Annotated in this window: 47 protein-coding genes (2 of these 47 only partly in view); 28 read left to right on the top strand and 19 right to left on the bottom strand. The window is 66.1% G+C overall.

The genetic code is table 11. The features are described from left to right. Nucleotides 1-601 carry the 5' portion of a superoxide dismutase gene (locus IAU68_RS10805; protein WP_171193886.1) on the bottom strand. 2 nt of this gene lie to the left of the window's left edge, so only the first 601 of its 603 coding nucleotides appear in the window; its start codon is at nucleotides 599-601; the stop codon is cut by the window's left edge — 1 of its three bases falls inside, at nucleotide 1. Between the two features lie 90 nt (nucleotides 602-691). Between IAU68_RS10805 and msrA the strand changes: the two genes are divergently transcribed. Next, the gene (msrA, locus tag IAU68_RS10800) at nucleotides 692-1,333 is read left to right on the top strand and encodes a peptide-methionine (S)-S-oxide reductase MsrA (protein WP_171193885.1); all 642 of its coding nucleotides are present in this window, start codon (nucleotides 692-694) and stop codon (nucleotides 1,331-1,333) included. On the opposite strand, the gene IAU68_RS10795 is transcribed toward msrA, so the two are convergent. After that, nucleotides 1,330-3,228 carry an alpha/beta-hydrolase family protein gene (locus IAU68_RS10795; RefSeq protein WP_231699034.1) on the bottom strand — a complete coding sequence of 633 codons (1,899 nt, stop codon included), beginning with the start codon at nucleotides 3,226-3,228 and terminating at the stop codon, nucleotides 1,330-1,332. The genes msrA and IAU68_RS10795 overlap by 4 nt on opposite strands. Nucleotides 3,229-3,283: 55 nt before the next feature. On the opposite strand from IAU68_RS10795, the gene IAU68_RS10790 reads away from it, so the two are divergent. From IAU68_RS10790 to IAU68_RS10780, 3 genes are all read left to right on the top strand, one after another. Next, nucleotides 3,284-4,015, top strand: coding sequence for a glycerophosphodiester phosphodiesterase family protein (locus IAU68_RS10790; protein ID WP_231699033.1), 732 nt, complete (start codon nucleotides 3,284-3,286; stop codon nucleotides 4,013-4,015). Between the two features lie 27 nt (nucleotides 4,016-4,042). Beyond that, nucleotides 4,043-4,966 (top strand): DUF5926 family protein, encoded by a 924-nt coding sequence (locus IAU68_RS10785; RefSeq protein WP_171193882.1) that lies wholly within the window; start codon nucleotides 4,043-4,045, stop codon nucleotides 4,964-4,966. 121 nt (nucleotides 4,967-5,087) lie between these two features. Then, nucleotides 5,088-6,656 (top strand): alanine/glycine:cation symporter family protein, encoded by a 1,569-nt coding sequence (locus tag IAU68_RS10780; RefSeq protein WP_171193881.1) that lies wholly within the window; start codon nucleotides 5,088-5,090, stop codon nucleotides 6,654-6,656. Nucleotides 6,657-6,800: 144 nt separating this feature from the next. Here the strand turns inward: IAU68_RS10780 and IAU68_RS10775 are convergent, their stop codons facing one another. Beyond that, nucleotides 6,801-8,033, bottom strand: coding sequence for an LCP family glycopolymer transferase (locus IAU68_RS10775; protein WP_171193880.1), 1,233 nt, complete (start codon nucleotides 8,031-8,033; stop codon nucleotides 6,801-6,803). Nucleotides 8,034-8,064: 31 nt separating this feature from the next. Next, entirely contained in the window at nucleotides 8,065-8,763 is a 699-nt protein-coding gene (locus IAU68_RS10770; RefSeq protein WP_171193879.1) for a CPBP family intramembrane glutamic endopeptidase, read from the bottom strand. 17 nt (nucleotides 8,764-8,780) lie between these two features. On the opposite strand from IAU68_RS10770, the gene pheA reads away from it, so the two are divergent. Then, the gene (gene pheA / locus IAU68_RS10765; protein WP_171193878.1) at nucleotides 8,781-9,605 is read left to right on the top strand and encodes a prephenate dehydratase; all 825 of its coding nucleotides are present in this window, start codon (nucleotides 8,781-8,783) and stop codon (nucleotides 9,603-9,605) included. Here the strand turns inward: pheA and IAU68_RS10760 are convergent. From IAU68_RS10760 to IAU68_RS10750, 3 genes are read right to left on the bottom strand one after another with little or no spacing between them, the layout of a single operon-like run. Next, nucleotides 9,602-9,949: a metallopeptidase family protein gene (locus tag IAU68_RS10760; protein WP_171193877.1), complete on the bottom strand. Its 348-nt coding sequence runs from the start codon at nucleotides 9,947-9,949 to the stop codon at nucleotides 9,602-9,604. The two genes, pheA and IAU68_RS10760, sit on opposite strands and share 4 nt — an antisense overlap. After that, nucleotides 9,949-11,061: a septum formation family protein gene (locus tag IAU68_RS10755; RefSeq protein ID WP_171193876.1), complete on the bottom strand. Its 1,113-nt coding sequence runs from the start codon at nucleotides 11,059-11,061 to the stop codon at nucleotides 9,949-9,951. Before IAU68_RS10755 ends, IAU68_RS10760 begins: the two co-directional genes overlap by 1 nt. A gap of 9 nt (nucleotides 11,062-11,070) precedes the next feature. Then, nucleotides 11,071-11,799, bottom strand: coding sequence for a GntR family transcriptional regulator (locus IAU68_RS10750; protein ID WP_171193875.1), 729 nt, complete (start codon nucleotides 11,797-11,799; stop codon nucleotides 11,071-11,073). 80 nt (nucleotides 11,800-11,879) lie between these two features. Here IAU68_RS10750 and serS point away from each other — a divergent pair, with 80 nt between their 5' ends. Genes serS through IAU68_RS10735 form a run of 3 tightly spaced genes read left to right on the top strand, consistent with a single transcriptional unit; the run spans nucleotide 11,880 to nucleotide 14,794 of the window. Beyond that, complete coding sequence (serS, locus tag IAU68_RS10745; RefSeq protein WP_171193874.1) at nucleotides 11,880-13,133, top strand: serine--tRNA ligase; 1,254 nt, start codon at nucleotides 11,880-11,882, stop codon at nucleotides 13,131-13,133. Continuing rightward, nucleotides 13,133-13,960 (top strand): lysophospholipid acyltransferase family protein, encoded by an 828-nt coding sequence (locus IAU68_RS10740; protein WP_171193873.1) that lies wholly within the window; start codon nucleotides 13,133-13,135, stop codon nucleotides 13,958-13,960. Before serS ends, IAU68_RS10740 begins: the two co-directional genes overlap by 1 nt. Beyond that, the gene (locus IAU68_RS10735) at nucleotides 13,961-14,794 is read left to right on the top strand and encodes an HAD family hydrolase (protein ID WP_171193872.1); all 834 of its coding nucleotides are present in this window, start codon (nucleotides 13,961-13,963) and stop codon (nucleotides 14,792-14,794) included. It begins immediately after the preceding gene. Here the strand turns inward: IAU68_RS10735 and IAU68_RS10730 are convergent. Beyond that, nucleotides 14,791-15,672, bottom strand: coding sequence for a hypothetical protein (locus IAU68_RS10730; RefSeq protein ID WP_171193871.1), 882 nt, complete (start codon nucleotides 15,670-15,672; stop codon nucleotides 14,791-14,793). The two genes, IAU68_RS10735 and IAU68_RS10730, sit on opposite strands and share 4 nt — an antisense overlap. A gap of 266 nt (nucleotides 15,673-15,938) precedes the next feature. On the opposite strand from IAU68_RS10730, the gene glpK reads away from it, so the two are divergent. After that, nucleotides 15,939-17,399: a glycerol kinase GlpK gene (gene glpK / locus IAU68_RS10725; protein WP_171193870.1), complete on the top strand. Its 1,461-nt coding sequence runs from the start codon at nucleotides 15,939-15,941 to the stop codon at nucleotides 17,397-17,399. Nucleotides 17,400-17,417: 18 nt separating this feature from the next. Here the strand turns inward: glpK and IAU68_RS10720 are convergent, their stop codons facing one another. Beyond that, complete coding sequence (locus IAU68_RS10720; RefSeq protein ID WP_171193869.1) at nucleotides 17,418-19,265, bottom strand: N-acetylmuramoyl-L-alanine amidase; 1,848 nt, start codon at nucleotides 19,263-19,265, stop codon at nucleotides 17,418-17,420. Nucleotides 19,266-19,423: 158 nt separating this feature from the next. On the opposite strand from IAU68_RS10720, the gene glf reads away from it, so the two are divergent. The 7 genes from glf (at nucleotide 19,424) to IAU68_RS10685 (ending at nucleotide 27,545) form a co-directional block, all read left to right on the top strand. Beyond that, nucleotides 19,424-20,614, top strand: a complete 1,191-nt coding sequence (glf, locus tag IAU68_RS10715; protein WP_171193868.1) for a UDP-galactopyranose mutase — start codon at nucleotides 19,424-19,426, stop codon at nucleotides 20,612-20,614. 204 nt (nucleotides 20,615-20,818) lie between these two features. Further along, a complete protein-coding gene (locus IAU68_RS10710; protein WP_171193867.1) occupies nucleotides 20,819-22,411 on the top strand; it encodes a cation:proton antiporter in 1,593 nt (530 codons plus the stop codon). A 110-nt stretch (nucleotides 22,412-22,521) separates the two neighbouring features. Next, on the top strand, nucleotides 22,522-23,742 hold the full coding sequence (locus tag IAU68_RS10705) for an ATP-binding protein (RefSeq protein ID WP_171193866.1): 1,221 nt from the start codon (nucleotides 22,522-22,524) through the stop codon (nucleotides 23,740-23,742). 112 nt (nucleotides 23,743-23,854) lie between these two features. Next, nucleotides 23,855-24,757, top strand: coding sequence for a siderophore-interacting protein (locus IAU68_RS10700; RefSeq protein ID WP_171193865.1), 903 nt, complete (start codon nucleotides 23,855-23,857; stop codon nucleotides 24,755-24,757). Between the two features lie 6 nt (nucleotides 24,758-24,763). Beyond that, the gene (locus IAU68_RS10695) at nucleotides 24,764-25,783 is read left to right on the top strand and encodes a FecCD family ABC transporter permease (protein WP_171193864.1); all 1,020 of its coding nucleotides are present in this window, start codon (nucleotides 24,764-24,766) and stop codon (nucleotides 25,781-25,783) included. Continuing rightward, complete coding sequence (locus tag IAU68_RS10690) at nucleotides 25,780-26,778, top strand: FecCD family ABC transporter permease (protein ID WP_171193863.1); 999 nt, start codon at nucleotides 25,780-25,782, stop codon at nucleotides 26,776-26,778. The genes IAU68_RS10695 and IAU68_RS10690 overlap by 4 nt, the downstream gene beginning before the upstream one ends. Continuing rightward, complete coding sequence (locus IAU68_RS10685; RefSeq protein ID WP_171193862.1) at nucleotides 26,778-27,545, top strand: ABC transporter ATP-binding protein; 768 nt, start codon at nucleotides 26,778-26,780, stop codon at nucleotides 27,543-27,545. Before IAU68_RS10690 ends, IAU68_RS10685 begins: the two co-directional genes overlap by 1 nt. A 6-nt stretch (nucleotides 27,546-27,551) precedes the next feature. Here the strand turns inward: IAU68_RS10685 and IAU68_RS10680 are convergent, their stop codons facing one another. The 3 genes from IAU68_RS10680 to IAU68_RS10670 form a co-directional block, all read right to left on the bottom strand. Beyond that, nucleotides 27,552-28,499 carry an ABC transporter substrate-binding protein gene (locus IAU68_RS10680; RefSeq protein ID WP_231699032.1) on the bottom strand — a complete coding sequence of 316 codons (948 nt, stop codon included), beginning with the start codon at nucleotides 28,497-28,499 and terminating at the stop codon, nucleotides 27,552-27,554. A gap of 112 nt (nucleotides 28,500-28,611) precedes the next feature. Continuing rightward, nucleotides 28,612-28,950 (bottom strand): hypothetical protein, encoded by a 339-nt coding sequence (locus IAU68_RS10675; protein WP_171193861.1) that lies wholly within the window; start codon nucleotides 28,948-28,950, stop codon nucleotides 28,612-28,614. Between the two features lie 27 nt (nucleotides 28,951-28,977). Next, the gene (locus IAU68_RS10670; RefSeq protein WP_171193860.1) at nucleotides 28,978-30,480 is read right to left on the bottom strand and encodes a SulP family inorganic anion transporter; all 1,503 of its coding nucleotides are present in this window, start codon (nucleotides 30,478-30,480) and stop codon (nucleotides 28,978-28,980) included. A gap of 112 nt (nucleotides 30,481-30,592) precedes the next feature. On the opposite strand from IAU68_RS10670, the gene IAU68_RS10665 reads away from it, so the two are divergent. The 11 genes from IAU68_RS10665 to IAU68_RS10615 all read left to right on the top strand — a co-directional run bounded on the left by IAU68_RS10665 (nucleotide 30,593) and on the right by IAU68_RS10615 (nucleotide 48,558). Next, nucleotides 30,593-32,542: a glycosyltransferase gene (locus IAU68_RS10665; protein ID WP_269434856.1), complete on the top strand. Its 1,950-nt coding sequence runs from the start codon at nucleotides 30,593-30,595 to the stop codon at nucleotides 32,540-32,542. Then, the gene (locus tag IAU68_RS10660; RefSeq protein ID WP_171193859.1) at nucleotides 32,532-33,032 is read left to right on the top strand and encodes a phosphatase PAP2 family protein; all 501 of its coding nucleotides are present in this window, start codon (nucleotides 32,532-32,534) and stop codon (nucleotides 33,030-33,032) included. The genes IAU68_RS10665 and IAU68_RS10660 overlap by 11 nt, the downstream gene beginning before the upstream one ends. Further along, entirely contained in the window at nucleotides 33,033-34,028 is a 996-nt protein-coding gene (locus IAU68_RS10655; protein WP_171193858.1) for a decaprenyl-phosphate phosphoribosyltransferase, read from the top strand. 25 nt (nucleotides 34,029-34,053) lie between these two features. After that, a complete protein-coding gene (locus tag IAU68_RS10650; RefSeq protein ID WP_171193857.1) occupies nucleotides 34,054-35,856 on the top strand; it encodes a hypothetical protein in 1,803 nt (600 codons plus the stop codon). Nucleotides 35,857-35,924: 68 nt separating this feature from the next. Next, nucleotides 35,925-36,923, top strand: coding sequence for an alpha/beta hydrolase (locus IAU68_RS10645; RefSeq protein WP_171193856.1), 999 nt, complete (start codon nucleotides 35,925-35,927; stop codon nucleotides 36,921-36,923). Nucleotides 36,924-37,092: 169 nt separating this feature from the next. Next, complete coding sequence (locus tag IAU68_RS10640) at nucleotides 37,093-39,036, top strand: alpha/beta hydrolase-fold protein (RefSeq protein ID WP_171193855.1); 1,944 nt, start codon at nucleotides 37,093-37,095, stop codon at nucleotides 39,034-39,036. Then, nucleotides 39,036-39,506 carry a hypothetical protein gene (locus IAU68_RS10635; RefSeq protein ID WP_171193854.1) on the top strand — a complete coding sequence of 157 codons (471 nt, stop codon included), beginning with the start codon at nucleotides 39,036-39,038 and terminating at the stop codon, nucleotides 39,504-39,506. The genes IAU68_RS10640 and IAU68_RS10635 overlap by 1 nt, the downstream gene beginning before the upstream one ends. Before the next feature lie 12 nt (nucleotides 39,507-39,518). After that, a complete protein-coding gene (locus tag IAU68_RS10630) occupies nucleotides 39,519-40,463 on the top strand; it encodes a cutinase family protein (RefSeq protein WP_171193853.1) in 945 nt (314 codons plus the stop codon). Nucleotides 40,464-40,466: 3 nt separating this feature from the next. Beyond that, complete coding sequence (locus IAU68_RS10625; protein ID WP_171193852.1) at nucleotides 40,467-42,284, top strand: FadD32-like long-chain-fatty-acid--AMP ligase; 1,818 nt, start codon at nucleotides 40,467-40,469, stop codon at nucleotides 42,282-42,284. A 35-nt stretch (nucleotides 42,285-42,319) separates the two neighbouring features. After that, on the top strand, nucleotides 42,320-47,020 hold the full coding sequence (locus tag IAU68_RS10620) for a type I polyketide synthase (protein ID WP_171193851.1): 4,701 nt from the start codon (nucleotides 42,320-42,322) through the stop codon (nucleotides 47,018-47,020). Next, on the top strand, nucleotides 47,017-48,558 hold the full coding sequence (locus tag IAU68_RS10615) for an acyl-CoA carboxylase subunit beta (protein ID WP_171193850.1): 1,542 nt from the start codon (nucleotides 47,017-47,019) through the stop codon (nucleotides 48,556-48,558). The genes IAU68_RS10620 and IAU68_RS10615 overlap by 4 nt, the downstream gene beginning before the upstream one ends. Before the next feature lie 121 nt (nucleotides 48,559-48,679). On the opposite strand, the gene IAU68_RS10610 is transcribed toward IAU68_RS10615, so the two are convergent. The 7 genes from IAU68_RS10610 to trmB are packed head-to-tail and all read right to left on the bottom strand — an operon-like array spanning nucleotide 48,680 to nucleotide 56,577. Further along, entirely contained in the window at nucleotides 48,680-49,030 is a 351-nt protein-coding gene (locus tag IAU68_RS10610; RefSeq protein ID WP_202880214.1) for a DUF3054 domain-containing protein, read from the bottom strand. Between the two features lie 9 nt (nucleotides 49,031-49,039). Further along, nucleotides 49,040-50,326 carry an SAM-dependent methyltransferase gene (locus IAU68_RS10605; RefSeq protein ID WP_171193915.1) on the bottom strand — a complete coding sequence of 429 codons (1,287 nt, stop codon included), beginning with the start codon at nucleotides 50,324-50,326 and terminating at the stop codon, nucleotides 49,040-49,042. A gap of 16 nt (nucleotides 50,327-50,342) precedes the next feature. After that, the gene (locus tag IAU68_RS10600) at nucleotides 50,343-51,794 is read right to left on the bottom strand and encodes an FAD-binding oxidoreductase (protein ID WP_171193849.1); all 1,452 of its coding nucleotides are present in this window, start codon (nucleotides 51,792-51,794) and stop codon (nucleotides 50,343-50,345) included. Nucleotides 51,795-51,852: 58 nt separating this feature from the next. Beyond that, the gene (locus tag IAU68_RS10595) at nucleotides 51,853-52,839 is read right to left on the bottom strand and encodes a lysylphosphatidylglycerol synthase transmembrane domain-containing protein (RefSeq protein WP_171193848.1); all 987 of its coding nucleotides are present in this window, start codon (nucleotides 52,837-52,839) and stop codon (nucleotides 51,853-51,855) included. After that, the gene (locus IAU68_RS10590) at nucleotides 52,829-55,123 is read right to left on the bottom strand and encodes an MMPL family transporter (RefSeq protein WP_171193847.1); all 2,295 of its coding nucleotides are present in this window, start codon (nucleotides 55,121-55,123) and stop codon (nucleotides 52,829-52,831) included. Before IAU68_RS10590 ends, IAU68_RS10595 begins: the two co-directional genes overlap by 11 nt. Nucleotides 55,124-55,132: 9 nt before the next feature. Continuing rightward, nucleotides 55,133-55,807: an NYN domain-containing protein gene (locus IAU68_RS10585; RefSeq protein ID WP_171193846.1), complete on the bottom strand. Its 675-nt coding sequence runs from the start codon at nucleotides 55,805-55,807 to the stop codon at nucleotides 55,133-55,135. Further along, a complete protein-coding gene (gene trmB, locus IAU68_RS10580) occupies nucleotides 55,807-56,577 on the bottom strand; it encodes a tRNA (guanosine(46)-N7)-methyltransferase TrmB (RefSeq protein WP_171193845.1) in 771 nt (256 codons plus the stop codon). Before trmB ends, IAU68_RS10585 begins: the two co-directional genes overlap by 1 nt. Nucleotides 56,578-56,870: 293 nt before the next feature. On the opposite strand from trmB, the gene IAU68_RS10575 reads away from it, so the two are divergent. Then, on the top strand, nucleotides 56,871-57,671 hold the start of the coding sequence (locus IAU68_RS10575; protein ID WP_171193844.1) for a phosphoenolpyruvate carboxykinase (GTP). 1,026 nt of this gene lie beyond the right edge of the window; only the first 801 of its 1,827 coding nucleotides appear in the window; it begins with the start codon at nucleotides 56,871-56,873; its stop codon lies off the right edge, out of view.

Here is a 57,671-nt window from a genome sequence, read left to right as displayed (position 1 = left end):
AAGCAGCTGCCTTGGAGTAGCGCTCGTTGACGTCGTCCCAGTTGACAACGTTCCACCACGCCTCGACGTAGTCAGCCTTAACGTTCTTGTACTGCAGGTAGAAAGCGTGCTCCCACATGTCCAGCATGAGCACCGGGGTGAAGTCCACGGAGATGTTGCCCTGCTGGTCGGTCATCTGCTGGATGATCAGGCGACCGGCGATGTGGTCGTAGCCGGCAACCGCCCAGCCGGAGCCCTGCAGGCCGTTAGCGACGGCGGAGAACTGCTTCTTAAAGCCCTCGAAGGAGCCGAAGTCGCGGTCGATAGCCTCAGCGATCGCGCCGGTCGGGTTGCCGCCGGCGTTCGGTGCCATATTCTTCCAGAAGATGGAGTGGTTGGTGTGGCCACCGAGGTTGAACGCGAGGTTCTTCGTCAGCGCACGGATCTTATCGGCGTTTGCCTCACCGTTGCGCTCCGCCTCAAGCGCCTCGAGTGCGGCGTTGGCACCCTTGACGTAGTTCGCGTGGTGCTTGTCGTGGTGCAGCTCCATAATCTCGGCCGAGATGTGCGGCTCGAGAGCGTCGTATGCGTACGGCAGATCAGGCAGTTCGTAAGTAGCCATGATGATGTCCTTTCTGTTGCGTTCGTGTACGGCACCCCATGGTAGAGAAAATTTGGGAACAGTGTTGTGCCCTAAGTCGTTGAAGGGGTCATGGGATTCCTTTTCGCACCTGAGCCAAAGCTTGTCGACGACACCGCGGCCCTGCCCGGCCGCGCCGAACCCGTCCTGGCCAACCCCCGCCAGCACGCCGTGCTGGACACGCCGATCACGGGGCCGTGGCGCGAGGGGCAGAAGCGCATCCTCATCGGGATCGGCTGCTTTTGGGGAGCGGAGAAGATGTTCTGGCAGATGGACGGCGTGGAGTCCACGTCCGTCGGCTACGGCGGCGGCGTCACCCCGAACCCGACCTACCGCGAGGTTTGCTCCGGGCTGACCAACCACGTCGAACTCGTTGAGGTGGTCTACGACCCGGCGGTGATCTCCTTGAAGCAGATCGTGAAAACCGCACTCGAGGCGCACGACCCGACGCAGGGCTACCGCCAGGGCAACGATGTGGGCACCCAGTACCGCTCCGCCTTCTACACCGACACCGAGGAAGAAGCCGAGCAGATCCGCGAGTGGATCCGCCAGTACGAGGCGGACCTGAACAGCGCGGGCTACGGCGACATCACCACCGAGGTGCGCGCCGGCGCCAACTACTACCTCGCCGAGGACGAGCACCAGCAGTACCTGCACAAGGTGCCCAACGGCTACTGCCCGCACCACTCCACTGGGGTGGCCTGCGGCATTTAGTAGCCGTGCTTGGAGGGGAAGCCTCCGACGGGCCGGCGCAGTTTGGTGGCGTCGTTGTGGATCCAGGCGGCGGCGCGGGCGATCTCCTCTTTGGTTAACGCATCGTCGCCGGTTTCACCGTGGATGACGCCGTTCCAATAGGCGACCGTCTCCTCGTGGTAGTTGTGCCCGTGCGGCGACGGGAAATCTTTCGAAGCCAATTGGTCGATCGCGACCTGCCAGAACGTCACAAGCGGCATCCAGCGCATCGTGTCCAGCGCGTCCAGGTGCTGCGTCTTCGGAGCGGGCACGCCACGCGATCCGGGTTCTTTCAACCAATCCGGGATCTTCCACGCCAGCGCGGGCTGCCACCACACCACCGGGTCCGAGGCATGCTGGGCGAACACGTAGCGCGGCTCCTGCCAGGCGTTTTCGTATGCGTCGCCTTTGAAGTCGTGCTCCAGGTGGTCGGGGTGGGCGGTGAAACGGACGTGGCGGCCGTCGTCGATAAGCGGAAGGCGCTGCGGGGAGCCCTCCTGCCGGTTCTTTGTCAGCGCGCTGTGGTTGCTGGCAAAGCCCGGCGTGCCCGTGAACACTCCGCCGGAGGTGTACGCGATGAAGTCCTCGACGGACTCGAACGCGTCGGACACCCCGTAGGCGCCGAGCGATTCACCGCCGATGAACAGCTTCGGGCGCGCGTTGTCGTCCATGGCGTCGATTTCGCGGCGGATGTGCTCGATAAGCACTCGCGACGAGCGCACCGGGGACTTGCGGTCCGCAAGGTACGAATAGGCCGACGGGAGGTAGGAGTACTGCATGGCCACAATCGCGCTGTCGCCGCGGGTGACAAACTCGAAGCCCGAGGTGTGGAAGTCGTTGATCCAGCCGGTGCCGGCCGCGGACATCACCGCGATGTGGCCGCGCTCAAACGCCCCGGTGCGGTGCATCTCCGTGACGGCTTGGCGCGCCATTTCCTCGAAGTCCGGCTCGCTCTCGCGTTCGTGGTCTAGGCCGATGAAGATGCGGATCGGGTCGGTCGCCTCACCGCCGAGCACGCGCTCGATGTCCTCCCTGCGCGGCCCGCCGGAGACCACCGCGCGGCCCTGGCGGCCCATTGTCGCCCAATCCACTGCGGACTCCGGCGAACCGGAGCGCTCCGGGCGGCTCGGCTGCACCGCGCCGCGCATGAACTCGCGGTCCAACTCCAGGGCGCGGCGGCTGGCGTTGGAGAGGAAACGGCGCACGACCATGCGGTCGCCGACTAGCACGAGCGCCGCGCCGCCGCCGGCGATCGCGATCGGCCACGACGCCACCGGCGGCAACTTCTTGCCCAGCAGTTCATTCAGCGCGTCGATAAAGGTCTGGATGGCCTCCCCGATCAGCAACACCGCGCCGTAGCCGAGCGTGCCCACGGTGACGCCGATGGCCATCGGGGCAACACTGCACGGGTCGTCGCTTTGCACCAGCTGCTCCTGGCGCAGGCGGCGCCGCACCGAGGTGGCGAACACGCCGAGGGTGGTGGCGGTGAGCGCCAGGCGAGCAGGCTTGGGCAGGGGGCCGGGCCCGTAGTCGGGCGTGACCGGGTCGAGCGCGCGCCAGATCATCGTCGCCGCGCCGTGGCCGATGCCTTGGAGCACCGCCACGTTTGCGGTTGTCGCCCACCAGTTGTGCGGCAACAGTGACGGCGAAATCGCGCCCCACGTCGCCATCTCCGCGCCGACCAGGCCCGCGCGGAATGTCGGCGGCAGGCGGCGCAGGCCCCGCATGCGGATCGCCGGTGATAAGTCGCCTAAGACCTGCACCGCGCCGATCGGCAGCGCCAAAAGGCCGTCGCGCCGGATGGAGAAGCGCTGCCCCGCGCGCTGGATGGCGGCGGGGAGTTTGGCGATGGCGTTGCGGGCGTCGTCGATAAGCACATGCGCGATTGTCGCAGAATTTGCGGTGTCGCGAAGGAGAGTAGCGTGGGAAGGCGTGGATACCAAGCAGCCGAACATCGTCGCCCACCGCGGATTTTCCGGACGCTACCCGGAACTGACGCGCCGGGCGTTTGAGGAAGCGCTGAATCTTCCCATCCACGGCATCGAGTGCGACGTGCGACTCACCCGCGACGGACGCGTCGTGGTCTTCCACGACGGTAACGTGCTGCGCACCACCGGATCCGTCGGCCAAGTGGACCTGATGGACTACTGCGACCTGTGCGAACTCAACGCGGGCACCGAAGACGACCCGCAGCAGATCATGCTCCTCGAGGAACTGCTGGAACTCATGCAGGACTACCCCGACAAGCACATCTACATCGAGACCAAACACCCCACCCTGCACGGTCCCGAGGTCGACGAGCAGACCTTGCGGGTGCTCAAGTACGCGCGTCTCGACGACTCCGAGAACATCCACCTCGCCTCCTTCTCCCACAAAGCGGTGCGCTATTTCACCCATATGGCGCCCGAGTTGGAGACGTTCTACCTGTTCCGGCTCTGGGAGCGGCGGTGGAACAAGAAAAACTGGATATTCTCCCGCCCCTACGGTGTCGGCCCTGCGCTGTCGCACTTGCAGTCGCGCCAGGAGCTGCTGGGCTACCGCGGGTTGAAGACCTACACGTGGACCGTGAACACCCCGCGCGAGATGCTCTGGTGCGCCGACAACGGCGTGGACGTGATGGTGACCGACCTGCCGGATCTCGCGCTGCAGGTCTTCGGGGAGTAACTCTGCCCCGCCGGTACGATTGCGTCCATGGTGCAACGCAAGCCGAAGAAAAAGAAGAACCGCGAGAACCTGCCTGAGGGGATGTCCCGCCGCGAGGCGAAGCTCGCCGCCCGTGCGAAGGAGCGCGAGCAGTTCCAGAAGGACCCCCGCCCGTTCGGTGGCCTGGCGGCTGAGGCCGACCTGGTCGCGATGCAGGAGTTCGTCCCGTCTGCCACGACTCAGGTGGATATCAAGGGCACGCCGGTCAACATCGTGACCGTCCTGCCGGGCGCCGGTGCCGCGCTGGTGCGCGAGGAGGACCAGGGTGGCGAGCGCTTCGTCGCACTGCAGGTGACCAACCATTCCCAAAACCCGGGCCGCGACCTCGCCTACGCCATCAATTGGGTGCTGTCTGCGCAGCCGGGCGAGACGTTGCAGTCCACCGTCGCCGACGGATCCCAGCCGGAGCTCACCTCGCTTATCGACGACACCTTCACCCCCGACATCACCACCCACCAGGACTTTTCCTGGTGGTTCCCGGAGGGTGTGACCGTGCCGCCGCAAATCCAGCAGGCGCTGCGCCAGGCCAACGACGCCGTCCTGCCGTCCGAGAAGATCGGCGCCGACCTGCCGGGCGCAATCTGGTGGGTGAACCCGGGCGGCGGCAAGGCGCACATCCGCTGGGTGCGCACCGAGAACAACGAGGCGCAGATGCTTGCCGCGCTGGCACGCATCGCCGCACGCGGTGAACTGCACCTCGGCGAGGGCACGAAGTTCGCCGGCGCCTTCCGCACCCACGGCCTGGTCGTGCCGGTGTTCGACCTCGACCCGGCCGTGGCCGCCGACACCTACGAGGCGGCGCTTGCCGACCTGGACAAGAAGATCACCGCCGAGTACGCCAACGACGCGGCGCTTACTGCCGACGAGCGCAAGCAGCTCGACAACATCAAGTCCCGTCAGGTGACGATTTAACAGGCTTTATTGAGCATACTTTTGCCATTTCGGCAAATTCTTCCTCTGCGTCCTCTAGGTTTTCTATTACCTGTTAGGTAATCGACAGGAAACCGCAGCACACTTACATAAGGAGGGCGCCATGGAAGGGTTCATCGACACCCTCAATGGCCTCATTTGGTCGAACTGGCTGGTGTACCTGTGCCTCGGCGCCGGTGCGTACTTCACTCTGGCCACATTGTTTTTGCAGATCCGATGCTTCCCCGACATGATCCGGCAGTTACGGTCCGGTGAGTCGTCGGAGGAGGGCATCTCCTCGTTCCAGTCCCTGATGATCTCCCTGGCTGGTCGCGTCGGTGTGGGCAACATCGCCGGCGTGGCCACCGCTATCGCCTTCGGTGGCCCGGGTGCAGTGTTCTGGATGTGGCTCGTGGCGTTACTCGGCTCCGCGACCTCGTTCATCGAGTGCTGCCTCGCCCAGATCTACAAAGAGACCGACCGCGACACCGGCGAGTACCGCGGCGGGCCCGCCTACTACATCGAAAAGACCTACAAGCACACCAAGGCCGCCCCGTTCATGGTGGTCTACGCGGTCATCTTCGCGGTGTGCATGCTGCTGGCAACCTCGTACTTCCTGCCGGGCATCCAGTCCAACGGTGTCGCCGCCGCGGTGGAAAACGCTTGGGGCATCAACGTGTGGATCTCCGCGTCCATCATGGCCGTGCTGCTCGCCTTCATCATTATTGGCGGCGTGAAGCGCATCGCCAACTTCGCGTCCATGGTCGTGCCGTTCATGGCCGGCATCTACATCATCATCGCGATCGTGGTGCTGTTCGCTAACGCCTCGCAGATCCCGGAGGTCTTCGGCACCATCTTCCGCACTGCCTTTGATAAAGAAGCAGCGTTCTCCGGCATGCTCGGCGCCGCCATCATGTGGGGTGTTAAGCGCGGCATCTACTCCAACGAGGCCGGCCAGGGCACCGGCCCGCAGTCCGCGGCCGCAGCTGAGGTTTCCCACCCGGCGAAGCAGGGCTTCGTCCAGGCGTTCGCCGTGTACATCGACACCCTGTTCGTCTGCTCCGCGACGGCGTTCATCATCATCTCCACCGACATGTACAAGGTCTTCGAGGGCCAGTCGGAAGACGGTGCGGTGATCTACGACGGTTCGCTTCCCGACGGCGTCCCCGTCGGACCCGGATTCGTCCAGGAAGGCCTGAACTCTTTCGCCGCCGGTCTCGGCCCGTCGTTCATCGCCCTGGCCATTATGTTCTTCGCCTTCACCACCGTGTTGGCGTACTACTACATGGCCGAGACGAATTTCGTCTACCTCAACCGCTGGGTGAAAAACGAGACCGCCCGCAAGGCCCTGATCTGGTTCCTGCGAGTGCTGATCATCGCCGCCGTGTTCATCGGCGCGACGACGACGCCGGGTAACGCTTGGGCGCTCGGCGACATCGGTGTTGGCGCCACCGCGTGGCTCAACATCGTGGCGATCATCTTCCTGCAAGGCCCCGCGCTGAAGTGCCTGTGGGACTACCGCCGCCAGAAGAAGGCCGGCATCGACCCGCACTTCGACCCGGAAGCACTCGGGATCAAGAACGCCGACTTCTGGGTTGAGCGCAAAGAAGAGCTCATCGCCGCCGGCAAGTGGCCGGGCGTCGAAGGCAAGGTGGTCACCGGGGCTGGTACCGGCTCGACTGTGGTGAAGTAACCTGTCTCGCCGACAAGTTCCTAGATGTAGAGAACGTGGCCCGGAAAATGGACAAAAACGCGCATTTTTCCGGGTCGCATTCTCTACATCTGTGTTGGGGAGGCGTTGGACGCGCCGGGGACGCGCGCAGCGCCCCCAACGCCCCTACCGCAGCGAGTCGAACAGCGCCTCGGCGCCGGCGTCGTCCCAAAGCACGACGTTGCCCACCTCCGTGTCGGCGAAGCCACTGATCGGCACTGTCTCCGCCTCAAGCCCGCTGCGCAGGGCAAACGCGATGCGGGCGAGGTTCCACACGTGGTCGCCGGAGCCTACGGTCAACAGAGTCGGCGCGACCCACAGCAGCCGCCCGACGCGGAACGGGTTCAACAGCACCGCGGGCGAGAACACGCGCGTGACCAGCGCGCCGAGGAACTCGCGCTGCCGGCCTACGCGGTCCAAGTCGCCCTGCGCGGTGGCGCGGGTGCGCACGTATCCCAGCGCGGTGGCGCCGTCCATCTCCTGGCAGCCGGGCTGGAGGTTGATGTTGGCCAGGGGGTCGTCGATAGGCTCGGCGACGCAGATCTCCACGCCCCCGGCCGCATCAACGACGCCGGCGAGCCCGCCCATGCCGATTTCCGCGTAGCGGTCGACGCGCAGCCCGGTGTTCTGCTCGACCGTCTGCACGAGAAGTTCCGGCCCGCCGATGGCAAACGCGGCGTTGATCTTGTCGTAGCCGTACCCGGGCACCGGCACGTACGAGTCGCGCGGGATGGACACCAGCGTCGCTTTCCCGCGCAGCGGCAGGTGCAGCAGCATGATCGTGTCGGTGCGCGTGGTGCCGATGTCGCCGCCGGTGCCAAGGCGCTCGACGTCCTTTTCACTCAGCCCCGTGCGCGAGTCCGAGCCGACGAGCAGCCAGTTGGTGCCGGCGGTGCCTGCAATTTGTTCGTCGGGAAGCGCGTTGATGCGGCTCAGACGCGCGTCGGTGATGAATACGGATGCGATCGCGAGCACCACGATCAGCGCGAGGATGGTTCCGCAGCCGGGGCGTTTTGCTTGACGACGAGCCCGTGGCCGCTTCTCACGCCTCTTCGACACCTGCACCGGCATCGGCTGTTCCTCGCGCGCGGGCTGGGCCTGCCGCGGGTGTTGCGGGGTGCGCGGCGGGTGTTGCGGGGCGCGCCGGGGCTGGTACTCAGCTGGTCGCGGCTCGAACACGGTGTGGCCGGGCTCCACGCGACGCGGGGCCGGGCTTTCAGCAGGGCGCTCGGAGGGGCGCTGCGCGGGGCGGCGGCGGATGGGCCGGCCGTAGCGGTCGACGAGGGGTTTTCCGTCTTTGCCCAGGACGAACTCACCCGCGTTGTCGCGGGGGTCGTTGGAGTGGGGCGTGGGTGACATGCGGACAGTGTAACCAGTGTGACGCGAGTGTTTAGATTCCAAGCCACGACAGGTCGAGTAGTGGGTAGGCGACAAACGCGACGGCGTCGATGAGGAAGTGGCCGATCACCAACGGCCAGACGCGGCCCGTTTTGTGGAAATACCAGGCGAAGATCACGCCCATCACCATGTTGCCTAACCCGGCGGATACGCCCTGGTAGAGGTGGTACGACCCGCGCAGCGTGGCAGAGGCGACGATGAACTGCCACGGCTGCCAGCCCAGCTGCCGCAGGCGGGTGACCAGGTACATCACCACGACGACCTCCTCGCCGAAGCCGTTGGCCAGCGACCACAGCAGGGAGGTCGGGATTTGCACGGCGTCAGTCGTCGGCACGACCACCTTCGACAGACCCAGGTGCACCGCGACGACGTAGAAGGCAAGGCCCGGCAGGCCGATCAGCGCCGCGAAGCCGGCGCCGCGGGCGAGGTCGGGGAGGCGTGGCCAGTGCCAGCGCTCGTCGAGAAGCATCCATGCGAGGCCGCCCCACGCGAACAAGGTCAGTGCCGAGCAGGCCTGGAGCGCGAGGTCGAGCCACGGGATGGTGGAGGCGGTGTCGACGATGGTGGTGTGCTGCTCGTTGAGTGGGGCTTTGAGGAGGGAATCGACAAGCCGAAGCGCCGCGCGCAGGCCCGAGGTGCCGAACGTGACGGCGAGGACCAGCAAGATCTCTATTTTCAGGCGCCGTTGCATGCGGTAACTTTAGCGCCATGCACAGCACACGCATTGCGTACCTCGGCCCCGCCGGCACCTTCACCGAGGAAGCCGCCCGGCGCTTCCGACTGGACGGCGAGTACGTGCCCGTCGACTCGCCGGCGGCGGCGCTGGAGGCCGTGGCGCAGGGCGAAGCGGATTGGGCGGTGTGCGCTATCGAAAACTCCGTCGATGGGGCGGTGACCTCGACAGCCGACGCGCTCGCGGGCACGCCGGGCACGCAGATCTACGGCGAGACGGAACTCGCGATCGCGTTCGCGATGATGACCCGGCCGGGCGAATCGCTTGCCGACGCCCACCGCCTCGCCACCCACCCAGTAGCCGAACGACAGGTCAAGCAGTGGATCGCCGACAACGCGCCGGGTGTGGCGTTCCTGCCGGCGTCGTCGAACGCGGCTGCGGCGAAGATGGTCGCAGACGGTGCCGCCGACCTGGCCGCCGCACCCGAGCGCGCTGCCGACCTGTTCGGTTTGCAGGTGCACGCCCGCGGGGTGGCGGATTCGGAGACGGCGCGGACACGGTTCGTGCTCGTCGGCAAGCAAGGCGAGACGCCCGCGGCGACCGGAAACGACCGCACAGCGCTCGTGTTCCAGACCCCGAATCAGCCGGGTGCGCTGGTCGGCGTGCTGCAGGAATTCGCGAAGCGCGACGTAGACATGTCGCGCATCGAGTCGCGGCCGACGAAGAAAGAACCCAACACCTACATCTTCTTCGTCGACCTCGTCGGGCACATTACCGACGAGCCCGTTGCCGAGGCGGTGCGTGCGGTGGGGGAGAAGGTGTCGTCGCTACGCATCTTGGGCTCCTGGCCGCGCGCCTAACCCCAGCCGAGGGCGTGGAGCTCGTGTTCCTCCAGCCCGAAATAGTGGCCCACCTCGTGCAGCACGGTGACTTTCACCTCGTGGCGCAGGTGGTCCTCGTCCACGCTGATCGCCTCGAGCGCGTTTTTGTAAATGAATACCGCGTCTGGCAAAAACCCGGTGTGGTTCGAATGCTGCTCCGGTAGCGGCACGCCCTCGAACAGGCCGAGCAACGTCGGGTTATCAGGGTTGTAGTCGCGCGCCAGGATCACCATGTTGTGCATGTGCTGGGCGAAACTGTCCGGGATGGTGTCGAGGGCGTCGTTGATCATCTCCTCGAACGCCTCGTCGCTGACCGGCAGCATCAGTACTGCACCGGATCTGCCGGGGCCAGCGCGGGATCAGCCGCCGGATCGGCTGCCGGGGCCTGGGCCGGGTCGTCCACCTCCGGGTTCGGGGCGACCGGGGCTGTGGACTGGCCCGCCTTCTGCTCGGAGCGCAGGGGGCGGCGGTCGGGGCGCTCGGGCGGCGGGGCGTCGTCGATACGCAAGTGCTCCCGACCTTCGGTCGCGGAGCCGGTGAGGTTGGCGAAATTGCCCTCCGGGCGCGAGAACATCAACGCGCAGTTCACGCTGCGGGAGCCGCCCTCCCACGACGCCGGGGACTGCGTGGTCCAGAACGGGCGCAGCGCGATGCGGTAGAGCTGCTCCTCGCCGCCCAAGTAATCCTGCGCGGCCTGCGTGCACACGTCCTGGAGGTATTTGTCCTGGTCAGCCACGGACGGCGAACGGTCCGCGAAGTGCTCCGCGAGGTTGACCTGGCTGGTGATCTCCAACTGGTGCGGGTCCGCGCACTTCACCGCAGTCAGGGTGTTGGAGGCGTCGATGGCCACGCACTGGCCGGCCTCGAACACGCGCGCCTGATCGGAGTCCGCCACCTTGCCGGAGGTGAGCACCGGCTCGCCGGCGCGGTCCGTTTCTTGCAGGCCGCACAGCATCGTGCGGTCACCGTTTTCCCACGCGTCAGCCGGCGGGAGAATCGGCGCGATGGAATAGCGGCCGGCCGGGTCGTACTTGCCGTCGAGGTAGCGCAACGTGGCCGCCCCACAGAGCTCCTCGCGCAACTGCGCCTGGCGCGTCTGGTTCGGCATCGGCGCCTCCGGGCCGAACTCGGAGGTGGGGTAGGTGGCCAGGTCCTCACGCAGGGACACCTCGAAGCGGTGCTCGCCCGCGCAGTCGGCCTGCTCGAAATTGGAGATCGACCCGTCCTGGCCAACCTGCCATGTCAAGCACGATCCGGCGTCGGCGGTGGTGAACGAGGTGGCGGCCTCCATCGTGGCCGGGGCCGTCGTCGATGTGCCCTCAGCGTGCGTGTCGTCGCTCGCGGTGTCGGCGGTCAGCCCGTAGGCGCCCGCGCCCACCGTGCCCGCAAGGGTGGCGATGAGGAAGGCGCGCAGCGCGGTCTGTTTCGAAGCCATGGCGACCTATTATTCCACTTCGCGCGCGACCCGTGTAGTCAGCCGGTAGCGGTCCGTGCGGTAGACGGAGGAGCAAAACTCCACGTTGTTCCCGCCGCTGCGGGCGTAGCGCACGATGTGCAGCAGGGCGGTGTCCGGCGTGACGTCGAGTAGCGGGGCATTATCTGGGCCTGCGGTGACGGCGGTGACGGTCTGCTCCGCCTCGGTGATGCCTAGCTCGTATTCGTTTTCCAGCAGGGTGTACACGGAGTGGTAGACGTCGTTTTCCAGCAGGTCCGGCACGAGCAGGGAGTTGTACCAGGCGTCGTCCACGGCGTACGGTTCGCCGTCGCCAAGCCGCAGGCGGCGCAGACGAATGTGCTCGGTTGTCGGCGGGGTACCGAAAAACGCGGTGACCTCGTCCGGCGGGGTGGTGCGCTCCGCGAGCAGGATCCGCGAGCCCGCCTTCACGCGTTGGGCGCGCATCTCGTCGGAAAAACTCGCCAGGTGCAGGCGGCTGACCAGCGGGGCGGGTGCGACGAAGGTGCCCTTGCCGCGCACCCTGCGCAGGCGCCCGGCGGCGACGAGGTCCCCGATCGCGCGGCGCACCGTGATGCGCGAGACCCCGTATTTTTCCTCCAGCGCGCGCTCGCCGGGCAGGGGGTCGCCTGGGACGAGCTCGGTGGAGATGAGCTCTTCGAGGATCGACCGCAACTGCTCGTGCTTTGGCACGGGGCCATCTTGGATCCGGGACACCATAGCTCCACCATAGCGCACTGGTTATGACCGGACATCCGCCTGGGATGCCCGTGTCGGGCGACAAGGTAAGGTGTGCAATTGTGATTGATCTGAAGCGTGTGCGCGAAAACCCCGAGGCAGTCCGCGAGTCCCAGCGAGCTCGCGGTGAGGACCCTGCGCTTGTCGACGAACTCTTGGCCGCCGACGAAGCCCGCCGCTCCGCCATCCAGGCGGCCGACGAGCTGCGCGGCGAGCAGAAAGCCTTCGGCAAAAAGATCGGCCAGGCCGCGCCGGAGGACCGCCCGGCGCTGTTGGAGGGCTCCAACGAGTTGAAGGCGCGCGTGAAGGAGGCCGAGGCTGCCGAGGCTGCGGCCGCGGAGCGCGTCAACGAGCTGCAGTACTCCATCGCCAACATCATCGAAGGTGCCCCGGCTGGCGGCGAGGAAGACTTCGTCGTCCTCGAGCACGTCGGCGAGGTGCCCGAGTTCGACTTCGAGGTCAAAGACCATCTCGATCTGGGCGAGGCCCTGGGCATTATCGACATGAAGCGCGGCACCAAGGTCGGCGGCGCGCGCTTTTACTACCTCGTCGGCGACGGCGCCTGGATGCAGCTGGGCATGCTCATGCTCGCCGCGCAAAAGGCGCGCGAAGCAGGCTTTAAGGTCATGATCCCGCCGGTGCTGGTGCGCCCAGAGATCATGCAGGGCACCGGCTTCCTCGACGCCCACGACGAGGAGATCTACTACCTCGAGCGCGACGACATGTACCTCGTCGGCACGTCCGAGGTGGCGCTCGCTGGCTACCACCGCGATGAGATCATCGACTTGAACGACGGCCCGCTGCTCTACGCCGGCTGGTCCTCCTGCTTCCGCCGCGAGGCCGGCTCCTACGGCAAGGACACGAAGGGTATTTTGCGTGTCCACCAGTTCGACAAGCTGGAGATGTTTGTCTACTGCAAGCCGGAAGACGCCGAAGAGATGCACCAGAAGCTCCTCGGCCTCGAGCGCGACATGCTCGCCGCCGTCGAGGTGCCCTACCGCATCATCGACGTCGCCGCCGGCGACCTCGGCTCGTCGGCTGCCCGCAAGTACGACACCGAGGCGTGGGTGCCGTCGCAGGACACCTACCGCGAACTGACCTCCACCTCGAACTGCACCACGTTCCAGGCCCGCCGCCTGCAGACCCGCTACCGCGACAAGGACGGCAAGACCCAGACCGCCGCCACCTTGAACGGCACCCTGGCCACCACGCGCTGGCTGGTCGCCATCTTGGAGAACAATCAGCGGGCCGACGGCTCCGTGCGGGTGCCGGAGGCGCTGCGCCCGTGGGTGGGTAAGGATGTGCTGACTCCGTAATGGAATTGCGCGCCTACCGCGGGTTCAACGTTCCGCGCCTGTTCGTTGAAAGCCCCGTCAACCGTGACGAGGCGGTCGAGCGGTTCTACCAGGGGGTCGTCGGCACGCTGCGTCGCGTGATGCGGGCGGCGAAAATCGACATGACTGTCGTCGGCGCCGAGAACATCCCCGCGGAAGGCGGCGCGCTTATCGCCGGCAACCACACCGGCTACGCCGATTTCATCCTGCTGGGCACCGGCCCGTTCCTGCGCGGCGAGCGGCTCGTGCGGTTCATGGCGAAGGACTCGCTTTTCGACGTCCGCGGCCTCGGCTGGCTGCTGCGCAAGATGAAGCACGTGCCCGTCGACCGCGCCAAAGGCGGCGCCTCCATCGCGCCCGCCGTGGAGATGCTGCAGGAAGGCAACCTCATCGGCATCTTCCCCGAGGCGACCATCTCGCGCTCGTTCGAGTTGGCGGAGTTCAAAACGGGCGCGGCGCGCATCGCTAAGCAGGCCGGGGTGCCGCTCGTGCCGTGCGTGATCTGGGGCTCGCAGCGCATCTGGACGAAAGATCTGCCGAAACGCTTCTGGCGCGTGCCCGTGATCGTCCGCTACGGCGCCCCCATCGACCTCACCGGCGACGCGGAAGCGGACACCGCCGAACTCAAACGCCAGATGCAGGTGCTTCTCGACGACTCCCGCACCGAATACGCCGACCTCGCCGGCCCCGGTACTGGCGAGCCGTGGATGCCCGCGTCGCTGGGCGGCACCGCGCCGACCATCGAGCAGGCCGAGGAGATCTACGCCGAGGAGCGCGCCGCCCGCGACGCGAAGAAGAGGCGGAAGTAAATGGCCCTGCCACAGGATGCGCCCCGCCTCATCATCTCGGACATCGACGGCACCTTCATCACCTCCGCCAACCGCGTGACCCCGCGGCTTCGCGACACCATCACACGCGCCGTGTCCGCCGGCGCCCACTTCGGTCTGGCCACCGGCCGGCCCCACCGCTGGCTCATCCCGGTGCTTGAACAGCTCCCGCTCGCGCCCGTGTGCGTCTGCGCCAACGGCGCCGTGGTCTACGACCCGGCCACCGACACCGTGTTGCACGCCTTCGAACTCATGCCCGCCGAAATGGCCGAGGTGCTCACCGAAGTCGAACGTGCCCTCGCCGGCGTGCTTCACGGTTACGGCGTGGAACGAGTCGGCTCCTCCGCCCTCGACCCGGAGGACGAATGCTTCCTCATCACCCCGGAGTACAACCCGGATGCGTGGGATAGCCGGTTCGGTGTCGTCGACAAGCAAACGCTCATCAGCGAACCCGCCGCGAAACTGCTGGTCCGCTGCCCCGAAATGACGTCCGCCGAGATGTACGCGCTCATCGCACCGCGTATCGACGACACCGTCGCCCACGTCACCTACTCCATGGACGAAGGCTTGATCGAGCTCTCGCGGCCCGGCGTGAACAAGGCCGCCGGCGTGCAGTACCTCGCCGAACGCTACGGGGTGTCGGCTAACGAGGCGATCGCGTTCGGCGACATGCCCAACGACTTGGAACTGCTGCGCTGGGCCGGCACCGGCGTGGCCATGGGTAATGCCAAGCCAGTGCTTCACGACGCCGCCGACCACATCACGGCAACCAACGACGAATTCGGCGTCGCGGCGGTGCTGGAGACCTGGTACTAGGCGGCGTGAAGTTCTAGCTCAGCCAACCAGTCCCGGTAAGTGATGTCGAGCCGGTTCGGCAGTGCCTTCACCCCTGGGCTGTTGTCGATGGCGGTCTGCAGCTCCGCGATGAACTCGGGTGTCTTCGCGTTTCCCCAACCGACTCGCCTGACCACGGCGCCCTGGTTTTGGAGCTTGGTTTCGCGCTCGCGCTCGTCGCGAAGCATGCTCGCAGCATCGCCCATCACCCCGCCGGTTTTCTCCACCCCGTCGGCCTCCACGATGAGGAAGCCGTTAATCAGAATGTCCGCCCAGGCCACGGTGGGCCGGCCGTCGCGTTCGCGGATGCGGAAGCCGACCTGGAACTCGAGCGTGTGCACCCCGTGGAGCCGCCCGTCTGCGATCGCGCGAAGAATCGTGTCGCGCACGATCGTCTCCAGAGGGCTTGCCGACGTGTCCGCGGAGTACTCGATGAGCGCCCGGAACGCCTTGATGCCCCGCGCCTGCGTCAACGTGTTTGCCTTCTCCAGCAGGTAATCGGTGGTGAGGTGGCTGTGCTTGAAGCGCGCGGACTCGATCTGCACCAGCGCCTCCATGCGGCCGTGGTAGCGAAACGAATCGAACATCGCCCGGATGCCGGTGGCAGTGCGGATGCCGTTGTGGACGATGTGCTCGGCGTCGCGAAGAAGGCCACCGTGATATGCCCGTTTCGGATCCTTGTTTCCCCAGGTTCTCGAGTTTCCAGGTAAAGCCAGATCGACTTTTGTCACCCAGGTGTACGTGGAAAGGCCGAGCCAGCGGGCCGCTGCAGGGCCGGTGATGACTGCGGTTTTGCACTTGGACGCGACGTCTTGGATGAGCTCGAGCTCGGCTGCTCGTTTCTTCTGTAGATCCCCCATGGCTGCAATATCGCATGCTTCGTCCACTGTGTAAATAGTGCGGTTGCGCAATATATTGCGCATCGGTGGATCTGCTAGTGGCGGTGTCTGGTGAACTAGCAGATTAAGGTAGCCCGATCGCATTTCTGCAGGTGGTAATGATAACTATTTGCAATAGTAGGCCGATCTGCTAGTTCGATGAGAACGCAACTAGCAGATCCGGAAAGAGCAGCGCGAAGTCCGAGCCAGCAAAGTGGCCCCACCACCGTCCCCGTAGAATCGCGCGCATGGCTTTGATTGCGGCGATTGACCAGGGCACGACGTCGACACGCGTGTGCATCACACGCACCGACGGCAAGGTGATCGCCCAGGCTCAGTACGAGCACGCCCAGCACATGCCGCAAAAGGGCTGGGTGGAGCACGACCCGATGGAGATTTGGCGCAACACGCGCCGGGCGCTCGGCGAGGCGCTGGCCGACGAGGACATCTCGGAGCAGGACATCGACGCGCTCGGGGTGACCAACCAGCGCGAGACCGCCGTGATCTGGGATAAGAAGACGGGCAAGCCGATCTACAACGCGATCGTGTGGCAGGACACGCGCACGAACCACGACGGGGATCCGGCGAAGTACCTGCGCAAAACCGGCCTTCTCCACAACTCGTATCCGGCGGCGCCGAAGTGGGCGTGGATCCTGGATAACGTGCCCAATGCACGCGAGCGCGCGGAGAACGGCGAACTCCTGGGCGGCACGATGGACACCTGGCTTATCTGGAACCTCACCGGCGGCGCGAAGGACCGCGACAAGGCGCTGCATCTCACGGACGTGACCAACGCGTCGCGCACGTTGCTCATGGATTTGGAAACCCTGCAGTGGGACGAGCAGCTTTGCGACGACCTGCGCATCCCGCCCCAAATCCTCCCGGAGATCCGCCCGTCGGTGGGCAATTTTGGCAAGATCCGGCCCCGCGGCCCGTTGGCGGGTGTACCGATCACGGGTGTGCTTGGCGACCAGCAGGCGGCGCTGTTCGGCCAGGGCGGACTCCACGAGAACGACGCGAAGATGACGTACGGCACCGGCCTGTTCATGCTGCTGAACACGGGTGAGACGCCGAAGGTGAGCGACAACGGCCTGCTCACCACCGTCGCCTACCAGGTGCAGGGGCAGCCGCCGGTGTACGCGCAGGAGGGGTCGGTCGCCGTGGGTGGTTCGCTGATCCAGTGGCTGCGCGACCAGCTGGGGATCCTCACCACCGCCGCGGAGTCGGAAACGCTCGCGGCCCAGGTCGACGACAGCGGGGGAGTGGTGATCGTCCCGGCGTTTTCGGGGCTGTTCGCGCCGCGGTGGCGTCCGGATGCGCGGGGTGTGATTGTGGGGTTGACGCGCTTCGTCGATAAGCGGCACATCGCGAGAGCCGCCCTGGAGGCGACGTGTCTGCAGGCGCGCGAGGTGGTGTGCGCGATGGGCGGGGAGCCGACGGCGCTGAAGGTCGACGGGGGCATGACCACGAACGATCTGCTCATGCAGATGCAGGCGGACATCCTCGGCATCGACGTCGAGCGCCCGGCGAATACGGAAACCACGGTGATGGGGGCGGCGTCGGCGGCGGGTATGGGCATTTCGCTTATCGACGAACCCCTGTCCCTCGGCACCTGCACCACCTGGAAAAGCGATATGGCCGGCCCCGAAAGGGACCGGCTGGTTACCGCGTGGGAGGACGCGGTGTCGCGCAGTTTGGATCTTGTTTAGGCCTGAGCCTGCGAGGGCCTAGCTGGCCGAGATATCCACGGCGTTGGTGGACGGGTTGTAGGTGATGTAGCCGCCTTGGAAGTCGACGCGGACCACGTCGGCGCTCGGGTTGTACTGGCGGCTCACCGGCATGCCCAGCGGGCCGGCGTCGAGACCTTGCTGCAGCCAGGCCTCGGCAATCTTGCCGACGAGCGCGTAGATCTCGCCCTTGTCGTCCCGCACACCGACGCCGTTGGAGTACAAGGCGATCGCAGGTCCGGTCGGTCCGCCGACACCGGCGACGAGTTTGCCCAGCGTCGGCTCGAGCGAGGTCCATACGGCGGCGGCCTCGTGGGCGCCGAAGGCGTCGAGGGCCGGGCCGATGGCGGGACCGATCTTGCGGGCCAGTTCGCCGGCCTGGGCGAGGGTGAGGCCCTGGAAGACCTCCACGCCTTCGCGCTCGCTCACGCCCGGCAGCATGTCACGCGCAGCGAGTAGCAGCAGGACGGCACCGATGATGGAGCCGGCGGCGGTGGCGATGGCGACCGGGTCGCCGGAGCTCAAACCGGACAGCGTGTTGTCCTGGGTAGCCGGCGCGTTATTGCCTGCCGGGGACTGCGCGGTGGTGGTCACGGCGCTGTCGCCAAGTCCGGTGCGGTTGCCGGCGCGCAGGGTGCGGTACTTCGCGGCTGCGGTGGCGCGGATGGCCGGGAGCTTGGAGTACAGGTTGTCGCCCGGGCAGGTGTTGTAGTGGAAGTCGCGGTGGGCGTTGATGTTATTGAATAGCGCGCCTTGGCCCGCGGAGTACTTGGAGTCACGGAAGTTGCCTTCGGCGTAGTGATAGCTCGAGCCCATCGGGTCGAAACCGGCAACTGCTGCCTTCCAGCCGATGATCTCGCCCATCGCGCGCAGTGCCTCGGTGGTGGGCTGGGCCTCCTGGTAGTTCCCCAGCATGGACACGCCCCAGGTGTTCTGGTTGAACGAGCCGACGTGCGCGCCTTGCGGGCCGCGGTCCATGCCTCCGGCGTGGCCTTCGTAGATGTTGCCGTACTTATCCACGAGCGCGTGGTAGCCAATATCGCCCCAGCCCATCGTTTGCGCGTGGTAGTTCCAGATGCCGCGCACGATGCCCGGCGCCTGTGCCTCGGAGTAGTCGTTGGAGCCAGCGGTGTGGTGCACCGTCGCCGCGGTGGTCGGCTCCGCGTAGTACGGGCTGCTGCTGCGGCCGGCGCCCCACTGTGCGCGGGTGATCACCTTCGGCATGCCCCAGGTGTAGGAGTCAGCGACCGGGTTGATGCCGCCTTGGGTTTGGCCTTCGCCGCCGTCGAGGAAGACGGCCTGGAGGTCCTTGGCGGTGGTCGGTGCGCCGGAGTCGGTGCGGCCACCGTCGAGTAGGTCGACGCCGCCGGTGGAGACCTGCACGCGCTTGGTCTTGCCCACGAAGATCGGCTCGGTGCCGAACTTGTCGCTGCCCTTTGGCGGGTCGATTGGGTCCATTTCGAACCACTCGGACCAGGTACCGTCCGCCTTCTGGGAGCGGACGAAGGCTGCGACGTCGCGTTCGCCGGTCCAGGTCAGGCCGACGATGGAGAAGGTGCGGTCGTTGGTGAATTCCTTGACCACGCGGCGTACTTCGCCTTCTTCGCCGCCTTGGGTGCGGATGGCGGCGTCGTCGACAGTGATGTTGGCGCCGGAGTCGAAGGACTCGGAGGTGGTGTAGACGTCCGGTGCGCCCGCGCCTTGCGACTGGACGTTGAGGATGCGGTTGCCGCTGAAGCCTTGCGTAGCGACGAGGGCCACCACGAGCAGGACGGACACGACAACAGGCAGGAACGCGGCCCGGGTGGGTCGGGCCGTACCGCCTTGAAGACTACGGCGCTGTTGCACGGTAAAACTCCTGAAACTTTTGTGAAAAGAGTGGCAAATGTGACTGGAACGCAGTGTAGTGCAAGTTGAAGTCTCAAGAAAGACTTGAGGCTTTTGTGGCGTGTCGCGGCGTGTCGCGGCGCGGGGTCGTCGTCAAGCGTTGTGCGAAAATGGGCCACATGGCATACGACCTCATTGTTGTTGGATCTGGATTTTTCGGCCTCACGGTGGCCGAGCAAGCGGCGAGCGAGCTGGGCAAGCGCGTGCTCGTGGTGGAAAAGCGCAGCCACATCGGCGGCAACGCGTACTCGGAGCAGGAGCCGGAAACCGGCATTGAGGTGCACAGATACGGCGCGCACCTGTTCCACACCTCGAACGATCGGGTGTGGGAGTACGTCAACCGCTTCACCGACTTCACCGACTACCAGCACCGCGTCTTCGCGATGCATGACGGCACTGCCTACCAGTTCCCGATGGGGCTCGGCCTGATCAACCAGTTCTTCGGCCGCTACTACTCGCCGGACGAGGCGCGCGAACTTATCGAGCAGCAGCGCGAAGGCAAGGACCCGGCCGAGGCGACCAACCTGGAGGAGCGCGGCATCGCGCTGATCGGCAAGCCGCTCTACGAGGCGTTTGTCAAGCACTACACCGCCAAGCAGTGGCAGACTGACCCCACCGACCTGCCGCCGGAGATCATCTCGCGCCTGCCGGTGCGCTACACCTTTAACAACCGCTACTTCAACGACAAGTACGAGGGCCTGCCCGTCGACGGCTACGCCGCTTGGCTTGAGAAGATGGCCGCGCACGAACTTATCGACGTCCGCACCGACACCGACTGGTTCGCCGTCGCGGACTCTATCCGTGCCGAATCCCCGGACGCCCCCGTCGTGTACACCGGTCCGCTGGACCAGTACTTCGACTACGCCGAGGGCCGCCTGGGCTGGCGCACCCTCGACTTTGAGCAAGAGGTGCTGGACACCGGCGACTTCCAGGGCACCCCTGTGATGAACTACAACGACGCCGACGTCCCCTACACCCGCATCCACGAGTTCCGCCACTTCCACCCGGAGCGCACCTCGTACCCCTCTGATCGAACGGTCATTGTCAAGGAGTACTCCCGCTTCGCCGAGGGCGACGACGAGGTCTACTACCCAATCAACACCCCGGAAGATCGCGCGAAGCTCGAGGCTTATCGACGACGCGCGGCGGAAGAATCCGAACAGCACAACGTCCTCTTCGGCGGACGCCTGGGCACCTACCAGTACCTGGACATGCACATGGCGATCGCCGCGGCCCTGACCCTGTTCGACAACCAGCTGCGCCCGTTCTTCGAATCCGGCGCCGCCCTGTCGCAGCCCCGCGGCCACTAGCGGCGTGGCCGCCCCGCTTTTCGTCGGGGCGTGGCCGCCCCGCTTTTCGTCGATGACGATAGTCCGATGTCAATAGTCCCTGGTCAGAGCGTTTCGGCGGGCGGCGTCGCCGTAGCAAGCAAAACCGTCTGACCTGCAACTATCGTCATCGAGCTATGCCCATCTAGCTACCGACTTTGCTCGAGCGTCGTAAGATGCCCCGTCGTGGGAACATTCATCGCAATCATCGGACTACTGCTCGCCACCGTCTTCGTCGCCGCCATCGGTGAGCGCACCGGCCTGCCATGGCCGGCACTGCTGACCATCGTGGTGGCGCCGGTCATTTTCATCCCTGGGGTGGACACGGTCTCGATCCCGACGCACCTCATCCTGCCGATCTTCCTACCGCCGCTGCTGTGGTCGCTCGCCAGACGCACGAGTTGGGGGCAGATCGGCTCGCAGCTCAATGTCGTGGTCACGATGTCGGTGATCCTGGTGTTCCTCACCATCGCTGCGCTGACCGCCACCGCGATGTGGATGCTGCCGGGGTTGAGCCTGGCCACCGCGATGGTGCTTGCGGCGGCGATCGCCCCGCCGGACCCGGTGGCGGTGGACGCGGTGGCGGGCCCGGCCGGCATCCCGAAGCGCATCACTGGAACGCTGCAGACGGAGGGGCTGTTTAACGACGCCGCCTCCATCGTCACCTTCAACGTCGCCATGGCCGCGGCGGTCGCACATGGCGAGGTCGACTTTGGCAAGGGTGCGCTGCAGTTCCTCTATGCGGCGGTGGTGGCTGTGTTGGTGGGGTTAGTCGTCGGCAGGCTAGCCGCGGTGTTCGCCAACACGGTGCCGGATTCTGTCATCCGCACCGCGTTCACCTGGGTGCTGCCGTTCGCGATCTACGCCGGGTGCGAGGCGATCGAAGCCTCGGGCGTCATCGCGATCGTGATTGCCGCGGTGGAGATGTCATCACGCTCCGCCATGACTGCGGAAGATCGCCTGACCGGCCACTCGTTTTGGGAGACCGTCGAGCTGCTGTTCACCGGTGTCGCCTTCGGGCTGATCGGAATGAGCGTGCGCGATGCGATGGACACCGCCGGAACACACATCTGGCAGGCGGTGCAGGTTGGAGTGGTGCTCTCGCTCGTCGCGTTCGCCGTGCGTTTCGCCTGGATGTGGGTGCTCTGCAAGATGAACCAGCGCAAAGGCCGCGCGAACGTGTCGCCGCTGCGGATGCAGGAAGTCCTGCTCATGGCATGGGCTGGCATGCGCGGGCTGGTGACGCTGGCACTCGTGCTGGCAATCCCGGCGTCGGCAACCAGTTACCACCGCGAACTGTCCGTCATCGCGCTGACGGTGCTGACCTGCACGATGGTGATTCCGGGGCTGTTGCTGCCGTGGCTCGTCGATAAGCTTGACCTGCAGAACGGACCCGCCGGCGACAAGGACATCGAAGAGCTCAACCAGCGCGCTTTCGACGCCGCGCGCAAGGCGGTGCGTGAGCACGGCGAGGAGTACGCGCCCGAGGCCTACGCGATGATCCAGGAACGCCTCGACTCGATTGCCGAGCAGCGGCTGCAGGACCCGGAGGGCTCCGAAGAGCGCAAAGCCGCGTTCAACCGCGCCCGCGCAGGTGCCGCCCAACTGCAGACCGTCGCGCTGCGTGCGGCCAGCCGCGAGCTGCAGCAGGCGCGCCGGGAGCGCCAGTACAACCCCGCGGATGTGGACGCTGTGTTAGCCGACCTGGATAGGCTCATTCTCTCCCGCGAGCGCAACGCGTTGGCCGCGCCCAGCAGGATCTGGGAGCCGGAGCGCTAATCGACGATCGGAACCCGTTTTCAAAACGCCAAGCGAACCGCTTTCAAAACGCCAAGTTAGAACGTTTCAAAATGCCAAGCTGACTCCTTTAGCTGCTACTATGCGGTCGTATGGTGAACGGCTACATTCCGCGCTTGGCAGACGCAGAATTGGAACGAGCGCTTCGCAGGCAGGGCGGCGTACTCATTCAGGGGCCGAAAGGCTGCGGTAAGACTGAAACTGCGAAACAGCAATCTGCGAGCTTTCTTAACGTGGAGACAGATCCCGGCGTCACCCTCGCTATGAAAACTGATCCGCGGCTGCTGCTCGAGGGAACCACACCGCGGCTTATCGACGAATGGCAGCTGCAGCCGAGACTGTGGGATTTCGCTCGACACGCTATTGATGAGCGCCAGGCGAAAGGGCAGTTCATTTTCACCGGATCCACGGCTCCTGGGGCGGACGCAACTAGCCACTCGGGTGCGGGCCGGTTTGCGCGAATGACCATGTCGACGATGACCCTTTTTGAAACCGGGGAATCCGACGGGTCGGTGTCACTTGCCGCGACGGTTGCAGGCGACCCGTTGCCGTTTTCGGCACCAGCACTCACGCTGCCGAGACTTGTGGAACGCGTGTGTCGGGGTGGTCTTCCCTATAACGTTGGTCTCCCGCTTGAAGACGCATTGGAAAACGTCCGCGACTACGTACAAACCGTTGCGGACGTAGACATCCACACGGTTGGTGGAGTGAATCGTGATTCAGAGCGAGTACGGCGGGTGATCCGTTCGTTAGCTCGTGGTGTGGGCACCGAGCTGGAGCTGCAAACTATCGCGACCGATTCAGATACCTCGCGGGAGACAACCCGGGACTATCTCGATGCTCTTGCGAATATCTTCGTCTCTGTGGATCAGCCCGCATGGTTCACGCACCTGCGCTCCAAAGCGATGCTGAGGAAGGCACCGAAGCGCCATCTCGCTGACCCGTCCTTTGCTATGGCGGTATTGGATCGGGGACCGGAACACCTACTTCGGGATCCCGCCTACTTTGGCCAACTTTTCGAATCCCTGGTGGTGCACGAACTACGCGCGCTCACGGGCAGAACGGTGTACCACGCCCGTTTGAACACTAAGCTCAAGGTGGACGCCATCGCGAACGTCGGCGGCCGGGACGTGCTTGTCGAAGTGAAACTGGGCTACACCCCCGAGGTAATCGACCACGCAGCTGACACCCTCAAACGGTTCGCAGCCCAGCTAGAGGACGACCCGGCATTGGTGGTGATCACCTCCGGCGGTCCCGCACTTCGCCGCAACGACGGAGTCGCGGTGATCCCCATTGGGGCTCTGGGTCCGTAGCTAAATGCTAGTTTCGGAGGAGTGGCCCATCTGTGTGGCAGCAGTAGGAGCCTTTGCTGATCGGCAAGTCCAACACTTTTGTTAAGTTAGGCAATCCTATATAGTCCTTTCGGTGAGTTTCCGGCCCTTCCACGCAACAGTCGTTCGCAGCGAGCGCATCGCGCCGAATTTTCAACGTGTGACGTTCACTGGTGTCGACGCAATGGGCCCCGCTGTGCCCATCATGGATCTGCGGATCAAGCTCATCATCCCGTCGGCGGCAGGGCTTGTTGATTTGCCGGCCGAGGGGTGGTGGGACCTCTGGCGCGCCATGCCGGAACACACGCGCGGGCATCTCCGCACCTACTCCATTCGCGCCCTCCGGCGCAACGACGGTGACCCGGACGAACTCGATGTGGATTTCGTGCTGCACAGCCACAACGCTGGGCCGGCCTCCGCGTGGGCGGAAAGCGCGCTGCCCGGGCAGGCGCTGTGGATCATCGGGCCGACCCGCCATGACGCGTCCGGTGTCGGCATCGAATTCGCTCCCGGCGCTGCCGCGGCGGCTCGACTGTACGGCGATGAAACTGCTCTTCCGGCGATTTCCCGAGTGCTGGAGGACTGGCCCGAAGACCTCGCCGGTTCCGCTGACATTGAGGTGCCGGTGGGCAACAGCCTTCAAATCGATGCGCCTGCCCACGTTAATGTCCGCTGGCACTTCCGCACCGAGCCCGAAGTCGGGCATGGGGACACGCTCTACGCGCAGCTTAAACAGGACATTGAGCCGCTGCGGGGCCCAGTAGCTCCCACCACCGATGAGCCCGATAATGACGGTGAAGTACAGCGAGACAATGTCTGGGAAACCCCGACGTATTCGGGAAGCGGGGAACCCATCAACGGTGGGGCGGGCGCGTCCGGACACACCTACTACTGGATCGCCGGCAAGAACACTTCGGTGAAAGCGATGCGCCGTCTGTTGGTTAGGGAGGCGGGGTTGCCGCGCGAGCATGTCTCGTTCATGGGGTATTGGCGGTGACAGGCCATGAGTGCGACTAAACACGCGGGATTCGCCATTGTGCTCGGAATTTCGGCTGTCGCCGCGGTGTTGCTCTCGCTCGCCGTCGGCGCGCGGCAGATGAGCTTGGCCGAAAGCGTCAGCGCTGTGCGTGACGGGCTTGCCCTCGCGTTCCACACCGAATCTGGGCAGGTCAGCGAGGAAGCGCAAGTGGTTGCCCAACTGCGGGTTCCACGCACGCTGCTCGGCCTGCTCGCTGGCTCCGCGCTAGGCACAGCGGGAGCCCTGCTCCAGGGGCACACACGAAACCCGCTGGCGGACACAAACCTGCTGGGCATCGCCCCGGGGGCGGCGCTTGCGGTGGCTGCGGCAACTGCGGTGTTCGGCTCGCTACCGGTGCTGGTCGCGGTGGGGGTCGGTTTCCTCGGCGCGACAATGGCGGTAGTGCTCGTCTTCGCACTGAGCGCGCGAAGCCGCGGTTCCACCCCGATCACGGTAGTACTCGGCGGGTCCGCGCTTGGGGCGGTGTGTTCCGCGCTGACCAGCGGCATCGTGCTCACCAGTACGCAAAGCCTCAATGATATGCGGTTTTGGACGGCGGGCTCCGTCGCGGGCCGGGACATGCACATCGTCGCCGCCGTCGCCCCGGTCATACTGGTCGGCCTGGTGGCTGCGTTCGCCACGGCGAACCGGGTGAACATGGTGAACCTGGGCGATGACGTCGCGCACTCTCTCGGCGTCAACGTCGCGGCTGCACGCGCGGTGGGGATCCTGCTGGTCGCCCTGCTTGCCGGTGCAGCTGTGGCGGGGGCGGGCCCGATCGGGTTTGTCGGCTTGGTCGTGCCGCATATCGTCCGCTCCCTGACCGGGCCGGATTACCGGCTGGTGCTGCCGTGCTCCGCGCTCGCCGGTGCGACGCTGCTGCTCCTCGCGGATGTCGCCGGCCGAGTCATCGCCCGCCCCGGTGAGCTGCAAGTTGGCATCACCCTTGCTTTCGTCGGCGCCCCGTTCGCCCTGTATCTGCTGCGGAAGGGGGCGAAGCTGTGACCCGCACGTTTGCAGTCAATGTCGTGCTCGCTGCCTGTGGGCTCGCCGTCGCGCTCGGAGGCATCATGGTGGGTGAATTCGGGCTTGGGCTTCACGACGTCCTCGCCGCCCTTACCGGACAGTCCACCGGCATGGCCCGCACCGTGGTCGTCGAGTGGCGCCTGCCGCGTGTTGCCACGGCGCTGGCGGTGGGGGCCGCGCTCGGATTCGCGGGCGCGATCTTTCAGACGATCACTCGTAACCCGCTGGCCAGCCCCGACATCCTGGGCGTTGTTTCAGGTGCGTCGTCGTTCGCACTTACAGCGCTGCTCGCGGGTGGCGGCACCGGGGCGCTGCTCAGCGCGCTCGGGGTGCCACTGAGCGCGTTTGTCGGCGGGATAGCGGTCTCCTTGGCGATGTGGTGGCTCAGCCGCGGGGGCGGTCTGGGTTCGTTTCAGCTCATCTTCGCCGGCATCATCCTCAACGCCTTGGCGGTGGCGTACAACTCGTTCCTCCTCGTCCGCGCCGACTACCGCGATGTGGGCAAAGCCCAGGCGTGGTTGACCGGCTCGGTCGGATCCTCGGGTTGGGGTGACGCCGCCGCTGTGTTGGTGGCGCTTGTGCTGGTTGTGCCGCTGCTGCGCTGGGCGTCATTCCAGCTCGAAGCCCTCTCTCTCGGCGACGACATGGCTGCGGGACTGGGCGTCGATCCGCGGCGCACCCAGCTTGTGCTCATGGTGCTTGCCGTGGCGTTGACATCGACGGCGGTGGCGGCTTCAGGTCCGATTGCTTTTGTGGCGTTTGTGGCGCCGCACGTGGGCCGTCGATTAGCGCATGCCCCCACGCCCCCACTTGGCACCGCGATGATTGCCGGCGCGCTGATCGTCGCCGGTGCTGACCTCGCAGTGCGCACCGTTGTGCCGGGAGACTTGCCGGTAGGCGTGGCCACGTCGGCGTTCGGCGGGGCGGCTTTGCTCTATGCGCTGATGCGCGCGACCAGAAAGGTGACCTTGTAATGCTTCACGTGCGTGATCTCACCGTCAGCTACGGTGCGGCAACGATCATCGACGGGCTCGTCCTCGACGTCCCGCGCGGCGGCGTCACCACCATTGTTGGACCGAACGGCTGCGGTAAATCGACGTTGTTGCGTGCGGTCGCTGGCCTGATCCCGCGCGAGCGCGGCGAGGTGGTCCTGGACGGCCGAAACACCGCGGAGATGAAACGCCGCGAGATCGCTCGCACGCTCGCGGTGCTGCCGCAAACCCCCGTAGCGCCGGATGGGCTGACGGTGCGGGACCTGGTCGAGCGCGGGCGCCACCCGCATCAGACGTGGCTGCGCCAGACATCGGAGAAAGACCGCGCGACGGTGGACGAGGTGATGGAGCTGACTCAGGTGGCCGAGTTTGCGGAGCGCCCGCTCGAGAGGCTCTCCGGCGGGCAGCGGCAGCGCGCGTGGATCGCGATGGTGCTCGCCCAAGACACCCCGCTCGTGCTTTTGGACGAGCCGACCACGTATCTGGACCTTTCCCACTCCGTCGAGTTACTTGCACTTATTCGCCGTCTCGCCGATGACATGGCGCGCACCGTGGTCATGGTGCTGCACGATTTGAACCTCGCGGCGCGTTTTTCCGACCAGTTGGTCGTGATGAAAGGCGGCGAGGTGCAAGCGGCGGGCACGCCCGCCGAGGTTGTGTCGGAGCAGTTGCTTGCCGACGTATTCTCTCTGCCCGCCGTGGTCACCGAGGACCCGGTGGCAGGAGGGCCGCTGATCGTGCCCCGCTAGCGCGCTCTAGAGCTCCTGGTCAATCTGTGTGATCGCGTACGGGATGGTCAACGGGTTGGGCATGCTCATCGCGTTGGCGGTGTCGGTGTCGAGCCAGTGCACGCCGCCGCGCGTGTTGACGTCGAGGTTCGCAAACGAGGCATCGTTTTTCAGCGCGTCGATCGCGCCGTAGTAGTCCAGGATGAACACGTAGTCCACCTCGTTGAGGTCAGAGTAGTTCTCTGGGGACCAATCGATGAAGAAGCTAGATCCGTCACCGTTGAACTTGTCCGGGATGGTAAACCCAAGCTTTTCAATGAAGGAGCCGCGGCCGTCCCCTGCCGTGTACACGCCGAGCTTGCCGTCGTAGGGCATCCCGATGACCGCGGTCTTGCCCTGCAGCTCCGGATGCGCCTGCCGGAAGTCCGCGAAAGCCTGCTCGGATTCTGCGATGAGCTTGTCGCCCTCCGTTTCCTGGCCCAAAGCCGCCGCGATCTCCTTGATCTGCTCGTCCCACGGCACCTGCCAGTCTTCGTGTTGGTCGGAATGGAAGGTCGCCGGCGCAATCTGCTGCAACAGGGCCTGCGTGTCGCTGTCGAAACCGCTGTTGACTGCGATGATCTTGGTCGGATCGAGCGCTGCGACCTGCTCAGCGGTGTCGGTGCTGAACTCGGTGGTGGTGTTGCGGATCGGGTTCGGCTCGACGGTGAGCTTGTCTTTCGCCCACGGTCCGAGGCCGGACGGATCGCCCGAGCCCTCTGCCTCCCAGGTGGCGTAGCCGACCGGTTGCTCCCCCAGCGCGAGGACGGTGTCCACGTCGCCAAGCCCCAGCGTGACAATGCGGTCGTTCGACCCCGCCGCGTCGGTGCGCTGGCCGGAGTCTGCGGACTCGCTGGAACAGCCGGTAAGCAGCAGCGCAGCCGCAGCGAAGGTAGCGGTCAGCCGCTGAATCGACAGCGGGGAAGTGCGTTTCAAGGTTCGCCCTTTCGGTCGGGAACGAAAGCACCCTGGGTTAGGTGTGCCTAAGCTAACGTGATTAGCTTAGAGTACGCCGCCGCCACCGGGCAACACCTAGGCGGCCCGGGCTTTAGCGGTGCTGACCGTCGCCGAACTCGCGGCGGAAGTTGCCATCCCAGTCGTAGTCCGCACCCGGGTCCTGGGTGCCGAAGTTTCCCGGCTCGAGGGCGTCCGGCTGCTGGTCGCCGCTGCCCTGGATCCCCATGATCAGAAACACCGCGCCGGTAACCGCGCCCGCGATGCCGATGAACACGGCGGTGGAGCCGGTGAGGAAGGCGAACGAGAGCACGGCCACCACGATGCAGGCTGCGCCGATGGCGTAGTTGCGCGCCGGCGATCCGGAGCCGTTGCGTTGTCCACCTGCGGGGTCGTGCGGGAGACCGTCGTCGTTGTATCCCTTGAACTGCATGATTCGCAGCCTACGGGAGACGCGCCGTTATTGGCTGTTGAGTTTTCCGGACAGGCGGTCCAGGCGGTCCTTGCTTGGTCCGTCGAGGCCGACGATGTTGACGGATTTGCCCTTGCTCTCGAATTTCCTGGTGATGGAGTCCAACGTGGCCACGGTGGAGGCGTCCCACACCTCGGCGGTAGAAAGGTCGATGACGATGTGTTCGGCGCTATCGGCGTAGTCGAAGGCGTAGACCAGGTCGTTGCTGGATGCCCAGAACAGTTGGCCGTGGATGCGGTAGGTGCTGGTGGTGGTGCTGGCGTCGTCGATACGCTCGACGCTCGCGAGGTGGGCGACGCGGCGGGCGAACATGATCATCGCGGTGAGGACGCCGAGCACGACCCCGACGGCGAGGTTGCTCGTCGCAAGCGTGCCGACGACCGTGACCAGCATGACCACGGTTTCGGACACCGGCATGAGTTTCAGGGTGCGGGGGCGGATGGAGTGCCAGTCGATGGTGCCGACGGAGACCATGATCATGATTGCCACGAGGGCGGCCATCGGGATCATGCCGACGACGTCGCCGAGCACCAGGATCAGGGCCAGCAGAAACACGCCGGCAAGCAGGGTGGACAGGCGGGTGCGGGCCCCGGACTCTTTGACGTTGATCATCGTCTGGCCGATCATCGCGCACCCGCCCATGCCGCCGAACAGGCCGGTGGCGATGTTGGCCACGCCCTGGCCCCAGGATTCGCGGGTTTTGTTGGAGTGGGTGTCGGTGATGTCGTCGACAAGTTTTGCGGTCATGAGTGATTCCATCAGGCCGACGACCGCCATACCGAGCGCGTAGGGGCCGATGATGCGCAGGGTTTCCAGCGTCAGTGGCACGTCGGGGATGAACAGGCTGGGCAGGGAGTGGGGCAGCTCGCCCATGTCGGAAACCGTCGGCACGCGGATGCCCGCAGCGACGACGACTCCGGTAAGCAAGATGATCGTGATCAGCGGCGCGGGGACCGCGGAGGTGACCTTGGGCCAGGCGAGCATGATGGCGATGCCGGCGGCGACGAGCGGGTAGACGGGCCAAGGGACGTCGATAAGGTGCTCGAGCTGCGCGGAGAAAATCAAAATGCCCAGCGCATTGACAAAGCCGACCATCACCGAGCGTGGGATGAAGCGCTGCAGTTTGGCCACGCCAAGCGCCGCGAGCACGATCTGGAGCACGCCGGCGAGGACGACCGTGGCGACGAAATAATCCAGACCGTACTCCCGGGCGACCGGGGCGATGACCAGCGCGACAGCTCCGGTGGCGGCGGTGATCATCGCGGGGCGGCCGCCCGTGAACGCGATGGTGATCGCCATGATCACCGAGGCGAACAACCCGAGCGCGGGGTCCACACCAGCGAGGATAGAAAACGCGATCGCCTCAGGGATGAGCGCTAAGGCGACGGTGAGCCCGGCGAGTACTTCACGACGAAGCCGCGCGGCGGAACTGAACGCGTAACGGAACGACTCGGCGAGTCCTGTGGGCGCGGGAGTAACTGCTTCAGACACGCCGAAGACAGTAGCGGACTCCGAAACGCCGACACCCCGCGAGCCACACCGGGGGATTTACTACCCAGCGATTACGCTTGACTCCGACTGCCCACAACAGAAAGTGAGAGCTGTGGAGACAACGAAGAACCTCGCGGTGGACACCCTCGCGCGCGTGCTCATGCCGAAGAAGGGCGAGCCGCACGATGTGCGCATGCTCTACCTCATCGAGCAGGAGCAGAATAAGCAGCGGCTGCGCTGGTCGGAACGCACCAGTTTCGACATCCCAGCGGGCAACGAAGTGTCCTTCGAGACCTACTTCAACGCCTTCCCGGCGAGTTACTGGCGCCGCTGGTCGCAACTGGACAGCGTGGTCCTCGCGATGCGTGTCGAGGGCCGCGCGACCATCTCGGTCTACCGCTCGAAACACGACGGCACCCGCGTCGCCGTGACCAACGTCGAGGCCACCGGCGACGTCGAAATCCCGCTGAAGCTCAACAACTTCGAGGACGGCGGCTGGCTGTGGTTCGACGTCACCGCGGAGGACGATTCGCGCATCAGCGATGCGGCGTGGTGCGCCCCGCAGGAGCCCAAGGAGCAAGTGCTTGACGACGGCACCGTGGTCCCACCCCAGCCCAAACAGGTCGCCGTGGGCATCCCGACGTTCAACCGCCCCCGCGACGCCGTCAACGCGTTGCATGCGTTGGCGGAGGACCCGTACGTGGAGTCGTCGATAAGCCATGTACTCATGCCGGACCAGGGTGACCAGCACCCGGCGGACGAGCCGGACTTCAACGAGGCCGAAAAGAACCTCAACGGCAAGCTGCGCATCTTCCAGCAGGGCAACCTGGGCGGCTCCGGCGGGTATTCACGCATCATGTACGAGGCGCTCAACGGCACGGACGCGCCGTTCATCCTGTACATGGACGACGACATCGCCATCGAGCCGGACTCCATCGCGCGCTCTGTGCAGGCCGCGCGCTACGCCAAGCAGCCGATCCTGGTCGGCGGGCAGATGCTCAACCTGCAGGACCGCTCGCAGCTGCGCACCACCGGTGAGACCGTGGATCCGAACATCTTCATGTTCTCCGCCGCCAAGCACGCGGTGTACGACCACGACTTTGCCAAGTACCCGCTCGGCTACGTGGGCACCGAGGAAGAGGACCTGGATCCGAAGAAGACCACCTCGCGCCCGCTGCACCGCCGCATCGACGTGGACTACAACGGCTGGTGGATGAACCTGTTCCCGCGCGTCGTCGCGGAGAAGATGGGCCTGCCGCTGCCGCTGTTTATCAAGTGGGACGACAACGAGTACGCCCTGCGCGCCAAGGAGGCGGGCTTTCCGACGGTCACCTGGCCGGGTGTCGCAATCTGGCACATGGCCTGGGCGGACAAGGACGACGCGATCGACTGGCAGGCCTACTTCCACATGCGCAATCGCCTCATCGTGGCCTCCATCTACGGGCCCGACAACCCGGAGGCGATGCTGAAGAACATGCAGAAGTCCACCGCGAAGCACTACTTCTGCATGGAGTACTCCACCATCGCGATCCAAAACGAGGCGATGCGCGACTTCCTCGCCGGCCCGGAGCAGCTCTTCGACATCCTCGAATCCTCGCTGCCGCGCATCCAGGGCATCCGCAAGGAGTACTCGGACGCGCAGGTGCTGCCGTCCGCGACCGACCTGCCCGCGCCCACCGGCGCGCCGGGCGTGCCCACGAACAAGATGGGCGGCCGCCTGGCCAAGATCAAGAAGATCCCGTGGGCGGTCAAGGCGCTGCTGCACCTGCGCAAGGACGAGGACCGCGCCCACTGGGACGCACCGCAGCTCAACCTCACCGCCGACGAAGCCCGCTGGTACACGCTGGCCCGCGTCGATTCCGCCACAGTGTCCACCGCCGGCGGCACAGGCGTGGCCTTCCGCAAGCGGGACAAGGCGCTTGCCGACGACCTCATGCGCGAGCAGAAGCAGTTACGCGAGGAAATCAAGCAGCGCTGGCCGGAACTCAAGCGCACCTACCGCGACGCGCGCGGGGAACTGACCAGCCACGACAACTGGGGGAAGGTGTTCGATGCCCAGTAAGGAAACGGACCTGCTCGTTGCCATCCAGGATGCGCTCTACACCCCGACCACGGCGAAGATCGCCCGGGGCTTGAGCCACTTCGGCGAGCACGACTTGGGCTGGCTTGGGGTTGCGGCGGCTGGCGCGGTCGTCGATAAGCAGCGGCGCTCCAAGTGGGTCGCGCTCGGCGTGGGCACATTTGCTGCGCACGCCGCGACGGTGGTGCTCAAGCGCATCGTTCGGCGCCCGCGTCCGAACGACCCGCGCGTGAAGATCGGGGTGAAGACACCGTCGCAACTGTCGTTCCCGTCCTCGCACGCCGCGAACACGGGGGCCGCGGCCGCGCACCTGGCGAACATCACCGGGTCGAAGGCGCCGTGGTTGCTCGTGCCGGTGATGATGCTGTCGCGTAACGTGCTCGGCGTGCATTACCCGACCGACACCCTCGCCGGCGCGCTACTCGGCGCGGGGTGTGCGAAGGCCGTGATGGAAGCGGAGAAGAGGATTTAAGTGGCACACACGCACAACCCTGTCGACGAGCCGCTGCTGAAGTCTGAGCCCCACACCTCGGGTGTGGACCAGGTGATGAAGAAGTCGCCGCCGAAGAACCTTCCGGACGCGATGATTAAGGGGCTGCGCCCGAAGCAGTGGGTGAAAAACGTCCTCGTGCTCGCCGCGCCCTTGGCTGCTGGCGCGGACTCGTTTAACTCGCAGACCGCGGTGGACATCCTGCTCGCGTTCCTCGTGTTCTGCTTCGGCGCGTCCTCGATCTACTTGATCAACGACGCCCGCGACATCGAGTCCGACCGCCGCCACCCGACGAAGCGGTTCCGCCCGATCGCTTCCGGCATGCTGCCGGTGGGCCTGGCGTACGCCATGGCGGCGATCCTCATCGCGTTGGCGCTTGGTCTGTCGCTTTTGGCTACCGACGGTGGCGCCCTGGCCTGGGTGATCGGCATCTACATCGCGCTGCAGCTGGGCTACTGCTTCGGCTGGAAGCACATCCCGGTGATCGACATTGCGCTGGTGTCCTCCGGGTTCATGCTGCGCACCATGGCTGGTGGCGTGGCCGCGGGCATCGACCTGTCGCAGTGGTTCCTGCTCGTCGCCGCGTTCGGCTCGCTGTTCATGGCCTCCGGCAAGCGGTACGCGGAACTGCTGCTGGTCAAAGAAACCGGCGCGGAGATCCGCCGCTCGCTGCAGGGCTACACCGAGACGTACCTGCGGTTCGTGTGGACGCTGTCCGCTACCGCCGTGGTCATGTCGTACGCGCTGTGGGGCTTCCAGCTCTCCAACGCGGTCGAAGGCACCACGGCGATCTGGTACCAGGTGTCCATGGTGCCGTTCGTCATCGCGATTTTGCGCTACGCCTCCGTGGTCGACGGCGGCCAGGGCGGCGCGCCGGACGAGATCGCGCTGGAGGACCGCGTGCTGCAGCTGCTTGCCGCGGCCTGGATCTTCTGCATCGTCATGGCGGTCTACGTCGTGCCGAACTTAGGTTGGTAGGCCAAAAGCCACTAACATCGTCGCAATGACAAAAAACGCCCGCATCTCCGCGCTCGCCGCAGCAGTGGTTGCGGGCGTCGCAGCTTTCTGGGGCGGCTGGCTGCGCCGCTGGATGTCCGACGACGGTCTGATCGTGCTGCGCACCGTGCGCAACCTGCTGGCCGGCAACGGCCCAGTGTTCAACGCCGGCGAGCGCGTCGAGGCGAACACGTCCACGCTGTGGCAGTACCTCATCACCGCGTTCGCATGGATTACCGACGCCCGCCTCGAGTCGATCGCCATGTGGCTGGCACTGCTGTGCACCGTCGCGGCGGCCGCCACCGCCACCTACGCCTCGGGCAGGTTCTGGGGCCGCGTTGGCCCGGTCATCCCGCTGGGCATCATCATCTACATCGCACTGCCGCCGGCGCGCGACTTCGCCACCTCCGGCCTGGAGTGGGGGCTGTCGCTTCTGTGGATCGCGATCTGGTGGGCGCTGCTCGTCGCCTGGGCGGAAGAACCTTTGCGACGACGCGCGCCCCTGGCCGGCTACCTTCTCGCGTTTTGGTGCGGCATGTCGTGGCTCGTGCGCCCGGAACTGGCGCTCTACGGCGGCGTGACCGGCATCCTGCTCATCGCGTTCACCCCGCGCAAAACCCCAGGGATCCTCGCCGCCGCGCTACCGGTGCCGGCCGCGTATCAAATCTTCCGCATGGGCTACTACGGGCTGCTCACCCCGCACACCGCGGTGGCGAAGTCGGCCTCCGGCTCCGAGTGGCGCAGCGGCTTCGAGTACTTCGCGGACTTCTTCGGCTACTACTGGCTGGCGCTGCCGATCATCGGCGCGGCCACGGTGGCGGTGTGGCAGCTGTGGGGTGCGAGGGGTCGTCGATTAGCGATTGTCCTGCTCACCACCGGCGTAGCGCTTACCCACATCCTGTACGTGCTGCGCGTTGGCGGCGACTTCATGCACGGGCGCATGTGGCTGCTGCCGCTGTTCGCGCTGCTGCTGCCGGTGATGGCCGCGCCGTACAACCGGATCGTCGCGGCGGTGGGCATGGCGATCGTCGTGTGGGCCACCGTGATCGTGCTGCGCGCGCACCCCGTGGACTGGGAGCCGTACAACACCGGCGAAAAAGAACTCGGCATTGTCGACGAGCGCGACTTCTGGACCATGGCCGTCAAACGCCCCGCCGGCGACCCGCCGATGTTCGCCGAGGACTTCACCACCTCAAAGCTCATGCGCAACTGGGAAGACGCTCTCGAGCGCGGCATGGATGAGGATTCCGCCCAGATGAGCCTCGCGTACGTGAGCGAAGATCCGGAACTCTACGAGTGGTTCATCCGCGACCGCGAGGCTATCGACTCCGACCTGCGCAACCAGCCGCTGACGATCTACATGGTCAACCTTGGCATGACCAGCATGAACGCGCCGCTGAACGTGCGCGTGCTGGACACCGTGGGGCTGGCCACCCCGATCGCGGCGCGCATGCCGCGCGACCCCGACGGCCGCGTCGGCCACGACAAGGCGCTCGACCAGATCTGGCAGGCCGCGGATGCGGATACGGATTTGGACAAGTTGCCGGAGTTCGTCGATAAGCAACAGGCGCGTCAGGCACGCGCGGCGCTGCGTACGGAGGAGATCGCGGAGCTGCTGGCCACCTCGCGCGAGCCGATGAGTTGGGGCCGCTTCTGGGCCAACGTGCGCTACTCGCTGGGCCCCGGCCGCACGCTCATGCTTGACGACGACCCCTCCACCTACCTCGACGACGCCACCCTGCGCGAGATCAGCGCTGGGGAGGACCCCGGGCTGACCGGTAGGCAGATCGCCTGGGAGCGCGAAAAATAGCGGTCGAGGTTTCGGATTGGTAACGTAATCGTGTCTTTTGCCTGAAAAACACGTTTTGAGGGGAATGTATGAACACCCGAAACTCTGTGCGCCGCAAGCTCACCGCGGTGCTGGTCGCGATTCTGAGCGCGATCTCCATCGTGAGCGCGCCGCAGGCTAGCGCCGCGAACCGTGACTGGCTGCGCCCCGGCTGCACCTGGGATCCGGTGAAGTACTGGGTTCAGCGCTGCAATGTGTGGTCACCCGCGATGAAGCGTCACATCCCGGTGCAGATCCAGCCGGCGCAGCGCGGCGGTAACGCGGGCCTGTACATGCTTGACGGTCTGCGCGCCACGGAGCGCACCAACGCGTGGGTCAACGACGTCAACGCGGCGCGTACCTTCGCACGCCACAACATCACCCTGGTGATGCCGGTCGGCGGCGAGTCCTCCTTCTATACCGACTGGAACGCTCCGGCGACGTACGACTTCAACCACCCGGTGACCTACAAGTGGGACACGTTCTTGACTAAGGAGCTCCCGCCGTATCTGCAGCGCCACTTCGGTGTCTCGCCGACGAACAACTCGATTCTCGGCCTGTCGATGGGCGGCACCGCCGCAGTTAACCTCGCTGCGCTGCACCCGAAGCAGTTCCGCCAGGTGCTGTCCTACTCGGGCTACCTCGCCACGACGATTCCGGGCGGCCAGACCGCGCTGCGCGCCGCGCTTCTCGACGGCGGCATGTACAACGTCAACGCCATGTGGGGCTCCTCGCTCAATCCGCGTCGCTACGAGAACGACCCGTTTTTGAACATGGGCAACCTGCGCGGCAAGGACGTCTACGTCTCCGCCGGCTCCGCCGTGCCGGGTCCGGCCGACCAGAAGTACCTGCCGCAGCACCAAGCCGCCGGCATTGCACTTGAAGGCGTGGCTAACGCCACCACGCGCGCTTGGTCCGCCAAGGCGAACCTGACCGGCGTGAAGCACACCGCCGTGTTCACCCCGACCGGCCTGCACAACTGGGACCAGTTCGGCAGCCAGCTCGAGGCCACCAAGCCGCGCATCCTGAATGTGATGAACGCCTGGTAACACCGGCTATATAGACGCGCTCGGGAGTATCTCCCGGGCGCGTTTTTTCGTGCCCGTTTGTCTGCGTCGGTAACGCGCCGCGTGTCGCGACCGATTAAACCCTCAAGTGAAACTTAAGATCCAGGGTGAAACTCTTGTGACACTAGTAGCCCGACGAGGTAGGAGACTCATGCGAGACAACCGGAACACCACCACCAGGCTCATGGCCGCCCTGCTGCCCGCCGCGCTGGCCGTGCCGCTGGCGACCGCGGTTGCGCCCAACGCCGGCGCACAGTCCTCCGATCTGTCGTCGCTGTCGTCCAACCGCGGACTGTCCGACGGCCTGCGCCCGTCCGACCCGCCGAAGCGCACGCCGATCGAGGTGGAGAAGAACCCCGAGGTGCCGGGCCTGCCCGCGGGCGTGAAGGTCGACCGCATCGAGTGGCTGACCAGCCGCCGCGTCGCCGTGTTCATCAACTCCCCGTCCATGCCGGAGCACCCGATCCAGGTGCAGATCCTGCTGGCGCGCGACTGGCACTCCAACCCGACCGCGAAGTTCCCCGAGGTGTGGGCGCTCGACGGGCTGCGCGCGCGTGACGACGAAAACGGCTGGACCATCGAAACCAACATCGAGCAGTTCTACGCCGACAAGAACGTCAACGTGATCCTCCCGGTCGGCGGCGAGTCCTCCTTCTACTCCGACTGGCAGCGCGAGAACAACGGCAAGCACTACAAGTGGGAGACGTTCCTGACCAAGGAGCTCATCCCGGTGCTGAACAACGAGTTCCGCTCCAACTCCCGCCGCGCCGTCGTCGGCCTGTCCATGGGAGGCACCGCTGCGGTCAACCTCGCGGAGCGCAACCCGCACCTGTTCGACTTCGTCGGCTCGTTCTCCGGCTACCTGGACACCACGACCACCGGCATGCCGACTGCGATCAAGGCCGCGCAGCTCGACGCCGGCGGCTACAACGCCGAGGCCATGTGGGGTCCGCTGGGCTCGCAGGACTGGATCGACCACGACCCGAAGCTGGGCATCGAGAACCTGAAGGACATGACCGTCTACGTCTCGTCCGGCTCGGGCCGCGACGACTTCGGCAACGCCGAGTCCGTGGCTAAGGGCCGCGCGAACGCCGCCGGCATGGGCTTGGAGGTCATCTCGCGCCTGTCCACCCAGACGTTCGTGGACTACGCGTCGCGCACGTCCGTCAAGCCGATCGTGCGCTTCCGCCCGTCGGGTGTGCACTCGTGGGAGTACTGGCAGTTCGAGATGGCGCAGGCCTGGCCGTACATCGCCAACGCGCTCGACGTGCCGGAGGCCGACCGCGGCTCGAAGTGCACCCCGATCGGCGCGATCGGGGAAGAGACCAAGTCCGGCGTCATCGGTACCTGTGTCAACGACGAGTACAACGCTGGCAAGGACGCCCGCGGCAAGGCGCAGGACTTCCGCGGCGGCACCGCCTTCTGGTCGCCGACCACCGGCGCGCACGCCCTGTACGGCGCGATCCTGGCCAAGTACAACGGGCTTGGTGGCGCGGCCGGCTGGCTCGGCTTCCCGACCACCGGCGAGACCCGCACCCCGGACGGCATCGGCCGCTTCGTCCACTTCGAGCACGGCTCCATCTACTGGACCCCGACCACCGGCGCGTACGCCATCCCGGGCGACATGTTCAAGGCCTGGGGCAACAACGGCTACGAGACTGGCGACCTGAAGTACCCGATCTCCGAGGCCAACAAGGTGGGCAACGGCTACGTGCAGAAGTTCCAGGGCGGCTACCTCACCCGCAACCCGGACGGTAAGCACTTCATCGTCCACGGTGCGATCGGCGAGAAGTACGGAAAGATCGGCACCGCGACCTCCGCGCTCGGCTTCCCGGTGGGCAACGAGATCAAGATCAAGGGCGGCTTCTTCCAGGAGTTCGAGCACGGCAACATCTACTGGTCCGCTGCCACGGGCGCGCACACCATTCTCAAGGGCGACATCTTCAACGAGTGGGGCAAGCGCGGCTACGAGCAGGGCGAGCTCGGCTGGCCGGTCAAGGACATGGAGAAGATCCCGGCCGGCGGCCTGACCATTGAGTTCCAGCGCGGCACGGTCAAGCAGGTCAACGGCGTGGTGGACGTAAGGAAGAAGTAATGCGCAAACTCGCACTTTGCTTGACGACGATCACCTGCACCGCCCTGACCGCCTGCGGCGGTGCAACGGTGGACTCGGACGACGTCGAGGTCACCGAGACCACCGAGACCGCCACCTCCACCACCGCGGAGACGTCGACGACGGCGTCGGCGGAGACGGCGGCGCCGGCGTCGTCGGCAAGCAACGGCGCAGGCGACGAGCCGGCCCGCGAGGTGGACTCTGTGCCACACCAGGCGCCCGCCTACTCGCCGGAGGAGCAGGCCTTTCTGGATCACCTCAGCCAAAACGGGGTGAACGTGGACGGTCTTGAAGACCAGCTCACAGCAACCGGGTTTACGGTGTGCGACAACGACACCATCACCCGCGACGCCGTGGCAGGCCAGCTGGTGGAGCAGCGCCGCACCGACATGGACGCGGCCGCTGTGGCCACGCTGATCGGCGACACCGCGCGCGCCAACCTCTGCGGCTAAAAAGGAGGCCCCATGCGCCAATCGCGCAACGTGTTCGTCGTCGCTGCCGTCATCGTGGTGCTCGCGCTGATCGGGCTCGGCATCTATCAGTGGCGCACCACCTCGGAGACGGACGTGCCGTCCGCGGACGGGCCGCGCGAAACCACCTCGGAGGCCGCAGCGCCTGCCGAACCCGACTGGTGCCCCGCGGTGGAGGTCATCTCCGTGCCGGGCACCTGGGAATCCTCGCGTGACGACGACCCCTTCAACCCCCAGGCCAACCCCGCCAGCTTCATGCTGTCGATCACGCGCCCGCTGCAGGAGATGTACGATATCAACCACGTGCGCGTGTTCACCGTTCCGTACACCGCGCAGTTCCGCAACATCCAAACCGCCCGCGGCCGCGCGGAGATGACGTACGACGACTCGCGCGCCGAAGGCACCGCGAAGCTGCGTGGCGAACTCGACTTCGTGGCGCGCACGTGCCCGTCGACGCAGTTCATCATCGCCGGGTTTTCGCAGGGTGCGGTGATTGTGGGGGACGTGGCGTCGTCGATAGGCAATAGCGCCGGCCCGATCAACCCGGACCGGCTGCTCGGCGCGGTGATGATCGCGGACGGACGGCGCGAAAATGGCATCGGCGTCAACCCGGGCGCGGAGGTGCACGGCACCGGCGCGGAGATTGCGCTGCAGCCGTTGCAGCGCGTCGCCGACGCCGTGACCCCGGGCGCGACCATGACCGGTCCGCGGCCTGGCGGCTTCGGCCTCGTGGAGGACCGCGCGTTTGAAATCTGCGCACCGGACGACACCGTCTGCGACGCCCCGCAAGGCGTGGGCAACGCCATCGACCGGGCGCACGCGCTGATCGCCGCGAACGGGAACCACGCCATGTACGCGACCAACCCGGCCGTCATCCCCGGCACGACGGTGCCGGAATGGACGGTAAATTGGGTCCGCGACGTAGTAGGGAGTTTGTAAACCATGGACCTGCAACAACTGACAGCACAATTCATCGGCGCAGACGGCGAGATCGCCTTGCCGGAGCACTTCACCCTCCCGCGCCTGGCCGAGATGCTCCATCAGGCGCACCTGCAAGCCGGTGCTGGCGACGCGGTGAATCTGCGCGACTGGGACTTCACCCAAAACGCCGACGGCGAGGCGACCGTGTACACGCGCGTCGAGGTCAACACCCGCATCAAGGCGGTCGCCGCGCGTCTCGGCCAGGTCGGCGAGCCCGGCTCCCGCGTGGCGATTATGGCCCCGAACTCCGCCGAGTACCTCTTCGGTTTCATGGGCGCCCTTTACGCCGGCCTGGTCCCGGTGCCGCTCTACGACCCCAACGAGCCCGGCCACCAGGGCCACATGGAGGCGGTGCTTGCCGACGCCGACGCGCACATCGTCATCACTAACTCCGCCGGCGCGCCCGCCGTGCGTCGCCACTTCGCCCACCTGCCCGGGCCAGAGCGCCCCCGCATCATCGCGGTGGACGCGCTGCCGGACACGCTCGCCGCCGCGTGGCAGCCGATCGCGCCCGCAGAAGGCGAGGACACCGCGAACCAGATCTGTTTCTTGCAGTACACCTCCGGCTCCACCCGCAACCCGGCCGGCGTGATGATCACCAACGAGGCGCTTGTCACCGACATCATCCAGATCAACGAGGCGCTGCAGTTCCAGACCCCGATGCGCATCCCGACCTGGCTACCGCTGCACCACGACATGGGCATGATCGTCGCCATGGTGGGTGTTGTGCTCGGCCAGGAGATCGAACTGTTCTCCCCGCGCGACTTCATCCAGCAGCCGAAGCGCTGGGTGGAGCGCTTGTCGCGTCGCGACGACGACCCGTCCGATATCCACATCTACACCTGCATCCCCAACTTCGCGCTCGACCTGGCCGCCCGCTACGCCGCGCCGGAGACCCCCGAGCAGTACGACTTCTCCGCCGTGGAGTGCATCATCGTCGGATCCGAGTCCGTGACCAAGCCGGGCGTGTCCGCGTTCATCGACGCGTTCGGCGCCTCCGGGCTGGACCGGACCGTGTTGCGGCCGAGTTACGGCCTCGCGGAGACGACGCTGCTCGTGTCCACCGACCGCACCGAGGACCGCCCGAAGTTCGTCGAACTCGACCGCGACGCGCTCGCCGAGGGCAAGGCCGTGCCCCAGGACGGCGGCGTGCCCATGGCGTCGAACGGCCAGCCGGTCAACTGGATGCACTTCGCCATCGTCGACCCCGACACCCGCGCCGAGCAGCCCGACGGCACCATCGGCGAAATCTGGGTCAACGGCAAAAACGTCGCCGCCGGCTACCTGGACCGCCCGGAGGAGACCGAGGTGACGTTCCGCAACACCCTTGCCAGCGCCATCCAGGACGGCCTGCCGGAGGACAACTGGTGCGCCACCGGCGATTTGGGCACGATGCTCGACGGCCACCTCTACATCACCGGCCGCGTGAAAGACCTCGTCGTCGTCGCGGGCCGCAATCACTACCCGCAGGACATCGAAGCCACCGCCATGGAGGCTTCCGACCACGTGCGCAAGGACTCCGTCGCCGCGTTCGCCGTCCCCGGCGACGACGTGGAGCGCCTGGTCATCCTCGCCGAGCGTGCCGACGACGCCACCACCGACGGCGACCCCGCCGCCATCGACGCCGTGCGCTCCGCCGTGACCGCCAAACACGGCATCTCCCCGGACGTGGTCGAGTTCTACGCGCCGGGCGAAATCGCGCGCTCGTCGGCAGGCAAGATCGCCCGCCGCGTCAACGCGAAGCGTTTCACTGACCGCGAACACGCTGCTTCCAAGTAACAAAACGCCCGCGCCGGGCGATACTCTCAACTGTTATGAATGAGCATGAACTGATTCAGTGGCTCACCAGCTGGGTCGCCGGCGCCACCGGTGCCGAACGCGTCGATCCGACCACCCCGCTGGAGACCTACGGACTGTCCTCGCGCGACGCCGTGATCCTCTCCGGCGAGCTGGAGCAGCTGCTCGACAGGCGCGTCGACCCGACCATCGCCTACCAGTACCCGACGATCACCGCCCTGGCGGCGGCGCTGACGGCGCCGGAGAAGGCGGCGCCGGTGTGGCGTCGTCGAGAAGCGAAGGCGAAGGGCCACGACATCGCGATCCTGGGCTCCGCTGGCCGCTTCCCGGGCGCGAAGAACACCGACGAGTTCTGGCAGATGCTCATCGAAGGCCGCGGCGCCACCGGCCCGCTGCCCGCGTCTCGCTGGAACGAGTACCTCGGCGATCCCGTCGTGCGGACCAAGATGTCGGAGGAGAACACCGCCGGCGGCTACATGGACGGCATCGCGTCGTTCGACCACGAGTTCTTCGGCGTCTCCCCGCTCGAGGCGCAGAACATGGACCCGCAGCAGCGCATCATGCTCGAGGTGGCGTGGGAGGCGCTCGAGGACGCCGGGCTCGCGCCGAGCGACCTGCGCGGTGAGCCGGTCGGCGTGTTCGTCGGCTCGTCCAACAACGACTACGGCATGTTGATCGCCGCCGACCCCGCCGAGGCGCACCCGTACGCGCTGACCGGGGCGTCGTCGGCCGTGATCCCGAACCGCATCTCGTACGCGTTCGACTTCCGCGGTCCGTCGATGAACGTGGACACTGCGTGCTCGTCGTCGCTGGTGAGTGTGCACCACGCGGTGCGCGCGCTTCGCGACGGCGAGGCCGACGTCGCTTTGGCCGGCGGCGTGAACATCCTGGCCAACCCGTTCGCGTCGCTGGCGTTTTCGGAGCTCGGCGTGATCTCGCCGACCGGGCGCATCCACGCGTTTTCCGACGACGCCGACGGCCTCGTGCGCGCCGACGCCGCGGGCTTCATCGTGCTCAAGCGTGTCGACGACGCCATCGCCGACGGCGACCGCATCCTCGCCGTCATCAAAGGCAGCGCCACCAACTCCGACGGCCACTCCAACGGCCTGACCGCCCCGAATCCGGAGGCGCAGGTGGACGTGCTGCGCCGCGCCTACGACGACGCCGGCGTGAACCCGCAGGAGGTCGACCTGGTCGAGGCGCACGGCACCGGCACCATCTTGGGCGACCCGATCGAGGCGACCGCGCTTGGCGAGGTCCTCGGCCGCGGCCGCGCCGCCGAGTCGCCGCTGCTGCTGGGTTCGGCGAAGTCCAACATCGGCCACTCCGAATCCGCCGCCGGCGTTGTGGCGATGATCAAGGTGCTTGAGGCGCTCAAGCACGACACCATCCCGGAGTCCATCAACTTCACCGCGCCGAACCACTACGTGGACTTCGACGCCGAACGCATCGAGGTCGTCCAGGACCCGCGCGAGTGGCCGCGCTACTCCGGCCGCCGCGTCGCCGGCGTGTCCGGGTTCGGCTTCGGCGGCACGAACGCCCACATCGTCGTCGCGGATTTCGACCCGGCCGACTACGACGCCGCGCCGACGGACGAGCCCGCATTCGAGGGCGTATCGACGGCCGCGCTGCCGGTGACGGGCCTGCTGCCGTCGCGACGCAAGGAAGCCGCCGGACTGCTCGCCGACTTCCTCGATGGTCGCGACGACGCCGACCTCATCCCGGTCGCCCGTTCGCTAGCGAAGCGCAACCACGGCCGCTCCGCTGCCGTTATCCAGGCCGCCACCACCGAGGAGGCGGTCAAGCGCCTGCGCCAGGTCGCCGACGGCAAGATCGGCCCCGGCATCGCGGTCGCCGATGCACCGACGCCGATGGGGCCGGTGTTCGTCTACTCCGGCTTCGGCTCCCAGCACCGCAAGATGGCCAAGGAACTGATTAGCCGCTCGCCGCTGTTCGCCCGCCGCATGCGCGAGCTCGACGAGATGGTTCAGTTCCACACCGGCTGGTCGATGCTGGACATCATCGACAATGACGAGCTGACCTACGACACCGAAAACGGCCAGGTCACCATCACCGCCATCCAGATCGCGCAGACCGACCTGCTTGCTGCGGCCGGCATCACCCCGGCCGCCACGATGGGCATGTCCATGGGCGAAATCGCCGCGGCCTACGGCGCCGGCGGTCTCTCCGCGGAGGACTGCATCCTCATCGCCACCGCCCGCGCGCGCCTGATGGGCGAGGGCGAAGCCATGATCGCTGGCACCGACCAGGAAGGCGCGATGGCCGTGGTCGAGTTGTCGCGGGAGGACCTGGCGGAGTTCGTCGATACGCATGCCGAGGCGGCAGGCGTCGAGCCGGCCGTGTACGCAGGCCCCGGAATGACCACCGTCGGCGGGCCGGGCAAGGCCGTCGACTACGTGGTGGCGGCGCTCGAGGCCGAGGAGAAGTTCGCCCGCAAACTCAACGTGCGCGGCGCCGGCCACACCAGCGCTCTCGACCCGATCATGGGCGACCTCGCCGCGGAGATCGCAGGCATCGACGCCCGCCCGCTGCGTGTCCCGCTGTTTACCTCCGTTGACCGCGGCGAGGTTTACCAGCCGGGCCAGATCGTCCACGACGACAAGTACTTCCTGCGCATGACGCGTCAGCCGGTGTACTTCCAGGACGCCATCGAGGCCGCGTTTAACGCCGGGCACTCCACCCTCGTGGAGATCACCCCAAACCCGGTGGCACTGATGGGCATGATGAACACCGCGTTCGCCGCCGGGAAACCGGACGCGCAGCTGCTGTTCACCACGAAGCGCAAGGTCGACGAGCTCGAATCGCTCATGGACCTCGCCGCGAAACTCTACGTCGGCGGCATGGACGTGGACTTCGGGGCGTTCTACGGCGCCGGCGAGACCATTGAGGCGCCGAAGACCGCGTTTAAGCAGGTGGATCACTGGACGCCGGCGCGGCCGTCGTCGGCAAGCACGTCGCTTCTCGGCTCGCGCGTGACGCTGCCGAACGGCGACGTGGCGTTCTCCACCGCCGCCGACCAGGTATTCAGCCCGCACCAACTCATCGAGGCCGCGGCGGCGGAGATCGCGGATGCGCGTGTCGTCGCCACGGAAGAGCACGGCTACCTCCCGGCCGACGGCGAGGTGACCACGGTGGTGACCACGTCGCTCGGCGGCCTGTCCATCCGTGTGTACGACGCCGCCACGCTGGTCGCGGAGGGTTTCGCGTCCACGCTCGACGTCGACCGCGCACCCGTCCAAGGTGTCATGGAGCCTTCGCGTAACGACGAACAGCCGGCACCCGCCGCCCCCGACGACGACATCGACGAGGTGCGCTGGGACCCCGCATCCGGCGAGACGGTCGCCGAGCGCCTGCGCGGCATCGTGTCCGAATCCATGGGCTACGACCCGGAAGACCTGCCCGACGAGCTGCCGCTGATCGACCTCGGCCTGGACTCGCTGATGGGCATGCGCATCAAAAACCGCGTGGAAAACGACTTCCAGATCCCGCCGCTGCAGGTGCAGACGCTTCGCGACGCCTCCGTCGCCGACGTGATCCGCATCGTCGAAGACGCGGTCGCCGGGCGCACCGACGAGCCGCAGCCGCTGGCGTACAACGACGAGGCCCGCGACCCGGCAGCCGCCACTGAAAAGACCCAGGGCGTGGGCGTGGCCCCGCGCGACGCGTCCGAGCGCATGGTGTTTGGCGCGTGGGCGAAGTACGCGGGGGCGGCGGCAGCTGGTGTGACGTCGCCGTTGTCGTCGATAAGCAAGGAGCAAGCGGGCCAGATCGCCGCGCACCTGACGGAGCGCTCCGGCATCGAGGTCACCGTGGACGACGTGCTCGGGGCGGAGACACTCGAGCCGCTGGCGAACCTCGTGCGTGAAGGGCTGGAGACCCCGGTGGACGGCAACATTCGCGTCTTCCGCGAGGGAACCGGCACCCCTGTGTTTGTGTTCCACCCGGCCGGAGGGTCGTCGTCGGTGTACGCGCCGCTGGCCCGCCGCCTTGACGACGACGTCCCGGTCTACGGCGTCGAACGCCTCGAGGGGTCGTTGGAGGAGCGCGCCGCGGAGTACGTCAAGGACATCGAGCGGATTGCCGACGGGCGCAAGGTCGTGCTCGCCGGCTGGTCGTTCGGCGGCGCGCTCGCCTACGAGGTGGCGCACCAGCTGGGCAACGACAAGATCGACTACATCGCGCTTTTGGACACCACGCAGCCGTCCGAGCCGATCCCGGACACCCTCGAGGAGACGAAGGCGCGGTGGGGCCGCTACGCCGCCTTTGCCAAGGAAACCTACGGCCTCGAGTTCGACGTGCCCTACGAGCTGCTCGAAACAGCCGGCGAGGACGCGCTGTTGCAAATGCTCACCGAGTTCCTCGCCACCACCGACGCCTCCGAGCACGGCTTGGCCGCCGGCGTGCTGGAGCACCAACGGGCGTCGTTTGTGGACAACCAGATCCTCAACCACCTCGACTTCACCCGCTGGGCGGACGTCGACGTGCCGGTGCTGCTGTTCCGCTCCGAGCGCATGCACGACGGCGCCATCCAACTCGAGCCGAACTACGCGCACATTGACGAAGATGGTGGCTGGGGCGCTATCGTGAACGATCTGACCATCGTTCACCTGCCGGGCGACCACTTGGCGGTTGTGGACGAGCCGGCGGTGGGGATCGTCGGCAAGCATATGAACGCATGGATTGAGGGGAAGCGATGACCACCGCCGATAAACTCCAAGTCCTGCGCGAACGCCTGGACAAGGCGCAGGATCCGGGCTCCGAGCGCTCGCGCAAGCGTCGCGACGACGCCGGGCGCACTACCCCGCGCCAGCGCATCGACGCGCTCCTCGACGAAGGCTCCTTCGTCGAAATCGGCGCCCTGGCCCGCACCCCGGGCGACCCGAACGCGGTGTACTCCGACGGCGTGGTCACCGGCTACGGGCGCATCGACGGCCGTCCGGTCGCCGTGTACGCCCACGACAAGACCGTTTACGGCGGGTCCGTCGGCGTAACGTTCGGGCGGAAGGTCACCGAGGTCATGGAGTTCGCCATCAAGATCTCCTGCCCGGTGATCGGCATCCAGGACTCCGGCGGTGCGCGCATCCAGGACGCGGTGACGTCGCTGGCGATGTACTCGGAGATTGCAAAGCGCCAGCTGCCTCTGAGCGGCCGCGTGCCGCAAATCTCCATCATGCTGGGTAAGTCCGCCGGCGGCGCCGTGTACGCGCCGGTGACCACCGACTTCGTCGTCGCGGTCGACGGGGAGTCCGAAATGTATGTCACGGGCCCGAACGTGATCCGCGAGGTCACCGGCGAGGACATCACTTCCGCCGAACTGGGCGGTGCGCGCGTGCAGGAGCAGGCCGGCAACATTCAGGCCGTCGTCGCCTCCGAGGAGGACGCCTTCGACTACGTCAAGGACCTCCTGGCCCACTTGCCGACGTCCACCTTCGACGCCGCGCCCGTCGTCGCCGCCCAGCCCGACGAAGACCTGGACGACTCCGCGTTGGACACCTTCATGCCCGACGACACCAACGCCGGCTACGACATGATGGACCTGCTCGTGCAGCTCGGCGACGACGAAGACCTCGTCGAAGTCCAATCCGGCTACGCAGAGAACCTCATCTGCGCCTTTGGGCGTATCGACGGCCGTGCCGTCGGCTTCGTGGCCAACAACCCCATGGTCGCCGCTGGCTGCATCGACGCTGACGCCGCCGACAAGGGCGCCCGCTTCATCCGCACGTGCGATGCGTACAACATTCCGATTGTGTATGTCGTCGATACGCCTGGATACCTGCCTGGTGTGGAGCAGGAGCGCGATGGCCTGATTCACCGCGGCGCGAAGTTCGCGTTCGCGGGCGTGGAGGCCACCGTGCCCAAGGTCACGCTGGTCGTGCGCAAGGCCTACGGCGGCGCGTACGCGGTGATGGGCTCGAAGAATCTAAACGGCGACATCAACCTCGCGTGGCCGACGGCGCAGATCGCGGTGATGGGCTCCGCGGCGGCCGTGGTGATGCTGCAGGGCAAGCAGCTCGCGGCCATCGAGGACCCGGCGCAGCGCGAGGCCATGAAGAAGATGTTCATGGACTTCTACGACCAGGAAATGACCTCGCCGTACGTCGCGGCGGAGCGCGGCTACATCGACCAGATGATTGAACCGTCGCAGACCCGCCTCGCTTTACGACGAGCCCTGCGCCAACTAGCCTCCAAGCAGGAATTCGACCTGCCTAAGAAGCACACGATCAGCCCCCTGTAAGAAAGGTAAAACCCATGCTCTCTTCGACTCTCGACCTCTTCGGCGACCTTGTCAGCATGATCATCTGGTTCGTCAACGGCATCCAGACCGGCGACCCGCTCTGGAACCTCGGCATCACGTTCTAAGACTTCTTCGCAAGCTTTGCCACGCCGCGCCAGCCCAGCATCAGCAGCGCGGACATGGTGGTGGCGACGATGATGAACGACCAGTGGGGGATGGCCTGGTTGCGGATACCCCAGATGACCAGGCCGGTGACCACGGTGACGATCCAGATGATCCCGCCGTTGTTCTTGCGGGTGATCAGCCACCCCAGCGTCACACCCAGGGCAAACGGCCACAGGGTGGACAGCCAGCCGGTGAAGTTGAACGGCATGTCGTCGGACTGGTGGGCGGCGCGGGCCAAGAGGGCGAAGGCGGCGATGGCGACGTAGTCGGCGGCGATGGCGTAGGGCTTGGAGATGGTGTTGCGCATACCCCCACTCTAGAACACCGAGTCGTTCCACCACCGGCGCTCAGGTGCGCCGGCGCGGGAGCCGTCGCTAGCAAGCTTGATGCCCACGACTTGGTGCAGCTCCACGACGTCGTGCTCGAAACCCCATTCGGAGCCCGCCATGTACATACCCCACAGCTTGGCGGTATTCTCGCCGACGAGCGCGACTGCCTCGTCCCAATTGGCCTTGAGGTTCTCACACCAGTCGTGCAGCGTGCGCATGTAGTCGAAGCGGATGTTCTCCTCGTGGAAGACTTCGAAACCGTGGTCCTGCATCTCGTAGATGATCGTGCCGGAGCCGGTGAGCTCGCCGTCCGGGAAGATGTAGCGGTTGATGAAGTCGCCCTGCGGCGTCTTGTGGTTGTCCGGGTAAGTGATGCAGTGGTTGACCATCACGCCACCCGGGCGCAGCTTGCCGGCGAGGAACTCAAAGTACGAGGCGAAATTCTTCACCCCGATGTGTTCCAGCAGACCGATCGAAGAGATGCCGTCGAAGCCGGTCTCGGTGACGTCGCGGTAATCCAGGAAGCGCACCTCCGCGAGGTCCTCGAGGCCCTCCTCTATGATCTTCGCCTGCGCCCACTCGGCCTGCTCCTTCGAGAGGGTGACGCCGAGCGACTTCACGCCCTGGCGGGCTGCGTAACGCACCATGGAGCCCCAGCCACAGCCGACGTCGAGGTGCTTGTCACCCGGCTTAAGGTTCATCTTCTCAAAGACGAGGCGGAACTTGTTTTCCTGCGCCTCGTCGAGCGTGGCGTCCGGGGTGGGGTAGTAGGCGCAGGTGTAGGCCATGGAGTCGCCGAGGAACAGCTCGTAGAAGTCGTTGCCCACGTCATAGTGGGACGAAATAACCTGAGCGTCGCGTTCCTTCGAGTGCGGGGCGAGGCCCTGGCGGATGGTGCGCTCGAGCCAGGAGGCCTGCTCCGCCTCCGGGATTGGCTGGATCTGCAGTGCGCCCATGGAGCGCAGGGAGCGTGCGATGCGAACAAGCTCGCGCGGGTTGGGCCGCTTGTAGTTGTTGTAGAGGGTGCGCATGTCATCGAAGACGTCGTAGGGGTGCGCGAGGTGCGCGCCTTCAACCGCCAGGCCGTCGGTGACCCAGGCGCGGGCGAGGCCGACGTCGCCGGGGTGGGTGACAATGTAGGACAGGCCCTCGGGGCTGTTTACCTTCACGGTGTGCTTGGCGTCCGCCGGTCCCGTTGATGAGCCGTCGAAGGCTTCCCACTTGAACGGGGTGCCAGCGGGGAAGAGGGTGTCGACGATATCCGCCACGGTCATCTGCATAGTCATTCTCCTACGCGTTTTCCACTGTCTTTTCGTAGAGGCCCGGGAAGCGCCGGTCCGGGTCGTACTGGGCTTTCATCCGCTCCGGAAGGTCCCCGCCGTAGAGGCGCTCGAACTCGGTGCGGTCGTAGAACGCCTCGGAGTACAGGGATTTGTGCCCGCCGAGGTCTGAGACCTTCCGCTCGATGACCTTGTTGAAGGCCCCCGGCTCCACCTCCGGGACGCCGGACCAGAAACCGACGTTCACCCACGTCGTCGCCGGCTCGAGGGGGTAGAGCGGCCACGGCGTCTCATCGTCGAGTCCGACGCCAGCGAGCGTATCGACGCCGTCCCGCAGCCGGATCGGACACAGCCAAACCGGCTGGATTTCGCTGGCCTTGAAGAACCAGTCGAGGAACTCGGCGACCTGCGTGTCGCGCACCTCGATGTCCTGCACGACGCGCTCGGTGCGCGGCAGGCCCTTCGGCTTCTTCAGGAACCGGTACTCCAGGTCGTACTTCTTGTCTAGGCCCACGAGCTTCCAGTAGAACGCGCTGCGACGCAGCTCGCGTGGCCAGAACTTGCGCACCTTGGGATTCTGGGTGCCGAAGGCGCGGGAGCACCAGAACCAGTCGGTGTCCCAGCGCCAGATGTAATCGCGGATAGTGAGGAAGTCGTGGTGCACGCCCGACGGGTGCTGCAGTGAGCGGTAGTACACGGCGTCGCGCGTGTAGTCGGAGGTTCCCGGCGCCTCGTCCGCCTGGAAGGCGCAGACGAGGTACTGCTCGGTGGGGGAGAACGCGACGGCGTCGAGGCCGTGCAGGGTGCGTCCGCCCCACTCGCCGGTGGCGGCGGCATCGGCCAGGGCGTCCTGGAAAGCCGTGAGGTCGTCGTAACGCACGTGCTGGAGTTCGATGAATGGCTTGACCTCCTCGAGCTCGATGGTGAGGCGCACCGCGTAGCCGAGTGAGCCGTACGAGTTCGGGAACGCGCGGAAAAGTGCAACGTTGTCCTCGCGCGAGCAGGTGACGACGTCGCCGGTGCCCACCAGCACGTCCATCTCGAGCACGGATTCGTGCGGCAGGCCGTTGCGGAAGGAGGTGGACTCCACACCCATGCCGGAGACGGCGCCCCCGAGCGTGATGGTTTTCAGCTGCGGCACTACGAGTGGCACGAGGCCGTACGGCAGGGTCGCGTCGACTAGGTCTTCGTAGGTGCACATGCCCTGCACGTCGGCGGTTTTCGTCACTGGGTCGATGGCGATGACGCCGCGCAGGCCCTCCACGTTGAGCCCGGCGCTTCCCGCGTCGCGGGCGCGGAAAAGGTTCGACGTTTTCTTCGCCAGGCGCACCCGCTGGCCGTCTGGCACTCGCCGGAAGCTATCCAGGAGTGCGGCAACCCCCTCCTCGTGCGCGTGCCAGCCGATGGGCGCGACACGTTCAAAATCCACGCTGCGTCCGTAAAACATCCTGGAAACGCTCATGTAGCGCCACTATAGGCCCAAATTGCGCGCCGCGCGCAAGATAAAACGTCACGCAAGCTCAAACGGCTTTGCCAGCGGCCGGGCGCCCGGCCATGAAGCCGCGCCCGGCGTACACCGCGGCGTAGACCCCCCACCCGATCGCGGTGATGAGCACAAACGACACCGCGCGGTAGACCACCGTCGCCGCGGTGGCGGTTGCGAGCGGCAACCCCGCGGCGACGAGCATGCCCACCGCCACCGGCTCCACGGTCCCCAGCCCGCCGGGGGTGACCTGGGCGGAGCCGGCCAGCTTGGTCATGATGAACGCCAGGCACACCCCGGCAAGCGTCACGCCCTGGCCGGCCACGGCCCACACGGAAAACACCATGGTGGCCAAGTCGAGCAGCCGGTTGACAAGCGAGAGTGCTGCGGCGCTGGTAAACGCGGGCGCGGAGATGCGGATGGCGGCAACTTGGTCGATCACCGCCACGGCGCGCTCGTGCACGCGCGAGGGTAGAAACCGCACCCAGCGTTTGAGCACGGCGGGGTGCGTCGTCGCCCAGAACACGGCCGCGATGGTCAGCGCGGCCGCGGCCAGGGAGGCAAGCAGCGACGCCACCGACAGGTCCGCGCCGAGCAGCACCACGGCGACGATGCCGATGAGCACCAGCCACACCGTGGACAGCGCGCCGGAAACGACAAAAAACCACCCGCACAGGCCCGTCGACGCGCCCCAGGATCGGTGCACGCGAAATGTCAGCCACGCCGACAGCGCTGGACCGCCCGGCACGGTGGTGGACCAGGCGTTGGAGGCGATGACGATCGCGTTGGTGCCCAACGGTCCAGCGATGCGGCCTTCGACGTTAAGCAGGATCTGCATCACGCCCGCCATCGCCACCAGAGCAAGAAGTGCTGTGGCCACCGCGCCGGCGAGCGGCAGGGGAGCGGCGTCGTGCACCGCCCGCCACGCCTCGCCGAAAAAGGGCATCTGGTCGCGCAGGACGACCAGCACCACCACGGCCAGGACGACCGGGGCGAGCCAGCGCAGCCAGGTCCTAGCGTTCAAGTTCCTTCTTCTTCAGCTGCTCTAAGGCCCGGCGCTGGTCCAGATCGCGCATGAGGTCCGCGAACGGCACGAGCGAGGCGTTCTCCTCCACGGTGACACCGGCGCGGCCCGGGCGGGTATCCACGACCATGTGCTCGATGGGAGTCTCGCCGGGGCGTGGGGTCGTCGATACGCCAGAGCCCTCGCCGAGGGATCGGGTGGCGCGTTTGACCCAGCGCGGCGCCCACCAGTTGTCCTCGCGCAACAGGTGCATCACGCCGGGGACGAACAGGAGGCGGATGATCGTCGCGTCGAGGGCGAGCGAGAAGATCATGCCGTAGGCGATGTATTTCATCATCACGATGTCCGACAGGGCGAACGCGGCGGCGACGACGATCATGATGGCGGCCGCCGCCGTGATGATGCCGCCGGTGTGGGCGGTGCCGCGGCGGATGGCGTCGTCGGTACGCGCGCCGTCCTGGCGTTCCTCCACCATGCGCGACAGGAGGAACACCTCGTAGTCGGTGGACAGGCCGTAGAGGATGGCGACAATGAGCACGAGGATCGGGCTCATCAGCGGGCCCGGCGTGAAGTTGAGCGCGCCGGCGCCGAGGCCGTCGACGAACACCGCGGTGAGGAAGCCAAGCGTCGCGCCGATGCCGAGGACGTTCATGATCACGGCCTTCGCCGGCAGGATGAGCGAGCCGAACACGAGCGCCATGAGCAAAAACGTTGCGAGCACCATGTACACGGCCATCCACGGTAGGCGGTTGAGCAGCGCCTCGATGGATTCGACCTCCATTGCGGGCGTGCCGCCGACGTACGTGGTCACGCCCTCCGGCGACTCAATGCTGCGCAGTTGCTTAACGACGTCCGCGCCCCCGTCGCGATCCGCAAGCGGCGCCGACAGCACGGTGACGTCGCCCTCGGTGGGGTAGTCGGGCTTCAGCGGCCGGGTGAAGCCGTCGATGGCGCGGGTCTGCATAACGATCTGGCCCAGCTGCGCGTTGTCGGCGCCTTTGACCACGAGTTTCACCGGATCCGTGCGGAAGGCAGGGAATTCCTCGTTGAACTCGTCCTGCGCCTGGCGGGTGACCTGGTTCGGCGGCAGGTAGGTCTCGTTGATGCCGCCGAAGGCGATGCCGACGATGGGCACCGTCAGCGCGATCAGTAGCGCCGCCACACCGACGACGACCGGTTTCGCGTGGCGCATCGCCCAGTTCGGGATCTTGAACCAAATTGTCTCTTCGATGCGGCGCTCTTTGCGACGACGCACGGACAGGAAGTCAATCTTGGGGCCGAGCATGCCGAACAGCGCCGGCAGCACCGCCACCGAAATCACGGCGGCGAGCACGACCGCGCTCATCGCGCCGTAGGCCACCGATTTGAGGAACGCCTGCGGGAACATGAGCAGGCCGGACAGTGCGACGCCGACCATGAGCGCGGAGAAGAACACCGTCTTGCCGGCGGTGTTCGTGGTCACCGCGACGGCCTCCTCGGTGTCCAACCCGCGGTCGAGTTCCTCGCGGAAGCGGGAGACCATGAACAGGCCGTAGTCGATCGCAAGACCCAGGCCGAGCAGCGTAATGATCGACTGGGAGAAGATGTTGACCTGCTGGAACTGCGCCAAAATCGCGAGCAGCGACAGCGAGCCGATGATGGACAAGATGCCCACGATCAACGGCATTGCAGCGGCCACCACGCCGCCGAAGACGAACAGCAAAATGATGGCGACGAAGACGAGGCCGATCTTCTCCGCGCGGGCGATATCGTTCGCCATGCCCGTGTCTAGCGCATCCGCCACCGCCGTGGCGCCGGCGACCTGCACCGTGCCACCCGGCACCTCCATCGCCTCGAGGGCCGGCTGGATGGTGCGGAAGTCCTTCAGCGTCTGCTCGCCGTCGCCTTTGAGCCCGATGGCGGCAAACGCCTTGGTGTGCTCGTCGTTGACCAGTTGCGGGGTTGCGCGTTCGAAGTAGCTGGTCACGTGCGCGATCTCGTTCGGGAACTGGTCGCGCAGGCCGCTTATCTGCTGGTTCATCTTGTCGACGACCTCAGGCCTGTCCACCCCGTCCGGCGCCGTCACCAGCAGGATCACGTCGCCGGAGTTGTCGCGGCCGAACGTGTCGTATTCGATCTGCGCGGCGGTGGTGGAATCCGCGCCCGGGTCCTCCCAGCCCTCCTGCGACAACCTGTCGGCGAGCTTCGAGCCGAACAGCACCTGCATGAGCACAATCAGCGCGACGACGATGACCGGGATCACCCTGCGGTGGCGGTGGGCGAAGCGGCCCCACTTGTAAAACACGTCGGCCTCCTAGTCCCGGGTGTTGCGCAGCAGCGACTTCAGCGGACGGAACGGCTGCAGCCACGCGCCGCCTTCCGGCAGCGCATCCAGGTTCACGCGCGGCAGCGGGTTCTGGAACACGCCCGGGATGTCCTCCAGGTCGACGAAGGTCACATCCGGCGAGTTCACCGCCCAGGACGCGTGTTCGTGGAAGCCGAGGACGGTGACGGGGATGCCGTCGTCGACAAGCGAAAGCAGCGGCTCCTGAAAGTTCTGCCCGTCGGCGGACGCGACGACCACACCCTGGAGCACACCTTCGCTGCGGCGGCGCTCGATGTGGGTGAGCATGTCGCCGTCGACGTCGGAATCCTCGTCGGTTTTCGGCTTAGCGAACACCGCGAAACCGACGTTGCGCAGCGCCTCCACCCACGGGCGGATCGCGTCGGCGCCGGCGGCGGAGACGTTGGTGAACACGGTCGCCTCCGGCTCGACCGCGTGGCCCAGCTCGGCGGTGCGCTCGTCGGCTAGGTCGATGAGCCAGCGGCCGATGGCGTCGAAACGCGGGCGGTGTGCCGCAGTCGGCCGGCCGCCCAGGATCGCGCCGAGGCCCATATCCAGGTTCGGGGCGTCCCACACCAGCAGGTAGCTCTCGGGGCCTGCGGGCGCGCCGGGGTTGTACGGGTGGGTCTGCGCTTGCAGGTCCATTACTTCTTCTCCCACAGGTACTCGCGGATCACGTGCTCTTTATCCAGGCCCTTGCCCTCGAACTTGGTGATCACCTGGCGGTCCGTCAACAGTGGCGCGGCCTCCCACGGCCAGCCCTTGTATTCGAGTGTCGGTTCGACGTCGACAAGTTCATCGATCCACTCCGCGTAATCCGCGTGGTCGGTGGCCACGTGCAGCACCCCGCCCGGCTTCAAGCGGGTGGCAATCAAGTTCAAGGTGCCCGACTGGATAATGCGGCGCTTGTGGTGGCGCGCCTTCGGCCACGGATCCGGGAAGAAGATGCGCACACCGTCCAACGATTCCTCGCCGAACATGCGCGCCAGCACCTCGACGCCGTCGCCTCGCACCATGCGGATGTTGTCGATGCCGCCGCGCACCACCGCGCCCAGTAACTTCGCCAGGCCCGGCTTGTATAGCTCCACGGCAACGATGTTGTGGTCCTGCTCCAGTGGCGCCATCGCCGCGGTGGAGGTGCCGGTGCCGGAGCCGATTTCCACGATGGTGGGGTGGCCTTTCCGGCCGAACCACTCGTCGATATCGATGCGCTCGTCGGAGCCTTCCGCCAGCACCTTGCCCAGGCGCGGCCAGTGCTCGTTGAACAGGGCCTCCTGGTTGTCGGTCAGCGTGCCGCGACGAAATGTCACGGAACCAAGGCGCGGATAATCCAGACCCGTTCCAAAGTCGGTTTGCAATGGGCGACCGGCGGGCAGTTCACCCGTGCCCGGGCGCGTGTTTTCAGAATTATTCATCGTGTTTATTGTCCATATGTACAGGTCAAACGCAAGTATTTTGGGCCGTGGTGGGCGTATGTTTTGCCACCCCCGTGTCGTCGTAAAGCGAACGCGCCCGCGGGGGTAGCGCTTCACCCCCGTTCCAAATGAATGGCGTGCTCGCGCCTACTGGTTATATCCGGCGGGTCGTTGAGGAGGCTGAACTTTTGGTTATCTGACCGCCTGTTTCGATACTCTGGGGGAAACCAAACGATTATTGGGATGATCAGTGCCCGCGGCACTGGGAATAACCAGTTACACAAGGAGTGCACATGACCGCCGAAATCAAGCGCCTGGAGGGGGAAAACCCCACCGACAACGAGCAGCTCATCGCTTGGATCAACGAGGCGGTTGATCTCTTCGAGCCGGAGAAGGTGGTGTTCGCGGACGGCTCCCAGGAAGAATGGGACCGCCTGACCGCGGAACTTGTCGACGCCGGCACGCTGATCAAACTCAACGAGGAAAAGCGCCCGAATTCCTTCCTCGCACGCTCGCACCCGTCCGACGTCGCCCGCGTGGAGTCCCGCACCTTCATCTCGACCGAGAACGAAGAGGACGCCGGCCCGACGAACAACTGGATGAAGCCCGACGCTCTTAAGGAAGAGATGCTCGAGCACTTCTCCGGTTCCATGCGTGGCCGCACCATGTACGTCGTGCCGTTCTGCATGGGCCCGATCTCGGACCCGGCGCCGAAGCTCGGCGTCCAGCTGACTGACTCGGCCTACGTTGTACTCTCCATGCGCACCATGACCCGCATGGGCACCCAGGCGCTGGAGAAGATTGAGGGCGACAAGTTCGTCCACTGCCTCCACTCCGTCGGCGCGCCGCTCGAGCCGGGTGAAGAAGACGTCGCCTGGCCGTGCAACGACACCAAGTACATCTCCCAGTTCCCGGAGACCAAGGAGATCTGGTCCTACGGCTCCGGCTACGGCGGCAACGCCATCCTGGCAAAGAAGTGCTACGCCCTGCGCATCGCGTCCGTGATGGCGAAGGAGGAGGGCTGGATGGCCGAGCACATGCTCATCCTGAAGCTGACCTCCCCCGAGGGGAAGAACTACAACATCGCCGCCGCG

This window comes from Corynebacterium lujinxingii, from assembly GCF_014490555.1.
Taxonomy (GTDB): Bacteria; Actinomycetota; Actinomycetes; order Mycobacteriales; family Mycobacteriaceae; genus Corynebacterium; species Corynebacterium lujinxingii.
This window is presented reverse-complemented; position numbering and strand designations above follow the sequence as displayed.

What these genes read in the sequence shown, in the direction of transcription:
- IAU68_RS10775 (WP_171193880.1), bottom strand. Translation starts at nt 8,033, where the DNA reads ATGTCACCCACGCCCCACTCCAACGACCCCCGCGACAACGCGGGTGAG.
- glf (WP_171193868.1), top strand. Translation starts at nt 19,424, where the DNA reads ATGGCATACGACCTCATTGTTGTTGGATCTGGATTTTTCGGCCTCACG.
- IAU68_RS10785 (WP_171193882.1), top strand. Translation starts at nt 4,043, where the DNA reads ATGGTGCAACGCAAGCCGAAGAAAAAGAAGAACCGCGAGAACCTGCCT.
- IAU68_RS10750 (WP_171193875.1), bottom strand. Translation starts at nt 11,799, where the DNA reads ATGGTGTCCCGGATCCAAGATGGCCCCGTGCCAAAGCACGAGCAGTTG.
- IAU68_RS10660 (WP_171193859.1), top strand. Translation starts at nt 32,532, where the DNA reads ATGCCCAGTAAGGAAACGGACCTGCTCGTTGCCATCCAGGATGCGCTC.
- IAU68_RS10675 (WP_171193861.1), bottom strand. Translation starts at nt 28,950, where the DNA reads ATGCAGTTCAAGGGATACAACGACGACGGTCTCCCGCACGACCCCGCA.
- IAU68_RS10625 (WP_171193852.1), top strand. Translation starts at nt 40,467, where the DNA reads ATGGACCTGCAACAACTGACAGCACAATTCATCGGCGCAGACGGCGAG.
- IAU68_RS10780 (WP_171193881.1), top strand. Translation starts at nt 5,088, where the DNA reads ATGGAAGGGTTCATCGACACCCTCAATGGCCTCATTTGGTCGAACTGG.
- IAU68_RS10755 (WP_171193876.1), bottom strand. Translation starts at nt 11,061, where the DNA reads ATGGCTTCGAAACAGACCGCGCTGCGCGCCTTCCTCATCGCCACCCTT.
- IAU68_RS10645 (WP_171193856.1), top strand. Translation starts at nt 35,925, where the DNA reads ATGAACACCCGAAACTCTGTGCGCCGCAAGCTCACCGCGGTGCTGGTC.
- IAU68_RS10640 (WP_171193855.1), top strand. Translation starts at nt 37,093, where the DNA reads ATGCGAGACAACCGGAACACCACCACCAGGCTCATGGCCGCCCTGCTG.
- glpK (WP_171193870.1), top strand. Translation starts at nt 15,939, where the DNA reads ATGGCTTTGATTGCGGCGATTGACCAGGGCACGACGTCGACACGCGTG.
- IAU68_RS10585 (WP_171193846.1), bottom strand. Translation starts at nt 55,807, where the DNA reads ATGGACCTGCAAGCGCAGACCCACCCGTACAACCCCGGCGCGCCCGCA.
- IAU68_RS10620 (WP_171193851.1), top strand. Translation starts at nt 42,320, where the DNA reads ATGAATGAGCATGAACTGATTCAGTGGCTCACCAGCTGGGTCGCCGGC.
- IAU68_RS10605 (WP_171193915.1), bottom strand. Translation starts at nt 50,326, where the DNA reads ATGACCGTGGCGGATATCGTCGACACCCTCTTCCCCGCTGGCACCCCG.
- IAU68_RS10735 (WP_171193872.1), top strand. Translation starts at nt 13,961, where the DNA reads ATGGCCCTGCCACAGGATGCGCCCCGCCTCATCATCTCGGACATCGAC.
- IAU68_RS10730 (WP_171193871.1), bottom strand. Translation starts at nt 15,672, where the DNA reads ATGGGGGATCTACAGAAGAAACGAGCAGCCGAGCTCGAGCTCATCCAA.
- IAU68_RS10760 (WP_171193877.1), bottom strand. Translation starts at nt 9,949, where the DNA reads ATGCTGCCGGTCAGCGACGAGGCGTTCGAGGAGATGATCAACGACGCC.
- IAU68_RS10630 (WP_171193853.1), top strand. Translation starts at nt 39,519, where the DNA reads ATGCGCCAATCGCGCAACGTGTTCGTCGTCGCTGCCGTCATCGTGGTG.
- IAU68_RS10695 (WP_171193864.1), top strand. Translation starts at nt 24,764, where the DNA reads ATGAGTGCGACTAAACACGCGGGATTCGCCATTGTGCTCGGAATTTCG.
- IAU68_RS10615 (WP_171193850.1), top strand. Translation starts at nt 47,017, where the DNA reads ATGACCACCGCCGATAAACTCCAAGTCCTGCGCGAACGCCTGGACAAG.
- msrA (WP_171193885.1), top strand. Translation starts at nt 692, where the DNA reads ATGGGATTCCTTTTCGCACCTGAGCCAAAGCTTGTCGACGACACCGCG.
- trmB (WP_171193845.1), bottom strand. Translation starts at nt 56,577, where the DNA reads ATGAATAATTCTGAAAACACGCGCCCGGGCACGGGTGAACTGCCCGCC.
- pheA (WP_171193878.1), top strand. Translation starts at nt 8,781, where the DNA reads ATGCACAGCACACGCATTGCGTACCTCGGCCCCGCCGGCACCTTCACC.
- IAU68_RS10770 (WP_171193879.1), bottom strand. Translation starts at nt 8,763, where the DNA reads ATGCAACGGCGCCTGAAAATAGAGATCTTGCTGGTCCTCGCCGTCACG.
- IAU68_RS10635 (WP_171193854.1), top strand. Translation starts at nt 39,036, where the DNA reads ATGCGCAAACTCGCACTTTGCTTGACGACGATCACCTGCACCGCCCTG.
- IAU68_RS10685 (WP_171193862.1), top strand. Translation starts at nt 26,778, where the DNA reads ATGCTTCACGTGCGTGATCTCACCGTCAGCTACGGTGCGGCAACGATC.
- IAU68_RS10650 (WP_171193857.1), top strand. Translation starts at nt 34,054, where the DNA reads ATGACAAAAAACGCCCGCATCTCCGCGCTCGCCGCAGCAGTGGTTGCG.
- IAU68_RS10705 (WP_171193866.1), top strand. Translation starts at nt 22,522, where the DNA reads ATGGTGAACGGCTACATTCCGCGCTTGGCAGACGCAGAATTGGAACGA.
- IAU68_RS10740 (WP_171193873.1), top strand. Translation starts at nt 13,133, where the DNA reads ATGGAATTGCGCGCCTACCGCGGGTTCAACGTTCCGCGCCTGTTCGTT.
- IAU68_RS10610 (WP_202880214.1), bottom strand. Translation starts at nt 49,030, where the DNA reads ATGCGCAACACCATCTCCAAGCCCTACGCCATCGCCGCCGACTACGTC.
- IAU68_RS10600 (WP_171193849.1), bottom strand. Translation starts at nt 51,794, where the DNA reads ATGAGCGTTTCCAGGATGTTTTACGGACGCAGCGTGGATTTTGAACGT.